General features: G+C 56.7%; 52 protein-coding genes, 2 tRNA genes and 1 pseudogene (2 of these 55 running past the window's edge). 33 read left to right on the top strand and 22 right to left on the bottom strand.

Annotated elements, in window-relative coordinates; translation table 11 throughout:
• A protein-coding gene (locus LKE90_RS07855; RefSeq protein ID WP_291492073.1) for an NAD kinase crosses the window boundary here: on the bottom strand, positions 1–352 show its 5' portion. Its footprint begins 455 nt before the window's first position; 352 of the gene's 807 nt are visible here — the first part of the coding sequence; the start codon lies at positions 350–352; its stop codon lies off the left edge, out of view.
• A 347-nt stretch (positions 353–699) separates the two neighbouring features.
• Here LKE90_RS07855 and fliF point away from each other — a divergent pair, with 347 nt between their 5' ends.
• The 7 genes from fliF to LKE90_RS07820 are packed head-to-tail and all read left to right on the top strand — an operon-like array spanning position 700 to position 8865.
• The gene (gene fliF / locus LKE90_RS07850) at positions 700–2367 is read left to right on the top strand and encodes a flagellar basal-body MS-ring/collar protein FliF (RefSeq protein WP_291492074.1); all 1668 of its coding nucleotides are present in this window, start codon (positions 700–702) and stop codon (positions 2365–2367) included.
• Positions 2368–2370: 3 nt separating this feature from the next.
• On the top strand, positions 2371–3378 hold the full coding sequence (fliG, locus tag LKE90_RS07845) for a flagellar motor switch protein FliG (RefSeq protein WP_291492075.1): 1008 nt from the start codon (positions 2371–2373) through the stop codon (positions 3376–3378).
• Positions 3375–4085: a hypothetical protein gene (locus LKE90_RS07840; RefSeq protein WP_291492076.1), complete on the top strand. Its 711-nt coding sequence runs from the start codon at positions 3375–3377 to the stop codon at positions 4083–4085. Before fliG ends, LKE90_RS07840 begins: the two co-directional genes overlap by 4 nt.
• Positions 4086–4107: 22 nt before the next feature.
• Positions 4108–4401 carry a flagellar motor switch protein FliN gene (gene fliN, locus LKE90_RS07835; protein WP_291492077.1) on the top strand — a complete coding sequence of 98 codons (294 nt, stop codon included), beginning with the start codon at positions 4108–4110 and terminating at the stop codon, positions 4399–4401.
• Between the two features lie 10 nt (positions 4402–4411).
• On the top strand, positions 4412–5737 hold the full coding sequence (locus LKE90_RS07830) for a sigma-54-dependent transcriptional regulator (protein ID WP_291492078.1): 1326 nt from the start codon (positions 4412–4414) through the stop codon (positions 5735–5737).
• Positions 5737–7887 (top strand): flagellar biosynthesis protein FlhA, encoded by a 2151-nt coding sequence (gene flhA, locus LKE90_RS07825; RefSeq protein WP_291492079.1) that lies wholly within the window; start codon positions 5737–5739, stop codon positions 7885–7887. The genes LKE90_RS07830 and flhA overlap by 1 nt, the downstream gene beginning before the upstream one ends.
• Positions 7888–7905: 18 nt before the next feature.
• Positions 7906–8865 (top strand): hypothetical protein, encoded by a 960-nt coding sequence (locus LKE90_RS07820; RefSeq protein ID WP_291492080.1) that lies wholly within the window; start codon positions 7906–7908, stop codon positions 8863–8865.
• Positions 8866–8953: 88 nt separating this feature from the next.
• Here LKE90_RS07820 and hpf read toward each other — a convergent pair whose 3' ends face one another.
• From hpf to LKE90_RS07785, 7 genes are all read right to left on the bottom strand, one after another.
• Entirely contained in the window at positions 8954–9553 is a 600-nt protein-coding gene (gene hpf, locus LKE90_RS07815; protein WP_291492081.1) for a ribosome hibernation-promoting factor, HPF/YfiA family, read from the bottom strand.
• Between the two features lie 64 nt (positions 9554–9617).
• Positions 9618–11063, bottom strand: a complete 1446-nt coding sequence (rpoN, locus tag LKE90_RS07810) for an RNA polymerase factor sigma-54 (RefSeq protein WP_291492082.1) — start codon at positions 11061–11063, stop codon at positions 9618–9620.
• A gap of 9 nt (positions 11064–11072) precedes the next feature.
• The gene (lptB, locus tag LKE90_RS07805) at positions 11073–11876 is read right to left on the bottom strand and encodes an LPS export ABC transporter ATP-binding protein (protein WP_291492083.1); all 804 of its coding nucleotides are present in this window, start codon (positions 11874–11876) and stop codon (positions 11073–11075) included.
• A 1-nt stretch (position 11877) separates the two neighbouring features.
• The gene (locus LKE90_RS07800; protein WP_291492084.1) at positions 11878–13050 is read right to left on the bottom strand and encodes an LptA/OstA family protein; all 1173 of its coding nucleotides are present in this window, start codon (positions 13048–13050) and stop codon (positions 11878–11880) included.
• Positions 13051–13821, bottom strand: a complete 771-nt coding sequence (gene lptC, locus LKE90_RS07795; protein ID WP_291492085.1) for an LPS export ABC transporter periplasmic protein LptC — start codon at positions 13819–13821, stop codon at positions 13051–13053. It abuts the gene before it with no gap.
• Complete coding sequence (locus tag LKE90_RS07790; RefSeq protein WP_407066069.1) at positions 13821–14864, bottom strand: KpsF/GutQ family sugar-phosphate isomerase; 1044 nt, start codon at positions 14862–14864, stop codon at positions 13821–13823. The genes lptC and LKE90_RS07790 overlap by 1 nt, the downstream gene beginning before the upstream one ends.
• Positions 14865–14940: 76 nt before the next feature.
• Positions 14941–15597: a ribonuclease D gene (locus LKE90_RS07785; RefSeq protein WP_291492087.1), complete on the bottom strand. Its 657-nt coding sequence runs from the start codon at positions 15595–15597 to the stop codon at positions 14941–14943.
• Positions 15598–15766: 169 nt separating this feature from the next.
• On the opposite strand from LKE90_RS07785, the gene LKE90_RS07780 reads away from it, so the two are divergent.
• Positions 15767–16078 carry a hypothetical protein gene (locus LKE90_RS07780; protein ID WP_291492088.1) on the top strand — a complete coding sequence of 104 codons (312 nt, stop codon included), beginning with the start codon at positions 15767–15769 and terminating at the stop codon, positions 16076–16078.
• A 146-nt stretch (positions 16079–16224) separates the two neighbouring features.
• Here LKE90_RS07780 and LKE90_RS07775 read toward each other — a convergent pair.
• Positions 16225–16311, bottom strand: a tRNA-Leu gene (locus LKE90_RS07775).
• A 253-nt stretch (positions 16312–16564) separates the two neighbouring features.
• Here LKE90_RS07775 and LKE90_RS07770 point away from each other — a divergent pair.
• The 4 genes from LKE90_RS07770 to LKE90_RS07755 all read left to right on the top strand — a co-directional run bounded on the left by LKE90_RS07770 (position 16565) and on the right by LKE90_RS07755 (position 26157).
• Positions 16565–17521, top strand: a complete 957-nt coding sequence (locus tag LKE90_RS07770) for a complex I NDUFA9 subunit family protein (protein WP_291492089.1) — start codon at positions 16565–16567, stop codon at positions 17519–17521.
• Positions 17522–17777: 256 nt separating this feature from the next.
• Entirely contained in the window at positions 17778–19211 is a 1434-nt protein-coding gene (locus tag LKE90_RS07765) for an NAD(P)-dependent oxidoreductase (protein WP_291492090.1), read from the top strand.
• Positions 19212–19216: 5 nt separating this feature from the next.
• Positions 19217–23770, top strand: coding sequence for a glutamate synthase large subunit (gene gltB / locus LKE90_RS07760; protein ID WP_407066065.1), 4554 nt, complete (start codon positions 19217–19219; stop codon positions 23768–23770).
• A 314-nt stretch (positions 23771–24084) separates the two neighbouring features.
• Positions 24085–26157, top strand: a complete 2073-nt coding sequence (locus LKE90_RS07755; RefSeq protein ID WP_291492092.1) for a beta-N-acetylhexosaminidase — start codon at positions 24085–24087, stop codon at positions 26155–26157.
• A gap of 57 nt (positions 26158–26214) precedes the next feature.
• Here the strand turns inward: LKE90_RS07755 and LKE90_RS07750 are convergent, their stop codons facing one another.
• Complete coding sequence (locus LKE90_RS07750; protein ID WP_291492093.1) at positions 26215–28110, bottom strand: superinfection immunity protein; 1896 nt, start codon at positions 28108–28110, stop codon at positions 26215–26217.
• 514 nt (positions 28111–28624) lie between these two features.
• On the opposite strand from LKE90_RS07750, the gene LKE90_RS07745 reads away from it, so the two are divergent.
• From LKE90_RS07745 to LKE90_RS07735, 3 genes are all read left to right on the top strand, one after another.
• Positions 28625–28885 (top strand): hypothetical protein, encoded by a 261-nt coding sequence (locus LKE90_RS07745; RefSeq protein ID WP_291501004.1) that lies wholly within the window; start codon positions 28625–28627, stop codon positions 28883–28885.
• Positions 28882–30324 (top strand): phage/plasmid primase, P4 family, encoded by a 1443-nt coding sequence (locus LKE90_RS07740; protein WP_291492095.1) that lies wholly within the window; start codon positions 28882–28884, stop codon positions 30322–30324. The genes LKE90_RS07745 and LKE90_RS07740 overlap by 4 nt, the downstream gene beginning before the upstream one ends.
• 101 nt (positions 30325–30425) lie before the next feature.
• Positions 30426–30611, top strand: a complete 186-nt coding sequence (locus LKE90_RS07735) for a hypothetical protein (RefSeq protein WP_291492097.1) — start codon at positions 30426–30428, stop codon at positions 30609–30611.
• A gap of 368 nt (positions 30612–30979) precedes the next feature.
• On the opposite strand, the gene LKE90_RS07730 is transcribed toward LKE90_RS07735, so the two are convergent.
• Positions 30980–31285 carry a helix-turn-helix domain-containing protein gene (locus tag LKE90_RS07730; RefSeq protein WP_291492098.1) on the bottom strand — a complete coding sequence of 102 codons (306 nt, stop codon included), beginning with the start codon at positions 31283–31285 and terminating at the stop codon, positions 30980–30982.
• A gap of 108 nt (positions 31286–31393) precedes the next feature.
• On the opposite strand from LKE90_RS07730, the gene LKE90_RS07725 reads away from it, so the two are divergent.
• From LKE90_RS07725 to LKE90_RS16460, 8 genes and pseudogenes are all read left to right on the top strand, one after another.
• Positions 31394–31561 carry a hypothetical protein gene (locus LKE90_RS07725; protein ID WP_291492100.1) on the top strand — a complete coding sequence of 56 codons (168 nt, stop codon included), beginning with the start codon at positions 31394–31396 and terminating at the stop codon, positions 31559–31561.
• The gene (locus LKE90_RS07720) at positions 31558–32343 is read left to right on the top strand and encodes a hypothetical protein (protein ID WP_291492101.1); all 786 of its coding nucleotides are present in this window, start codon (positions 31558–31560) and stop codon (positions 32341–32343) included. Before LKE90_RS07725 ends, LKE90_RS07720 begins: the two co-directional genes overlap by 4 nt.
• Before the next feature lie 71 nt (positions 32344–32414).
• Positions 32415–32948, top strand: coding sequence for a hypothetical protein (locus tag LKE90_RS07715; protein ID WP_291492102.1), 534 nt, complete (start codon positions 32415–32417; stop codon positions 32946–32948).
• Entirely contained in the window at positions 32948–34180 is a 1233-nt protein-coding gene (locus LKE90_RS07710) for a phage major capsid protein (protein WP_291492103.1), read from the top strand. The genes LKE90_RS07715 and LKE90_RS07710 overlap by 1 nt, the downstream gene beginning before the upstream one ends.
• Positions 34181–34183: 3 nt before the next feature.
• A complete protein-coding gene (locus LKE90_RS07705) occupies positions 34184–34738 on the top strand; it encodes an HK97 family phage prohead protease (protein WP_291492104.1) in 555 nt (184 codons plus the stop codon).
• Complete coding sequence (locus tag LKE90_RS07700; RefSeq protein ID WP_291492105.1) at positions 34726–36084, top strand: phage portal protein; 1359 nt, start codon at positions 34726–34728, stop codon at positions 36082–36084. The genes LKE90_RS07705 and LKE90_RS07700 overlap by 13 nt, the downstream gene beginning before the upstream one ends.
• Entirely contained in the window at positions 36081–36353 is a 273-nt protein-coding gene (locus tag LKE90_RS07695) for a helix-turn-helix transcriptional regulator (protein ID WP_291492106.1), read from the top strand. Before LKE90_RS07700 ends, LKE90_RS07695 begins: the two co-directional genes overlap by 4 nt.
• Positions 36350–37339 (top strand): annotated as a pseudogene (locus LKE90_RS16460) (tyrosine-type recombinase/integrase); the annotation flags it as partial. The gene LKE90_RS07695 and the pseudogene LKE90_RS16460, both read left to right, overlap by 4 nt.
• 142 nt (positions 37340–37481) lie before the next feature.
• Here the strand turns inward: LKE90_RS16460 and LKE90_RS07690 are convergent.
• A tRNA-Asn gene (locus LKE90_RS07690) sits at positions 37482–37557 on the bottom strand.
• A 145-nt stretch (positions 37558–37702) separates the two neighbouring features.
• Between LKE90_RS07690 and LKE90_RS07685 the strand changes: the two genes are divergently transcribed.
• Positions 37703–38746, top strand: a complete 1044-nt coding sequence (locus tag LKE90_RS07685; protein WP_291492108.1) for an ABC transporter substrate-binding protein — start codon at positions 37703–37705, stop codon at positions 38744–38746.
• Positions 38747–38763: 17 nt separating this feature from the next.
• On the opposite strand, the gene LKE90_RS07680 is transcribed toward LKE90_RS07685, so the two are convergent.
• Entirely contained in the window at positions 38764–40002 is a 1239-nt protein-coding gene (locus tag LKE90_RS07680; RefSeq protein WP_291492109.1) for a DUF2075 domain-containing protein, read from the bottom strand.
• 3 nt (positions 40003–40005) lie between these two features.
• Positions 40006–40791 carry a YdcF family protein gene (locus tag LKE90_RS07675; protein ID WP_291492110.1) on the bottom strand — a complete coding sequence of 262 codons (786 nt, stop codon included), beginning with the start codon at positions 40789–40791 and terminating at the stop codon, positions 40006–40008.
• Between the two features lie 121 nt (positions 40792–40912).
• Here LKE90_RS07675 and LKE90_RS07670 point away from each other — a divergent pair, with 121 nt between their 5' ends.
• From LKE90_RS07670 to LKE90_RS07630, 9 genes are all read left to right on the top strand, one after another.
• Positions 40913–41488, top strand: coding sequence for a nicotinamidase (locus tag LKE90_RS07670; RefSeq protein WP_291492111.1), 576 nt, complete (start codon positions 40913–40915; stop codon positions 41486–41488).
• A gap of 98 nt (positions 41489–41586) precedes the next feature.
• A complete protein-coding gene (locus LKE90_RS07665) occupies positions 41587–42729 on the top strand; it encodes a BMP family ABC transporter substrate-binding protein (RefSeq protein ID WP_291492112.1) in 1143 nt (380 codons plus the stop codon).
• A complete protein-coding gene (locus LKE90_RS07660; RefSeq protein WP_291492113.1) occupies positions 42722–44299 on the top strand; it encodes an ABC transporter ATP-binding protein in 1578 nt (525 codons plus the stop codon). The genes LKE90_RS07665 and LKE90_RS07660 overlap by 8 nt, the downstream gene beginning before the upstream one ends.
• On the top strand, positions 44296–45363 hold the full coding sequence (locus LKE90_RS07655; RefSeq protein WP_291492114.1) for an ABC transporter permease: 1068 nt from the start codon (positions 44296–44298) through the stop codon (positions 45361–45363). The genes LKE90_RS07660 and LKE90_RS07655 overlap by 4 nt, the downstream gene beginning before the upstream one ends.
• On the top strand, positions 45360–46298 hold the full coding sequence (locus LKE90_RS07650; RefSeq protein ID WP_291492115.1) for an ABC transporter permease: 939 nt from the start codon (positions 45360–45362) through the stop codon (positions 46296–46298). Before LKE90_RS07655 ends, LKE90_RS07650 begins: the two co-directional genes overlap by 4 nt.
• 348 nt (positions 46299–46646) lie before the next feature.
• Positions 46647–47648, top strand: coding sequence for a Gfo/Idh/MocA family protein (locus tag LKE90_RS07645; RefSeq protein ID WP_291492116.1), 1002 nt, complete (start codon positions 46647–46649; stop codon positions 47646–47648).
• Between the two features lie 326 nt (positions 47649–47974).
• Positions 47975–49873, top strand: coding sequence for a ribonucleoside-diphosphate reductase subunit alpha (locus LKE90_RS07640; RefSeq protein WP_291492378.1), 1899 nt, complete (start codon positions 47975–47977; stop codon positions 49871–49873).
• Between the two features lie 202 nt (positions 49874–50075).
• Positions 50076–51077: a ribonucleotide-diphosphate reductase subunit beta gene (locus LKE90_RS07635; protein ID WP_291492118.1), complete on the top strand. Its 1002-nt coding sequence runs from the start codon at positions 50076–50078 to the stop codon at positions 51075–51077.
• A 161-nt stretch (positions 51078–51238) separates the two neighbouring features.
• Positions 51239–51586, top strand: coding sequence for a hypothetical protein (locus LKE90_RS07630; RefSeq protein ID WP_291492119.1), 348 nt, complete (start codon positions 51239–51241; stop codon positions 51584–51586).
• Positions 51587–51713: 127 nt separating this feature from the next.
• Here LKE90_RS07630 and LKE90_RS07625 read toward each other — a convergent pair whose 3' ends face one another.
• The 8 genes from LKE90_RS07625 to LKE90_RS07590 form a co-directional block, all read right to left on the bottom strand.
• Positions 51714–53087, bottom strand: coding sequence for a lipopolysaccharide biosynthesis protein (locus LKE90_RS07625; protein WP_291492121.1), 1374 nt, complete (start codon positions 53085–53087; stop codon positions 51714–51716).
• Between the two features lie 141 nt (positions 53088–53228).
• Entirely contained in the window at positions 53229–53987 is a 759-nt protein-coding gene (locus LKE90_RS07620; protein ID WP_291492124.1) for a hypothetical protein, read from the bottom strand.
• A complete protein-coding gene (locus LKE90_RS07615) occupies positions 53981–54697 on the bottom strand; it encodes a nucleoside triphosphate hydrolase (RefSeq protein WP_291492126.1) in 717 nt (238 codons plus the stop codon). The genes LKE90_RS07620 and LKE90_RS07615 overlap by 7 nt, the downstream gene beginning before the upstream one ends.
• A gap of 94 nt (positions 54698–54791) precedes the next feature.
• Positions 54792–55574, bottom strand: a complete 783-nt coding sequence (locus LKE90_RS07610) for a hypothetical protein (protein ID WP_291492128.1) — start codon at positions 55572–55574, stop codon at positions 54792–54794.
• A gap of 210 nt (positions 55575–55784) precedes the next feature.
• Entirely contained in the window at positions 55785–56138 is a 354-nt protein-coding gene (uraH, locus tag LKE90_RS07605) for a hydroxyisourate hydrolase (protein WP_291492130.1), read from the bottom strand.
• Entirely contained in the window at positions 56135–56662 is a 528-nt protein-coding gene (uraD, locus tag LKE90_RS07600; RefSeq protein WP_291492132.1) for a 2-oxo-4-hydroxy-4-carboxy-5-ureidoimidazoline decarboxylase, read from the bottom strand. The genes uraH and uraD overlap by 4 nt, the downstream gene beginning before the upstream one ends.
• A complete protein-coding gene (gene puuE / locus LKE90_RS07595; RefSeq protein ID WP_291492134.1) occupies positions 56659–57573 on the bottom strand; it encodes an allantoinase PuuE in 915 nt (304 codons plus the stop codon). Before puuE ends, uraD begins: the two co-directional genes overlap by 4 nt.
• Positions 57570–57671, bottom strand: partial view of a pyridoxal-phosphate-dependent aminotransferase family protein gene (locus tag LKE90_RS07590; RefSeq protein ID WP_291492136.1) — the end only. 1161 nt of this gene lie beyond the right edge of the window; the window shows 102 of its 1263 coding nt (coding positions 1162–1263); its start codon lies off the right edge, out of view; it ends in the stop codon at positions 57570–57572. The genes puuE and LKE90_RS07590 overlap by 4 nt, the downstream gene beginning before the upstream one ends.

Here is a 57671-nt window from a genome sequence, read left to right as displayed (position 1 = left end):
CATCAGTGCAGACGGCTCTCATATGCAGGGGATGCAATTCCGCATTCTGCGTTATGGTGAGGCGTTCAAGCAGGTCATCTTCGTTCAGCGGATTCATCAGAAATCCCACCGAACCACAATTCATGCCGTAGACTGGCACGCTCCGGTCCATGACCAGCCTGAGTGTTTCCAGCATGAAACCATCGCCTCCCAGACAGATGATGACCTCTGCATCCTCGGGATCATGATTACCGTAACGACGGGAGAGCCGAAGCAGTTCTTCCTGGGCGGTGGTGGTTTCTGCCGCAACGAAAGCAAGACGTTCAGGGCGCGTGGTCGGTGGCCAGCAGGTCTCTGGAGAGTCTTTATCCATATGTCCCGGTCCGCGTCTCTCTGTCTGTAAGCGTGGTCTCTGTCGTAAACCTATACATGACCTGCATCGAACGCCACGGGCAACGACGGGCCGACTGTTGCGGAAGGATTCTGCCGACGACGCTGGAAAACAGCGGATTCCCGGCGTTTGGGGCTCCTGTCGGCGTGATGGGAGTTTTTTGTTTGTCAGCAACCCGGCAAATTTTGCCGATATTAACTCCAGAGTAATGGCACTTATGCACGATCAGTTCCGAGATACATCAGGAACCAAGTGATTCACGTGCAAGGTCCAACAAGACGCTCATCCAGAGTCCCGTGCAGCTTAACCCATTGTTCGGAAAATAAAAATTGAAAGCGACACTTTCTGGCCTGAAGTCGCTCGGACTGCCTCGTCTGATTGCTTTGGGAGCCGTTGGTCTCGGTATACTGGGCATGCTGGCGGTTTTCGCGTTTCATGGTGGTGGACAGGCTACGGCGCTGTTGTACCGTGATCTTGATCTGCATGAAGCCGCCCAGATGGCGGAAGATCTTGAGAAAGCCCATATCGCTCATACGGTTTCACCGTCTGGAGATGCGATTTATGTGGCTCCTGCTCAGGTGGCTGCGGCACGTCTGTTGCTGGCCCGTGACTCCCTCCCGTCAGGAGGTTCAGTTGGATATGAGATCTTTGATCACTCCAACACACTGACGACCACGGAGTTCGAGCAGCACATTGATGAAACGCGCGCTCTTGAGGGAGAGCTGGAACGCTCAATCCGCCTGATTCACGGTGTAAGAAATGCTCGTGTCCATCTGGTGCTTCCGCATAGGGAAATGTTCTCAGCGGACCAGCAGGCGGCTCAGGCCAGTGTGCTTCTCACGATGAATGGCAGTCGTCCGGATGCGGAAAGCGTTCAGGCTGTTCTCAATCTTGTCGCCGCGGCTACGCCGGGCCTGTCTCCCCAGAATATCTCGATTATTGATAATCATGGTAATGTTCTGGCCCGACCGGGAGACCGCAACAGTCCGGCGGGCCTCGCCCAGAATATTGATGAGCAGCGGCAGGCTATGGAGGCGCGGCTTTCCCAGACGGTGGAAGCCATGCTGGTGCCGACACTCGGCGCGGGGCATGTGCGTGCGGAAGCCTCCGTGTTGATGAATCTTGATCGGGTGCATGAGACACAGGAGAGTTATGATCCTGACCAGCAGGTTCTGCGTTCACAGCAGAGCACGACGGACAAATCTGTAAACACGGAAGCTCAGCAGAATACGTCTGTAGCGAATAATCTCCCGAACGCGAATGCAGGACAGCCGCGGGCCGGCAGTCAGGATGACAGGCGGGAAGAAACCAATAACTATGAAATCGGCAAGCGTGTCCGTACTGTTGTTCAGGATCAGCCGCGCGTGTCACGCATCAGTCTGGCGGTCATGGTTGATGGCAAAACCAACAAAGCCGCTGATGGTAAAACCGAATGGGCTCCGCTGGACCAGGCCGAACTGGACAGAATCACCACTCTTGCAAAAACTGCTATCGGTTTTGATGAAAAGCGTGGAGATGCAGTCAATGTCGTCTCGATGCGTTTTGCATCGGAGGCCTCAGATACGGCCAGCGCTCACGCTTCATGGATGGGGCTGCCGATTGAAAAGGCAGACGCTATTCAGATGTTGCGTAGTCTGGCGCCGGGGCTTCTCATCTTTCTGGCTCTCATCTTCTTCGTTAAACCTCTCCTGAAAAAAGATAATGCAGGTGAAAGCGGCGGAACATCACCCGCACTGCCAGCAACGTCGAGCGACGGTGAGGAGCGGCCTGTTACGGCGCTGACTGAAACTGATGGCGATGAACTGATGCAGGGTTCTCCGGCACAGCTTGCACTGGAAGGGCCTCGTGAAAAAGCATCTGATTTCATGAATCTTTCGGGCATCGATGGACGTCTCAAGGCTTCGGCCATTCGCCATGTGCGTGAACTGGCAAGTGACAACCCCGAAGAGAGTCTTAATGTCATTCGAAGCTGGCTTACGCCACAGCATGAGGGCTGAAACATGCTGGTGAAAACAGCTTTAACCGGTGTTCAGAAAGCAGCGATACTTTTGCTGGCTTTAGGGGAAGAAAATGGCACCCAGCTTGTTTCTTCCATGCAGGAACATGAAATACGTGAGATTTCAGCCGCAATGGCCACCATGGGGGCTGTATCTGCGGAAAAAGTCGAATCTGTTTGCGCTGAATTCTCCGGGGCCTTTTCCGCTGTTGATACGTTAGTCGGAACATACGATACAACAGAACGAATTTTACGAAAGGCGCTCCCCGGGGAACGGGTGAATGCCATCATGGAAGAAATTCGTGGTCCGGCGGGCAGGACCATGTGGGACAAGTTGGGTAATGTTCCGGAAAATATTCTGGCAAACTATCTTCGCAATGAATATCCCCAGACTGTAGCGGTCATCCTCAGTCGGCTTCAGGCATCGCAGACGGCTCGCGTATTGTCGCTTTTCCCCGAAGATTTTGCTGTCGATATTATGATGCGCATGCTTCACATGGAAAATGTCCAGAGGGATGTCATAGACAGTCTTGAGACCACACTCAGGTCAGAATTCATGGCAAGTCTTGCCCGTTCGTCCAAGCAGGACAGTCACGAACTTCTTGCTGAAGTCTTCAATAATTTTGACAGACGTCTTGAAGGCCAGCTTATGAATGCGCTGGAAAAGCGTAATATTGAAGATGCAGAGCAGGTCAAGGCGCTCATGTTTACGTTTGAAGACCTGAAACGTCTGCCACGCGATGCGATCATGAGGATTATGCGTGATATTGATAGAGAGAAATTACCTCTCGCACTCAAAGGAGCTTCGGAAGACATAAGAAAACTATTCCTGTCGTCAATGACATCGCGAGCAGGAAAAATATTGGAGGACGAAATTTCTGCAATGGGTCCTGTCCGTATAAAGGATGTTGATGCAGCCCAATCAGAAATTGTGAATATGGCCAAAAATCTCGCAAATCAGGGAGAAATTGATCTGAACCCGGGTGGTGACAATAATGAGATGTTGGCATGAACTCGTGTATTGTTCTCTCTGGGGCCAATAAATCCGGGGTTCTGTTCGCTGAGGACTTTGATGATATCTCTCGTGTCCTGAAAGAAAAACAGGATGCAAATGAGGAAATTCTGCAAGAAGAACCCGTTTCACCGCCGGTTCCGACCTATTCACAAGAGGATATGGATTCCGCAATTGCGGAATCAGTATCAAAGGCAATAGAAAATACAAAAAATACTCTAGAAGAATTTCATAAAACAGAAATTAAAAGAATAGAAGAGGAAAATAAGAGAGGTTTTTATTCTATATTTGAGTCAATAAATAAGGATATAAAATCTTTCTTGAAGTCTTATTCTGAAAATGTGTCAATGACAATGTTGACATCTGTTGTGTCTGCATTTCCGGCATGGAGTGACTCACAGGAGAAATTGTGGACGCCTGAAATGTTTGAAAAAATATATTCGTATTTTTCGAGGGATTTCAGCATTTGTGTGAAAGTTCATCCTGATTCTTTGAGGCGTATAAAGGAGACGATTCTGGAGGGCGGAGATACAAAAGATGATTTGATAAAATTCGTAGAGGATTCGAATATGAACAGAACTGATTTTGAAATACATTATTCTGACGGAAAAATATCTCGCGATATTGATTCAATTGTTTCTAATATATTAACTGATTTGTCAAATTCTATGGGCTCAAGCGTTAGGGGAGAAGTTTTAAATGGTTAATATGCCATTGCAGGAGGATTTGATGCGGCAAGACGACAGCGTTGTGTCTGCGGAGGGTGAGCACGAACATTCCATCGAAGCAGTCTACGATATTCCTGTTACCGTTAGTGCCGTGCTTGGCCGGGCGACAATGCAGGTTAGCCAGTTGTTGAAACTGGGACGTGGAGCGGTTGTCGAACTGGATAGAAAAGTTGGCGAGGCCATTGATATTTACGTCAACAACCGGCTGATCGCGCGAGGCGAGATTGTGATGGTTGATGAAAGTCGTCTCGGTATAACCATGACAGAAATTATTAAATCAGAAAAAAATAATTAAGGCTATCCCTGTGCGTATACTGATCATTGGTTCTCTCTCGGATGAATTAGGAAAGGCCGCAAAGATTGTATTGGCACGGGGAGCGCGTGTCGATCATGCTGAAACCAATGAATATGCAATAAAGAAAATATGTTCATCAGGTGATTATAAATTCGTAATATGTTCTGTGAAAGAAAATATTTCTGACTTAATAAAAGCATTGAAGCAGGAGAGGATCGCTGTTCCTGTTATTGCCTGTGGACCAGAGGATCCTGCCATCGCAGCCGAGGCCATTGCCGATGGCGCCGAAGATTATATTCCTCTTCCACCTGACCCTGACATCATTGCTGCGTTTTTGCAGGATGCAAGTAAAGAAAAGACGATTTTTTATACCGCTGATCCTGTTATGGTGAAGCTACTGCGACAGGTTGATAAGATAGCTGCATCAGGTGCTTCGGTGCTTGTAACGGGAGAATCTGGAACAGGAAAAGAAATTATTGCGCGCTATGTTCATCTTAAATCAAAGAGGGCGGCTGGCCCCTTTATTGCCCTGAACTGTGCTGCGCTTCCGGAAACATTGGTCGAGTCAGAGCTTTTCGGCCATGAAAGAGGTGCGTTTAGCGGTGCTACAGCCAGACGGGTTGGTCGGTTTGAGGCTGCTAATCATGGGACTTTATTGCTCGACGAAATCAGCGAGATGGATGTTCGCCTTCAGGCAAAGTTGTTGAGGGCTATTCAGGAACGGGAAATAGACAGGTTGGGAGGCGGTTCTCCTGTCTCAGTCGATGTGCGAATTATTGCAACATCCAACAGAGACCTTCTCGCGGAGATCAAGGCTCAGAAATTCCGAGAAGATCTCTATTTCAGATTGAATGTTGTCTCCATCAAGATACCGCCATTACGTGAGCGGGTGATGGACATTCCTTATCTCGCAAACCATTTTTGTCACTATTACAGTAAAGTAAATTCTCTTTCGCCTAAAACCATAACTGAAGAAGCCCTTGAGAAGTTAAAGCATTACAGATGGCCGGGAAATGTCAGGGAACTTGAAAACACGGTTCATCGGGCCGTTGTTGTGTCTTCCGGTGATGTTATAGATATCGACTGTTTCGATCTCCCTGATATGCAGCCGGAAAAAATTTCTCAGGAACATTCCCTGTCATCCTGGGTTGGATACAGGATGGATGAAGTGGAGCAGGCTCTTATCATAGAAACCTTATCGCACACAGATGGAAACAGGACCCAGGCGGCCTCCATATTAGGTATTTCCATTAGGGCGCTCAGAAATAAATTACGCGAATACGCTGGGCAGGGTGTTGCAGTTCCTCCTCCATATCAAAGTTTGACTGAAATATAATGCCAGAATCAACAAATTCTTCGTTGAAAAATCTGTTTGATCCTCAGCTTGTCCTGAGAAACCTAAAATCTTTCAATATTCAGGATTTGCGAAATGGTGGCTGGCGTCACTTTGTTCCCGGAAGTGATGTCGGGTTAGCGTTAGGTGTTGCAGCGCTTCTCTCTGTACTCATCATTCCATTGCCGACCATGTTTCTGGATGTGGGATTGGCAATTTCCATTACAATTTCTGTGCTGATTTTGATGGTGGCATTGTTTCTGCAGAGGCCGCTGGATTTTACTTCCTTTCCGACTCTTCTTCTGTTGACGACTCTTCTGCGTCTGGCTCTTGAGGTCGCTACAACCCGTCTGATCCTTGGGCACGGCAATGAAGGCGTATACGCTGCCGGTCACGTTGTCGCAGCGTTTGGCGGCTTTCTCATGGGAGGGGATGTCGTTATCGGCGGCATTCTTTTCTCGATACTTCTTGTCGTTAACTTTATGGTCATCACAAAAGGTTCGGGTCGTATTGCTGAAGTTGCGGCGCGATTTTCTCTTGATGCAATGCCGGGAAAACAGATGGCGATTGATGCTGAACTCGCATCAGGCGCCATTTCTGACAAAGTTGCGAGAAAGAGAAGAAAGGAACTCGAGGAGGAAAGTGGTTTCTATGGGTCTATGGATGGTGCGGCCAAGTTTGTAAGAGGCGACGCTATTGCGAGTCTGATCATCACAGCGATTAATATTATTGGCGGTCTGACCATAGGTGTCGTCCGGCATGGAATGCCGCTGAGCGAAGCGGCCGGGTCATTCACGACATTGACCATTGGTGATGGTCTTGTTGCACAAATTCCTGCTTTGCTGGTTTCAACGGCGGCCGGCATTGTCGTCACGAAAGGCGGAACTGAAGGCGCCGCTGACGCAACGTTGGTGAAACAGTTGGCTGGTAGCTCCAAGCCGTTGGCCCTTGCTGCTGGCATTTCCGGGATTCTCGCCATAATGCCGGGTCTGCCGGCTCTTCCATTTCTGGCAATTTCTGTGATTTGTGGTGGGGTGTCCTGGTCCCGTCATGTCCATCCAATAGAGGACAATGGTGAAGAAGAAGCCGCTACGCATGTTGTGCCACATAATGCAGAGCCGCCCATTACGGACTCTCTTCGTATTGACATGATCAGGCTGGAGCTTGGCTTCAGTCTTCTCGGTCTTGCGGGTGGTGAAAATCCACAACTGACGGAACAGATAAAAATCCTACGACGTACTATAGCCAGTGAAATGGGCTTTATTCTGCCTCCAGTCCGGATTCAGGATAATTTACAGCTTTCTGGAGATCAGTACGTTATTAAAATCAAGGAACTTGAGGTCGGTTCAGGTGAAGTTCGTCCCAACAGACTTCTGGTGATGAACCCTGCCGGAGGTTTGCCAGCCCTTCAGGGAGAGGTGACCAAAGAGCCTGCTTTTGGTTTACAGGCCATGTGGGTCGATATTGGTTTGAGAGAAGAAGCGACTTTTGCGAATTATACTGTCGTGGATCCTGCGAGTGTTATCGTGACGCATCTCAGTGAGTTGGTGAGAGAAAATCTTTCTGATCTTCTGACATATGCTGAAACGCAGAAATTGTTGGATGAATTGCCACGCGATCAGCAAAAGCTTGTTGCGGATATGATTCCATCACAAATTTCTCTGGGAGCTGTTCAGCGTGTTTTACAGGCGCTTCTGTCTGAACGTGTTTCGATCAGGGATCTGCCTACCATTTTGGAAGGGATACAGGAGGCGTGTGGACAGGGACTTCGTGCTGTGCCGCAGATTGTTGCCCATGTGCGTATCAGACTGGCTCGTCAGATCAGTGCGTCTGTCATGGGGCCTAACGGTTATATCCCCATCGTGACCCTGAGTCCTGCATGGGAAGGGACGTTTCTGGACAGCATGGTGGGACCGCCTGACGACCGCCAACTCGCGATGGCGCCCAGTAAACTGAATGATTTTATTGGAAAACTGCGCACCGTGTTCGATCATCTTGCGAGCGTGAATGAAACTCCTGTTGTGGTTGTCAATGGTGGTATTCGTGATGCTGTGCATGCGATAATGGAGCGGTTGAAACCATCAGTTTCTGTGATGGCTCAGGCTGAAATTGCACCTAGGGCGAGAATCAGAACCGTTTCCACGATACAATAATTTTCAATTGGTGATTCTATGGAAAATGAGATTTTTGTTGGAATAAACATGAAAGATGCTGTCCGTAAAGCACGGGCGAATTTGGGGGAAACGGCTTTGATTGTTTCCGAACGTATTGTTGATAACGGAGTGGAAGTTGTTGCCAGAAAGGATTCTGCGGAACGTGTTTTCGTGGAAAACAATACGGAGGAGCTTTCCGAAAGTTTTGTTGATTTACAGAAACCTGCTTATGAAGAAGAAATAAAAAAAATATCCAGAATTTCTGATGTTCTGAAATGGCACAGAGTTCCGGATGCTTTGATTGATGTGCTTTCTTCGCGTAATTTTGAGGCGACGATTGCCAGAAATATTCAATTTGGTTCTTTTTCATTTTCGCAGGCGAAAAGACCTCTGGCGCTGGTTGGAACAGCCGGGGCGGGAAAAAGCCTTTCAGTTGCAAAACTTTCTTCTCGGCTTGTTCTGTCAGACAATCCTCCACTTGTCATCACGACAGACAGGGAAAGAGCCGGTGGAATTGACCAGTTGGCCACCCATACGCGTCGCCTAGGATTGCCGCTTATCGTTGCAAACGACAAAAAGACACTTCAGCAGGCTATGGCTCAGAGAAGAAATAATCAGCCTGTATTGATCGATACTGCGCCGATCGACCCCTATGACGAAAACGCTCTGGCCGTATTGATGGAGCTTGAGTCGGTTACACGCGCGGAGTTGTGTGTGGTTGTACCCGCTGGATATGACTCTGAAGAAACGGCTGATGTCGCAGAGTTGTTCTGGAATGCTGGAGCCCGCATGATGATTGCATCCAGGGTGGATCAGGTGCGCAGACTGGGTAACATCATTACAGCCGCAGCTTGTGGGCTGGTGATGACTGAATATGGTGTATCCGATAATTGCAATGCTGGCTTTGAGAAAATGACAGCGGGAAAGCTCGCGGCATTATTGATCAAAAAAACGGAAGATCATGAAAAGAACAGATAGAGTCAGGATAAAAGACTATCTTTTCAATATAATAAAGCCTCACAGACATTGGAGCCTGTGAGGCGAGGAATTGACTGGGTTGTTCGGCTTAATTTATAGGCCCGTTGGGTTCGATCCAGCCGATATTTCCATCATCACGTCGATAAATAATATTGATTTGCCGACTGACGCTATTGCGGAATACCAGAAGGTTACGGTCTGCCAGATCCAGCCTCATGACTGCTTCACTGACGCTCAGAAAAGCGATTTCTGTCGGCTGCTCTGCGATGATGGTCGCATATGGACCTTCCGAGGGCGCGCTTTCCAGAGTGTTTCTGGGGGATTCCTGTATGTCAGCCGGCTGGAGAATGTAGCTCCGTCCGATTTCTGGCTGCTGAATACGTGCGGACGCTCTGGAGTGTGTCTGGACACGTCTTCTGTAACGTCTCAGACGTCGTGCAATATGCTCCGCAGCATCATCGAACGCCCCATGCGCATCAGAGGCTTCGCCTTCACCTCTCAATGTCAGTCCTCGTCCGGCGTGGACATTGATATCGCATGTAAAGAACGAGCGCGCCTTACTGAAAGTAACATTGGCTTCAAGCGCCTGTTCGAAATATCGATCAGCAATATTGCCAAGATGCATTGTGACCCGATGCTTTAATGCATCAGACAGGTCAATCTGTTTACCTGAAACGTGGATATGCATTCTGCCAGGCTCCTTTTATTGAGGAAACCGGTCGCCACAGCGTTGATGGTGCCGTACTGTGCCATCAGGCGGAGGCGGCTTTCTCCCGTTTGCGCTGCACTGAATTTCCGATATGCAACGCGTCCCGATATTTGGCCACGGTTCGGCGGGCGATGTCTATGCCTTCGTTGCGAAGATTTTGCACAATCTCCTCATCCGAGAGAACATGAGCGCCTGTTTCCTGTGAAATCATCTTTTGGATTTTATATCTTACAGCTTCAGAGCTATGTTCTTTTGAAATGTGAAAGCTACTTATCTTCCGTGTGAAAAAATATTTTAGTTCGAAGAGGCCCTGGGGAGTCGCGATATATTTCCCAGTTGTGATGCGGCTGATCGTGCTTTCATGCAGTCCGGTCTCAGTGGCAACGGTCTTCATGGTGAGGGGTAACATAAATGAGATGCCCGAAGACAGGAAATCGCTCTGATGTTTAATTATTTCTAAAGAAACACGAAGCAGCGTTCTTGTTCTCTCTTCAATGGAGCGCAGTAACCATGATGCATGATAGGCCTGATTCTGAATGAACGGTCTGTCTGAAGCCGGACTGGCTGCCCTTGCCCTCTCAAGGAGTGTCTGATCCAGATACAGACGGGGGAGTGTGTCTTCATTGATCCGGACAGTCCATTGACCATCTGCGTCCTGTTGCACGAAGACATCGGCGATCCGGCTGCTGGTATTGGATGTGAGGACTTCAAAACCCGGCTTGGGGTCAAGATGACGGAGTTCCGCGATCATCTCTGTAAAATCGGCTTCATCCACGCCGCAGAGTTGCCGAAGGGGCCGGTAATCCTTGCGTGCAACCATATCGAGATTATCAAGCAGAACAGTCATGGCTGGATCGAGGCGATTTCTGGCTTGAAGCTGCGCCGCCAGACATTCTTTCAGCGAGTGGGCAAAGAGCCCGACCGGCTCAAACAGCATCATGCTTTGCCGGACATCTTCAATGGCGGTGGTTGACTCAGCCGTTTCTTCAGCAATCATCTCAAGCGGGCAATCCAGTCGTCCGGCCGGGTCAAGATGTTCGATGAGACTACGACCGATGAGACGTTGCTGCTCCGTGAAGTGGGGTGTCAGGCGAAGCTGTTCATCCAGTCTTTCAGCGAGGGAGGGCGTATGTGAGGCAACGTCCTGATCACCATCGCCATATCTCTGCCGCCAGTCCTGTGGAGAGCCCTCTTCCGAGTAGGTGTCGTCAAATCCTCCAGCGGCGGCTTCCTGCGTGAAGCTTGTGTCAAGAGAGTCTTCTTCCTGATCTGACGGAGTTTCATCAGCGGACAGGCGGCCCGTGTCTGCCGGTATAACCGACTCTTCAGCCTCTTCCCGGACGAGAAAGGGATTGCGTTCGAGTTCTTCCTCGACCAGAGCCTCCATCTCGGCGCTGGTCATCTGGAGAAGCCTGATCGCCAGACGCAACTGCGGCGTCATGGCAAGGTTGTGTGTCTGTCGGAGATGAAGCCCGGGAAGTGTCACCATATGGTGAAACTAGAGGGAAAAGCTTTCTCCAAGGTACACGCGGCGGACGTCTTCGTTGGCCACGATCTCTTCCGGAACGCCCTGCATCAGAACCTGACCGCCATGCATGATGTAGGCCCGGTCAATGACTTCCAGCGTCTCACGCACGTTGTGGTCGGTGATCAGCACGCCGATGCCACGATCCTTCAGATGCGACACCAGATCACGGATTTCACCGACGGCAATCGGGTCAATACCGGCAAGCGGTTCATCCAGAAGGATATAGTGCGGCTGGCTGGCAAGGGCGCGGGCAATTTCCAGACGGCGACGTTCACCGCCGGACAGCGCCAGAGAAGGCGAGCGGCGGAGATGAGAGATGCCGAACTCTCCGAGAAGTCCGTCGAGCATGGCGTCGCGCTTGTCAGGATCAGGCTCGACGACCTCAAGTGCCGCCATGATGTTCTGCTCGACGTTCAGGCCGCGGAAAATACTGGCTTCCTGTGGCAGGTAGCCGATTCCCAGACGGGCGCGCCGGTACATGGGCAGGCGCGTGATGTCCGCGCCGTCCAGTGTGATATTGCCCGTATCAGGCTGGACCAGCCCCACGATCATGTAGAAGCTGGTGGTCTTGCCGGCGCCGTTCGGACCGAGAAGGCCAACGGCCTCGCCACGATGCACCTCGATCGAGACGTTGCGTACGACCTCGCGCTTTTTATAGGACTTGCCGATTCCGTCCGCGAACAGGCCGTGCTTGCGGTCACGCAGGACAGGGCCTCCCGCTCCCGCGCCAAGAGGGGCGGGGACGAAATCCTGCATGAAATCTTCTGCGTTCATTTCAGTGTCCACCCTTGCTGTTGCCGTCACCATTCGGAACGACGAGCCCGCTGACACGGGCTCCCGGCTGCTCGGTCATGGTCGCTACGCCAGTGTGCATGTTGATGACGGCGGCAGACCCCTGAAGCTGGTTCTGGCCACGGGTAATGTGGACGTTGCCGACAATCCGGGCGATGCCGGTATCCGGTACATAAACACCGCGATCACCTGTGATGGTTTCGGTCTGCGTGCGGACCCAGACATGGCCGAAAGCGTTGACCTTCTCCAGCTTGCCGGAGCCATTGGCGATGGGGTCACCGCTGGTCTTCTTGGTGGAATCCGCCGGTTGAGCCGGTGCGTCCGAAGGAGGGGCGCTGTAACCAACCAGCACGTCAGCCTTGATCTGCTTGCCTTCGTTGGTGGTGACCGTCGCGTTTCCACGTCCGATGGAGATGCGTGTCTGCGAGTAATATTCCATCGTGTCTCGGGCTGTGAGAAGATCCTGCGGCGTGGTCAGTTTCAGCGCGTGACCCGTCATGACCAGTGTGGCCTGATCAATGTCGTAGATAGCCTTGTCACCCCATGCCTGATCGGTCTGGGTGAAGATATGCACGTTCCCGATCGCTTCCAGACGATAGATCTCGTTCGATCCCGAGGCATCCGGTCCGCCGGATGAACTGTCCGTCGGCTTGGCGGAAGTGGCACTCTGCTCTGCTCCACCGGGATTGACGGCTGTCGGACGGTCAGCTTCTGCAGGCGTTGCAGGCGTTGCAGGCGTTGCAGGCGTTGCAGGCGTTGCAGGCGTTGCAGGCGTTGCAGGCGTTGCAGGCGTTGCAGGCGTTGCAGGCGTTGCAGGCGTTGCAGCGCCCGGTGAGCCAGACGGCTGCGCATCGGGTGCCGCGGCTTTCTTGCGGTAATACGCGATAAGCTTGTCGGCCGTGACAGTGACGTCGCCTCTCACGGCCTGTGCCTGATTATAGGCGGTTACCTTCTGCGCGTTCTGGTCCCAGTCGAAACCACCCACCGCTGTCACGGTGATCTGGCCGCCGTGTGACAGGTCGATGGCCTGGGCAAAGGCCTGACCAGCGCCGGGGATGGCGAGACTCGTGCCAGAGAGGGCAAGGGCTCCGGTCAGGGCAAGGCTGCGCCACGAGCGCTTGGTGAGCAACAGGGAAGAGATGCGAAGCGATACCATTCAGCTGGCCTTGTCGTGCGGTCCGTTACGATCGTCATTCAGGATGAATCGCCCGGGACCACGGAACTGGGCAATACCTTCATGTTGCGACAGCCAATACCCTCTGGCGTCAAGGACTCCAAACGGACCCTCTGCATGAACCCAGGAATCAGAGGCGATCACGCCATCATGCATGGAGACATCGGCGACCGGCCCACGCATCATCAGACCGTCATCCCTGTAAAGGGTGACTTCGTCCTTCAGGTCGAGAAGCTGCTCATGCTGCATGTAGACGCCTTTTTCCGCCTGAAGGTAGAGCCAGTCTCCGCCCTGTGACAGCGTATCAGCCGCCGGATCGATCAGGTCGATCCGGTCGTCGTTGATCTGATGCGCCGTTTTCGCCGTGATCATGTAGGGGCGTCCGTGCGCATCCACGCTGCGATAGACCGCGCCTTCGAGGTTACCGCTTTCTATCTTGAGGCGTGTGACTTCCGTCAGCGCCGCACGGTTGGCGTTCATCAGACGGTCGATTTCAGGCCAGATGGCGATGGAGCCCAGCAGAAGCAACGCGAGTGAAGGGAGAAGCCACTTCGCCCATTTGAGCGTGGCCTGACGACGTGCCAGTTCCTTCTGTCCCGGAGCCTTGCGCGCGGTGACGATCGCCGCCTCGATGATTTCGCGCTGACGCTTCACCGACGCGGCGGAACGGTTGAAATCCTGCCTTTCCACCCGGGCACTGTCCTCGGGCTCATGGTTCTGAGCCGGGTCATGAGGCATCTGATCGTCTGACATCACGCGACTCCGGCGCGCAGGAGATCATGGATGTGCAGCACGCCGGTTGGACGCTGGTCGTCATCAAGCACGAACAGGGAGGTGATCGGCTTGGGACGGTCATTCATGATACGAAGCGCCTCGACACCAAGCATGTCGGCCGAGACAGTCAGCGGAGAAGGATTCATCACGTCAGACGCCGGTGTGGCGGCGAGGTCGCGGTCCAGAGCGCTGCGGAGATCGCCGTCGGTGATGATCCCGGCGAGCTTTCCCTGTGCGTCAACGATGCCAACGCAGCCCAGCGCTTTGCGGGTCATCTCGACGATCACATCCCGCAGTCCGGTGTCCGGCGACACGAGCGGCAGAGCTTCACCTGTCCGCATCAGGTCCTTCACGCTGCGCAGGCGGGCGCCGAGACTGCCGCCCGGATGGAAGACGCCGAAATCGCCGGCGGTAAAGCCGCGTCGTTCCATCAGCGCGACGGCCAGAGCGTCACCCAGCGCAAGCTGGAGCAGGCTGCTCGTTGTCGGGGCCAGACCCATCGGGCAGGCTTCCGGAACGGAGGGCAGCAGCAGAACCAGATCGGCGGCGTACGCCAGTGTCGAGGCCGGACGTGCGGTCATGGCGATCAGAAGCAGGCCGAAACGACGGCTGTGTTCCACGATATCCGCCAGTTCAGCGGTCTCGCCGGAGTTGGAAAGGGCCAGAACAGCATCGCCCTGCGCGACCATGCCGAGATCGCCGTGCGAGGCTTCGACAGGGTGCACGAAGATGGCCGGTGTGCCGGTCGAGCTGAGCGTGGCCTGAATCTTGCGTCCGATGTGACCGGACTTGCCGATGCCCGTTACAACGACCCGGCCTTCAAGCGCCGCGATCCGTTCGACGGCCTGACGAAAGGCCGCACCCAGTCCCTCTTCGGTCTCCATGGCGCGGGCGAGCGCCGTCAGCCCGTTGGCTTCGATGGCCAGCGTGCGCCGGGCCGCACCCAGCGGGTCACGGTTTGATGGGGGAGCGGTCACGCTGTCGAGAACGGCGGATGATCCGGGAGAGGCAGGATGGCTCATGCCGTTTCTATCGTCCGTGAAGGCGCGGCGGTCAATCATAACCACCTGATCCACGCCTAAAATCCGGGCAATAAAATCAGGCGCGATGGGAGAAAATGTCTGGTTCGTCGTAACCGAGCAGGTCAAGGCGGGTGCGGGCAGGCAGGAAGTCGAAGCAGGCCTGCGCCAGTTCGCGACGGTTTTCCCGGACCAGCAGGGCTTCCAGCTTTTCCCACAGGGCATGCAGATGCAGCACGTCGGAGGCGGCATAAGCCAGTTGCTCCGGGGTCAGATCAGGCGCGCCCCAATCCGAGCTTTGCTGATGTTTGCTCATCTCGACGCCGAGCATTTCCCGGCAAAGATGGGCGAGGCCGTGACGGTCGGTAAAGGTGCGGACGAGACGGGCGGCGATCTTGGTGCAGACGACCGGCGCAACCGTAATTTCTAGCGTATGCTGAAGGATCGCAACGTCGAAACGCGCGAAATGCATCAGCTTGGTGACGGTGGGGTCGGAGAGGAGGCGTTTCAGGTTGGGACAGTCTGCCGGTGGCTCTCCCGGCCCGGTCGGCACGATCTGCACCAGATGGGCTGAGCCGTCGCCGGAGGAAAGCTGCACCAGGCAGAGACGGTCACGATGAGGGTTCAGGCCCATGGTTTCCGTATCAATGGCGACACAGTTCCCGAGATCGAGATCGTCGGGGAGATCATTCCGATGCAGCGTTATTGGCCCACCGTTACTGACCCTGTCGCGCATGAAGTGCCTTGTCTTTCGGGAATGGAGGAGATTGCTGATCGGGAGCAATAATAATCCCGAACCGCCTCTGCAAGCTGGTTTGTGTCGAATGGAGTATGAGGTGGTGCGGTAATGCTGTGCCGATCCAGAGAGGCTTCGCTAATTCGTCCGATAGGCATAGACTTGTGACATGAACGAAAAATCCGACATGTCTCTTTTTGTCCAGCGACGGTCAGCTCTCCTGTCCAGATTGCCGGATCGTCTGGAGAAGGGGGCTCATTGGCTGCTTGAGCCATCGCGTTGGTGGGCCAGGGTGCCCTCGGGCTTCCTGTTTTGTGTGGGAGGTGTCCTGTCGTTTCTTCCGGTGCTGGGGCTCTGGATGCTGCCCTTGGGACTGCTGTTGCTGGCCGAGGATGTCTCATTCTGCCGGGGTCTCTCGGCAAAAGTGATGGGATGGCTCGCAAGGAAGAAGCCAGCTCTGTTCGGAGAGCTGGAGGTCTGACGCAGCCTGCTCGCAATAGTGGAGCGTTATGCACAGTGCTGATATATTTTGGAAAAGAAGTCAGCGTCCGGAAGGGGTGTGGCGATCATGCTCTGCATGACCGTAACCCGACTTGGACTGTCAAACCATTGCAATGCAATGGTTTATGGTGCCCAGAAGAAGACTCGAACTTCCACGACCTTGCGGCCACAGGTACCTGAAACCTGCGCGTCTACCAATTCCGCCATCTGGGCTTAGATGACAACCCGGTGCAACCGGGTGGTGGAGCTGGCGTTTAAAGGCGTCTCGCCGAAGGGTCAAGGGGCATTGTGAAGATTTTTGTGCGGAATATGAAATTGCTGGGAACGCATCGTTATCGCCCCCTGTCCGACTGCGTTTTTTGGTTTTTCTTTCGCCGCTTTATGGATTTGGTGATGTAGCGCAAGGTGCGTCGGGAGGAGTCTGTAGTATTTTCCTCGCAGAAACAGGATATGAAGGAACGACGCCATGATCGGTCGCAAGACGGCAACAGTGTTCGGAGGCGCGGGATTTCTCGGAAAATATGTGGTCCGGAAACTGGCGGCTGATGGCTACACAATCCGTGTCGCCTGTCGTCGCACCGATCTGGCGAACGATCTGCGGCAGTTGGGTGATGTGGGGCAGGTTGTCCCGTTTTATGCGCCTGTGCAGAACGAAGACGCCGTGGCGGAAGTCGTGTCCGAAGCCGCGGTCGTGGTCAATCTCGCGGCTATTCTCGGCGCGTCCACGGCTGCGGCGCTCAATGCCGTGAATGTGGAAGGTGCAGCTCGCGTGGCGCGGCTGGCCGCCGCCGCCGGAGTGCGGACGCTGGTGCATATGTCGGCCATCGGCGCTTCATCGACTTCACCGTCGGCCTATGGACGCAGCCGTGCGGCTGGGGAAGAGGCGGTGATACGGCATTTCCCCACGGCCACCATTGCAAGGGCGTCCGTGCTGTTTGGCCCGGAAGATCACTTCCTCAACATGCTTGGGGGTGTCGCGCGTTACGCACCGCTCGTCATGCCGGTTTATGCAGCTTCCACGAAGCTTCAGCCCGTGTACGTGGCCGATGTTGCTGAGGCGATCAGGGTCGTTGTCAGGGCGTTTGAAGAAACTCCGCCCACCCGTTCGAATCTGTGCGAGCTGGGTGGTCCGGAGATTCTGACCATGCGGGCTATTGCCGAACGTGTGCTGACGCTGACGGGGCGGAAGAAGCCGATCTTTGCAGTGCCTTCGGGTCTCGCGGTCCTTCAGGCGGCGGTGCTGGAACGTCTGCCGGGACGTATGCTGACTCGTGATCAGTTGAAGATGCTGGCGGTCGATAATGTGGTTGATGAAAGTCTGCCGGGGTTCCGCGATCTGGGAATGGCTCCAGTCAGTCTGGACATGATCGCTCCCTCTTACATGAAACGTTATGCGCCGGGTGGAGATGGAATTAAGATTTGAAATCATGTCATTGATTGTATTTTGGTATGTATTGCTGTCCTTATTTTTTACCGCCCTGACCATGTGGGAGTGGATGTTTGAGATCGTTTCGATTAATAGGTCAGTCTTGCTGTCTTTTGTCGCGGGCGGCCCTGCGCTATCGCAGTTTCAGACCTGCCGGAAACGCCGGATGACCAGTCGTGTCTCGACGGGAAAGGTTCTCAGTTAGTCAGAATGCCCCGCCCAGAGTGTCCGGCCGGGCCAAGGAAGCCAGCGCATGTCCGCAAAGATGCTCTCGTTCGTCTCTGTTCCGCAGGCCCAGCCGCCCAAACGTCTCGCTGACGAGCGGCGCAAGGACTTCGGCGAGATTTATAATGAATTCTCGCCGGAGCAGGCCGCCACGCAGGCCAGTCGCTGTTCCCAGTGCGGTGTGCCGTTCTGCTCCATCCATTGCCCGTTGGGAAACAACATTCCGGACTGGCTGATGCTGGCGGCGGACGGGCGTCTGGAAGAGGCGTATAGCGTCTCTCAGGCGACAAACAGCTTCCCCGAAATCTGCGGCCGTATCTGCCCGCAGGACCGGCTGTGCGAAGGCAACTGTGTCATTGAGAAGGATTTCGACAGCGTCACCATCGGCGCGGTGGAGCGCTACATCACGGATACGGCATTCGAGAACGGCTGGGTGAAGCCCGTCATGCCGGTCGTTGAGTTGGAAAGCTCCGTCGGCATCATCGGTGCCGGACCTGCAGGACTGGCGGCGGCGGAACGTCTGCGGGCGAGCGGCCATCAGGTTCATGTGTATGATCGTCATGATCGCGTCGGTGGCCTGCTGATCTACGGCATCCCGGGCTTCAAGCTGGAAAAGGACATTGTTCTCCGTCGTCAGAAGGTTCTGGAAGAGCAGGGCGTCGTCTTCCATCTCGGTAAGGGGATTGGCGCGGGCGAAGGGGAAATCGCCTTCGAGGATTTGCGGAAAAAACACAACGCCGTGCTGGTTGCGACAGGTGTGTACAAATCCCGCGAGATCGGCGGTCCCGGAGCGGGGCTGGACGGTATCGTCGCCGCGCTGGATTATCTGACCGCGTCCAACCGTCGCTCGCTGGGCGATGCGCTGCCGGAAGGGGAACTGGACGCTGCGGGCAAGGATGTCGTGGTCATCGGCGGTGGTGATACGGCCATGGACTGCGTGCGGACGGCCATCCGACAGGGTGCGAAATCGGTGAAATGCCTCTATCGCCGCGACAAGGCCAACATGCCCGGTTCCGTGCGCGAAGTGAAAAACGCCGAGGAGGAAGGTGTCGAATTCGTCTGGCTGGCGGCTCCGGAAAGCTTCCTTGGCGATACGACCGTGACCGGCGTGCGGGCGCAGAAGATGCGTCTCGGCCTGCCGGACGGCTCGGGTCGTCAGTCGATCGAGGCAGAGCCGGACGGCCTGTTCACGGTGCAGGCCGACATGGTCATCAAGGCGCTCGGTTTCGATCCGGAGCCGCTGCCTGACCTGTGGAAGGCCGATGACCTCAAGACCTCACGCTGGGGGACGTTGCAGGTGGATCGCGTCAGCTTCGAAACTTCGGTGCCGGGCGTGTTTGCCGCTGGCGATATCGTGCGTGGCGCGAGCCTCGTTGTCTGGGCCATCCGCGATGGCCGTGACGCGGCGGCTCAGATCGACCAGTGGATTGCCGCCCGTTCTTCTTCTCTGGCTGCGGAGTAATGACCATGGACTCATTTGAAGGTTTCTCCTCCGCCAGCGAGAGCGGCGAGGCTTTTGTCGCGAACTGGGAGCGCAACAGCGCGGCGCTGCAGCACGGCCTGTATGACCCGACGGACGAGCGCGATTCCTGTGGCGTGGGCCTTGTCGCCGCTCTGGATGGCCGCAAGCGTCGTGATGTCGTCGAGGCCGGTATCGAGGCCCTGAAAGCGATCTGGCATCGCGGCGCTGTCGATGCCGATGGCAAGACGGGTGACGGCGCGGGCATCCATGTCGAGATTCCGCAGGATTTCTTTGCCGACGCCATCGGCGTGCCACAGGCGGAGCGGGATGCCGGTGTGCCGCTGGCCGTGGGGCAGGTGTTCCTTCCCAAGACCGACCTCGCCGCGCAGGAGCGTTGCCGTCAGATCATTGAGACCGAAATTCTCATGTTCGGCTACAGCATCTATGGCTGGCGTCAGGTGCCGATCGACACCGCCTGCATCGGTGAAAAGGCCAATGCGACACGGCCGGAGATCGAACAGATCATCATCCGGGGCAAAACGGACCGCTCTGAAGCGGACTTCGAGCGCGACCTGTATGTGATCCGTCGCCGGATCGAAAAATCCGCCATTGCGGATCAGGTCGATCTCTATATCTGCTCGCTGTCGTGCCGCTCGCTGATCTACAAGGGCATGTTCCTTGCGGAAAACCTGACGGATTTCTATCCGGATCTGCTGGATGAGCGCTTCACCAGCCGCTTTGCGATCTACCACCAGCGGTATTCGACCAACACCTTCCCGACATGGAAGCTGGCCCAGCCGTTCCGTCGCGTTGCCCATAATGGTGAGATCAACACGATCTCCGGCAATGTGAACTGGATGCGCAGCCACGAAACGCGGCTGGCCGATCCGGAACTTGATCCGTTCATGAACGACATCAAGCCGGTCGTGCAGGTCGGTGGTTCCGATACGGCGACGCTCGATAACGTCTTTGAGCTGCTGACCCATGCCGGGCGCGATGCGCCTGCGGTCAAGGCGCTGATGATCCCGGCCAGTGTCGGCGCGCATTCCCGCATGAAGGCGTCGCATCGCGACATGTTCGCTTACTGCAATGCCGTCATGGAGCCGTGGGACGGTCCTGCCGCCCTGTGCGCGACGGATGGCCGCTGGATCATCGCCGGTCTGGATCGTTCCGGTCTGCGTCCGCTGCGTTACACCCGGACGACGAGTAATCTTCTGATCATTGGCTCTGAAGCCGGTATGGTGAAGGTGCCTGAAGCGGCTGTCGTCAGCCGTGGGCGCCTTGGTCCGGGCGAGATGCTCGGCGTCGATCTCGACAACGCCAAACTTTACGGCAATGGCGAACTGCTCGACCTTCTGGCGGGACGTCAGGATTTCGGACAGTGGGTCAAAAAGATCCAGAAGATCGGCTCGCTGGTGCGCGACGACGTTGTCGAGCCGGTGATGTACCAGCCGGAAGAGTTGCGTCGCCGTCAGTTGTCGGTCGGCAACACGCTTGAAGAACTGGAGCATGTCCTCCAGCCGATGGTCGAGACAGCGGCTGAGGCTGTCGGCTCCATGGGCGATGACACACCGCTCGCGGTTCTGTCCGAACGCTATCGCGGACTGGCGCATTATTTCCGTCAGGGTTTCAGTCAGGTCACGAATCCGCCGATCGACTCCCTGCGTGAAGCCCGGGTGATGAGCCTGCTGACACGGCTGGGTAATCTCGGGAACATTCTTGAGGAAGCTGAAGACCAGTGCGATCTGCTCCAGCTTCCCAGCCCGATTCTGACCAGTGGTGAGTTCGAGGCGCTTCGCAAATTCTGTGGCGAGCGGGGCGGAATCATCGACACGACTTTCGTGGCGGCGGAAGGCGAGACCGGTCTGCGTGAGGCCATCGCCCGTATTCGCCGGGAGGCGGAGGAGCGCGTCCGTGAAGGCTGCTCGCACGTCTTCCTGACCGACGAGAACCAGTCAGCCGAGCGCGCCGGTATTCCGACCATCCTCGCTGTTGCCGCCGTGCATACGCATCTGGTGCGTAACTCGCTGCGGACATTCACCTCGCTGAACGTCCGGACCTCCGACGTGCTGGACGTGCATGCCGTGGCCGTGACGCTGGGTGTCGGCGCGACGACGGTGAATCCGTATCTCGCGCAGGAAAGCATCGCGGACCGCATCCGTCGTGGCCTGTGCGGCGACATGACGCTGCGTACGGCGGTCGAGCGTTATCGCAAGGCCATCGACAAGGGCCTGCTCAAGATCATGTCCAAAATGGGCATCTCGATCATGGCGTCCTATCGTGGCGGCTGCAATTTTGAGGCGGTCGGTCTGTCCCGTGCGCTGGTCGCCGAGTTCTTCCCCGGTATGGCCTCGCGTATCTCGGGCATCGGTCTCGGTGGTATCGCCAAGAACATCCTGAGCTTCCATGAGCAGGCCTGGGGCACGTCGGCTGCGGTTCTGCCTGTGGGCGGTCTCTACAAGATGCGCCGGAGTGGCGAGACGCACGCCTTCGACGGCACGCTGATCCACATGCTCCAGACAGCGGTTGGAACGGACAGTTTCTCCATCTACCAGCGTTATGCCGATGCCGTGCGTCGTCAGCCGCCGGTGGCGCTGCGCGATCTGCTCGATTTCAAGAGCGACCGTGAAGCCATTCCGGTGGAATCGGTCGAGAGCATTACGCAGCTTCGCAAGCGTCTGATCGCGCCGGCCATTTCGCTCGGGGCGCTCAGTCCGGAAGCGCATGAGACTCTCTCCATCGCCATGAACCGCATCGGCGCGAAGTCCGATTCCGGTGAAGGTGGTGAGGATCCGGCCCGCGCCAAGCCGCGTCCGAATGGCGACAATGCTTCCTCGGCCATCAAGCAGGTCGCGTCCGGTCGCTTCGGCGTCACGGCGCAGTATCTGAATGACTGTCGCGAGCTTGAGATCAAGGTTGCGCAGGGTGCGAAGCCGGGTGAGGGCGGGCAGCTTCCGGGGTTCAAGGTCACGGAACTGATCGCCAAGCTGCGTCATGCGACACCGGGGGTGACGCTGATCTCACCGCCGCCACATCACGATATCTACTCGATCGAGGATCTGGCCCAGCTCATCTACGATCTGAAGCAGATCAATCCGGATGCGAAAGTGACAGTGAAGCTGGTGGCCCGTTCGGGCATCGGCACGATTGCGGCAGGTGTGGCGAAGGCGAAGGCCGACGCGATCCTGATCTCCGGTCACTCCGGCGGCACGGGCGCCAGCCCGCTGTCTTCCGTGAAATATGCTGGTCTGCCTTGGGAGCTTGGTCTGGCGGAGGCGCATCAGGTGCTGATGCTCAACCGTCTGCGTCATCGCGTCACGCTGCGGACCGATGGCGGTATCAAGACCGGTCGTGACGTGGTGATCGCCGCCATGCTTGGTGCGGAAGAGTTCGGTATCGGCACGGCTAGCCTTGTGGCCATGGGTTGCATCATGGTGCGTCAGTGCCACTCGAACACCTGTCCGGTGGGCGTCTGCTCGCAGGACCCGGCCATGCGAGCCAAGTTCGAAGGCACCCCCGAGAAGGTCATCAGCCTGTTCTCGTTTATTGCTGAAGATGTGAGAAATATTCTTGCCTCTCTCGGCTTCAGGACGCTGAACGAGGTGATTGGCCGTACGGATCTGCTTCAGCAGGTCTCTCGTGGCGCGGATTATCTCGATGATCTCGATCTGAACCCGCTTCTGGTGCAGGCCGACCCTGGCCCGCATGCGCGCTACTGCACGCTTGAAGGTCGCAACGAGGTGCCTGACACGCTCGACGCCCAGATGATCGCGGATGCCCGTCCGCTGTTCGACCACGGCGAGAAGATGCAGCTCCAGTATAACGTGCAGAACACGATGCGTGCCATCGGCACACGCATCTCCTCCATGATCGTGCGGCAGTATGGCATGGCCACGTTGGCGCCCGGTCATCTGACGGTGCGTCTGCGTGGCTCCGCCGGTCAGTCGCTCGGCGCGTTCGCCGTGCAGGGCCTGAAGCTGGAAGTGCATGGCGACGCCAACGATTACGTCGGCAAGGGTCTGTCCGGTGCAACCATCGTCGTGCGTCCTTCGGCCTCCAGCGTGCTGGCGACGAATGAAAACGCGATTGTCGGCAACACCGTCCTGTATGGCGCAACGGCTGGCACGCTCTACGCTGCGGGTCTGGCGGGTGAGCGTTTCGCGGTGCGTAACTCCGGTGCGACGGCTGTGGTGGAAGGCTGTGGTTCCAATGCCTGTGAGTATATGACGGGTGGAACGGTTGTGATCCTTGGTGACTCCGGCGACAACTTTGGCGCAGGCTTCACCGGCGGCATGGCCTTTGTCTATGACGAGGACGGATCGTTCGAGCAGAAGGTGAATCCGGACAATGTGTTCTGGGTGCGCGTCGAGCAGAAGAAGTGGGAAGAGAAGCTTCGGACTCTTGTCGAGGCGCATGCTGCTGAAACACAGTCTCCCTATGCCGCGATGCTGCTGCATAAATGGGAGGAAGTCCTGCCGCGCTTCTGGCAGGTTGTTCCGAAAGATTATGCAAAAATCATCGGGTTTTCTGAGCCGGAACAGATGGCGATTTCCGCCTGATCGGACGACGGGAACCGTTGCCAGCGGGCAGTCTCAGGACTGCCCGTTTTTTTATACGTGAATTCCGTTTGTGTATAAAATGGATATCTGTTTTTGATGTGTCGCTGTCACCATGGATTTCATGCCAGCTGTCTGTGGTGGTGGGAGTGTAACAGACGGCAGTATAAGCCCGCAGAGATCCCGAAATTTTAATGATGAACAGAAAGAGCGGGAAACGGATGGTCGTGATGAAACGAAACATGATGTTGTCCGCGTTTTTTCTATCTTGCGCGGTATCCGTATGCTCCACCGCTGCGGCATCAACTCCGGGTCTGATGCCTGTTCCTTCAGTCGTGTCATGGCAGGAAGGAGAGGCAAAACCCTGTGATCAGATCGACATTCACTGGCATGGAGCACATGGCGACATTCCGGAGGCCGCCAGCCAGCGTTTTCTACGTCATCTGAAGAGCATTTCTTCTATCAGTAGAAAACAGAGTGCCTGCTCACTGGAAATCAGGAGTGGCGATGATCAGCATTACCTGAGCAGAGACGAGCGGGAGGCGTATCAACTGACCATTCAGCATGGAAAAATCCTGCTGACGGCAGATGGTCCCGCCGGGGTGCTTCATGGTTTCGCGACGCTCCTTCAACTGGTCCGGACAACATCACAGGGTTTAGTTTTTCCTGATGTGAGTATCCGTGACATGCCCCGTTTTCCCTGGCGGGGACTGATGATCGACGTGGCGCGGCATTTCATGTCTGTGGCCGCCCTCAGGCGCCAGATCGACGCGATGGAACTGACCAAGCTGAATGTGCTCCATCTCCATCTGAGTGACGGGGCCGCCTTTCGTGTGGAAAGTCTCGTTTTTCCGCGCCTGCAAACGGTTTCTTCGCATGGACAGTATTATCCGCAGGACAATGTTCGTGATCTTGTCGCGTATGCCGCTGAACGGGGTATTCGTGTTGTGCCGGAATTCGATGTACCGGGTCACGCGCTGGCGGTGCTGGAAGCTTATCCGGAACTTGCGGCACAACCGCTTCCCGCAGCCAATGCGGTCTGCACGGGAAGTTCGGCTTGTATCGCCGGCAGCAACGCCAACAATCCGGCGCTTGATCCGACCACGCCGGAAACGCTCGATTTTATAGAAAAGCTGTTTGTGGAGATGATGCGTCTCTTCCCGGATGCCTATTTCCATGCGGGGGGTGATGAAGTGGTTGCTTCGCAATGGACGGGCAACCCGCAGATCGCCAGCTACATGAAAGCCCATAACTATCCTGACGCTTCAACGCTTCAGGGAGAATTTACCGCAAAAATACAGGCTTTTCTTGCGGAGCAGGGAAAGACGATGATCGGCTGGGATGAAGTTCTTTCCGCGCCTGTTCCAAAATCCGTCGTTGCCGATATATGGCGTTCTTCCAAATGGATCAATGCAGCGACGGTCAGGCAGCATCCGACTCTTGTCTCTTCCGGCTATTATCTGGATCTTCTGCGTCCAGCTCGCGAATATTACCGGGTTGATCCCTATGATCTGATGGGGAGTGGTCTGGCAGGCGCGGAACTGGAACACGCCCGAGAGATTCATTTCAGACTGGCTGATGCGTTTGCGCTTGATCCTGCGCTGCCTCCTCTGAATGCTCGACAAAAGGAATATGTTCTTGGTGGAGAAGCCGTTCTGTGGACGGAAGCCGTTACAGAACAGATGCTGAATCAGAGAATCTGGCCCCGTGCAGCCGTGATTGCAGAACGTCTGTGGTCGCCTGAGACTGTGCGTGATGTGAGCGACATGGAGCGGCGTTTGCCGCTTATCGTCGCGGAACTGAACGCTCTGGCTCTGACAACGACACAGCAGGATCGTGAACAGATGCTGGCACGATATCCGGTTGCTGGCAGGCAGCCGCTGGAGACGGTGTTGCAGGTGACCAGTCCAGTCAGAAATTACACGATCAACAGAATGATCAAGAAAGCGGGCGAAGACCTGCTCACATGGCCCGTCGCCATGGCAGAACCTGATTCCCTGCCTGCCATGCGCTTTAACCAGCTTGCCGAGATTTATGTGCGTGGAGACCATTCCGTCGCTCCAGAACTGCGTCGTGATCTTGAAAAATGGTCTGCCAATGATGGTCTGTTTGAAAAGACAATTGGCGGTGTGGCAGCGCTTGAAATGATACGTCCTGTTTCGCAACAGCTTTCGCTGCTGGCGCAGGCGGGGCTCGAAGCGATTGATGGAACGCTTGATACAGCCAGAAAAGCGCAGGTTGAAAAACTTCTGGCCCAGCAGCAGGAAGCTTTTGCCGCATCATCCTGGCAGTTGTTGTCTCCACCCCTGCCTCAGCCTCCCGGGGGGCTGCTGATTGCTATCGTGCCGGGTGTCCGGACGCTGGTGAATGCAAGTCCGGTTTCACCCTGATTGATTGGCGGGATATCAGGTATCAGGACTGTCGTGAGGAGGCGGTCCTGTGTAGTCTCACAGTTGTTCCCTTGAAGAAGTTTCTGTGTTTAGCGGTGTAAATGTCAATGCCATGACCAGCGCGGCAATCCATCCGAGCGCTGTCCATCCAAAGAAAAGATTGACGGCGAAGACGGCGGGTTTCCGTATCGTGTCACGAATACAGGCAATCACGAATGGCACGAAATACAGGGTGAGCCCGGCAGCAATGGCCAGAATCGCTGCAATTCCGGAAATCCCGAAAAACTGGAAAGAGCTTTTCGTGACTTGAGCAGAAGAGGGCGTTGCAATGTCTGGAGAAGGTAAGGTCGCCTGTTGTGATACTGCTGCGGAGGCATGGCTGATTTCTGTGGCAGCGGATGGAACGCCAAGCAGGACAGCGGCGTCTGCATCAGACAGGAAAGATGAATTCTCCGGTCGGCCGGTGTCACGCTGCCATGCTGCAATGGCTGTTCGTGTGGATTCACCATAAACACCGTCAGCCATTGAACCTGCCGGAAGGTATCCAAGCTTGATCAGGCGTCGCTGAAGGGCGATATGCTGGTCAATCGGCCTTTTTGATTCTTCGAGCGCTGCGCCGGACAGTTTCTTGCGATACAGCTCGGAGAGATTGTCCATACCAGTCGCGTAGCAGCCTGCGGCATTAGGCGGCAGCGTCTGGTCTGTCTCGCCGGGAACTGGAAGACCGCATTGCTGGTCAACGGTATTTTCGGCAAGGATGATTTCCTGCTTCAGCGCACGCCAGCCGGAAGGTCCGACAAGCTGACGCAGGGCGTAATAGACCTGATCGAACTGAAGTTCATGTTCTGCCGCCTGACTGTTTTCGCACAGCATCGTTGCTACACCGTTTTTCTGGGGCGGCGTGCGACAGGAGAAGTCAGGGCTGTAGTGGTCTGCCGCCCGGATTGCGGCTTCGGCTTCCGGTGCTACAGCAAGAGCCTGTTCGGAGGTGACGTAATTGCCGGCAACCAGAAATCCGGCCAGCGCCTGAGGGAAGGGCAGGAGAGCCTGTTCCTCGGCAGTGCATTCCGCTTCCAGCCGTCCTCCCAGTGTGCAGCGGGAAAGCGAAAATCCGGCATCAAGTTCATGGTCATAGCGCGGCAGCATATAGGACCATCCCGCCTGAAACTGGCCCATATTGGCTTTGGTGGCGACATAGTAGGCCAGAAAGCCGTTTGGCTCGTTACGATTCTGCTGGACCCAGAACCCTTCGTTCTCTTTCAGGCTCTGTTCCAGATAGGGGCGGGAAACACTATCCGTCGTGATGTCTACAAGCCGTCCATCGGTGTAGCGGTAAATGACGGCTGGTGTGTAGGAGCCCGCATGGGACGCAAAGGTATAAAGAAAGCTGCTGTCACCAGTGACGATTTCCTGCGCGGCATCCTTGTCGATGTTGGTGAAGAGCGGGCGGTCCTCGCCCGAGAGTTCAGAGGGGCGTGTGGCGCTCCACGTGCCGCTTTTGGTCATGCCAATGACCGACGTCAGGGCGCAGCAATGAGCGCCTCCGGTATAGACTGATACAACAGCCTGCGGGAGCGGCGAGGCGGCATCCAGACGGCGTAGATCAAGCTGAAGATCGCGGACATCGCTGCCATCCCGGCTATAGGGAGTCAGCAGTGTGGTGAAGGCAGGTCGATCCGGGTGGGTGCCGTCTTTCAGTGTCAGCACGGCCATGCGGCAGGCTCCTGAAACCAGCGCATCATCTCCGCTCAGCAGGGTCGGTGCGCTACAGTCAGGTTTCTCCACCAGATCGACAGAGGCATCCAGCCCTGCGTTATTCAGCCGGACATGCTCATGTTCATCAAGCGAGACGTGAGCGAGCGGAGGTGCACTCTCCCGAGCCTGAGCAGCCATCGCTTCACCCGACAGACCGCACACTACAGCCAAAAGACTTTTCGCAATCCGGCGCTTCATGGAGTCCGCTCCCCTCAGTTCGTGGAGAGCTTAGGCTCAGGCTTCGGGGATTTGAAGCCTTCGGACCTCCGGCTCACACGGGAGGCGGGCAATACCGTTCCCAAGTGAATGCAAACAGGAACGCATTATGTCGCGTAAACGGGTCGGTAGAGTGAGATATCGCACGCGCAATGTGGTGGAAATGCAGTAATCACCAAGGGAATGAGATGGAAATCTCTTGTGATTTCAGATTCAGGAACAGCGTTCTGATCATCTGTTCGTAAGTGATCAAAGCACAGGGCAACCATTTTTTGGAATGGCATGTCCGGCTAATTTTAAAGGAAAATGAAACAGGTGGTTCCCGAAGTAGGCGTGAAGAAAAAGAAATAAAACAATACCTTGCTTCAATGTGGGGCAAAAAAATCCGAACGGATTTCTGCGCTTTTTCAAGAGCGAGTGTCCCACTTTTCGACTCGGAGACGGCACAATGAGTGCGCGAGTCGATCCGGCTGCCGGACCTGACCTGGCACGTGAGATGGTCGCTGATGTAGTGGCTCGTCTTGATCGTTGGCTTCGGGCTGAAGGTAAGGTGCCAACAGCAGCACAAGGTCAGGAAGCTGCTGAACTGCTGACCTTGAATTTCTTGCTGGTCTTAGCGCATGAGCGACGCGGTGCTGATGGCGTCATGGACCAGATGTGGCGGGCTTATCAGTCTGGCTTCGCTGTGATGGCACGGCATGGGCAGTTGCCACCGAAACTGGAGCAGATGGCTAGCTCATTCGGGGTGCGGCCATGACGGGAGCAAATTTTGAGCGTGTTCGTCGCGCCATTGAGTCCGCTGAACGTGTCCAGGCACAAACGGGTCTCATTGCTCGAAAAGGCGATGGGTTGGACAGCATCGACCTGTCGGCTTTTCCGGCCACCGAAGATGGTGTTGCGTTGGCATTTGAAGCCTGCTTTGCCAATGTCCTGCGATTTGATCATCATGCGAGTAAATGGTTTCTCTGGAACGGTAGTTTCTGGGAATTGGAAGAAACATCACTGGCGTATGATTGGTGCCGGACAATTGGCCGCCGTCTTATTGCTGCGCATGACGATGTGAAGGGAGCTGCTGCCTTGGCAAAGGCAGCGGCGGCGCGAGGAGTTGAGTCTCTGGTTCGCGCCGCACGCTCATTCGCGGTGACTTCCGCTGTATGGGACACCGATCCGCTGTTGCTTGGAACGCCAGACGGAACCGTTGACCTAAGCGCCGCCAAACTACGTGAGGCGAGGCAGGTCGATTTGATAACACAACATTGCGCGGTAGTACCAGCAGAAACGCCGGATTGTCCGTTGTGGGATCGCTTTCTGTTTGAAGCCACGAACGGTGATCAGGAAATGATCCGCTTCCTGCGCTCCTGGTGCGGTTACTGTCTGACTGGTGACACCCGCGAACATGCTCTGCTTTTCCTGTATGGTCCCGGTGGAAACGGAAAATCTGTGTTTCTCAATACGGTTGCTGGAATTCTCGGTAGCTATGCCACCAATGCAGCTATGGAAGCCTTCATTGCCAGCGGTGTGGATCGTCACACGACAGATCTTGCTATGCTTCGTGGCGCAAGGCTGGTGACGGCTTCCGAAACCGAGGAAGGCAGGCCGTGGGCCGAAGCGCGGATCAAGGCACTCACTGGTGGTGACGTCATCACGGCGCGGTTCATGCGGCAGGATAATTTCCAGTTTCGCCCAACATTCAAGCTAATGATCACGGGAAATCATAAGCCAGTACTGCACTCAGTGGATGATGCGCTGCGTCGTCGTTTCAATATCGTCGGCTTTGAGCACAAGCCCGCCACACCAGACCCACAGCTTGAACAGAAGCTGAAACACGAATGGCCGGCCATTCTGCGCTGGATGATTGATGGCGCGATTGACTGGCAAATGAACGGGCTGGTCCGTCCAGGTGCGGTCACAGTCGCAACCGAGCAGTATTTCGCGGAGCAAGACGTGATGGGCCAATGGCTTGAGTCGATGTGCTTTGTCGGGCGTGAGCGGGAAGATTTGGGGGGTGTGCTGTATCAGTCCTGGGCAACTTTCGCCAAGTCTGTGGGGGAGGAAGCTGGGTCAATGAAAGGCTTCAGCAGCGCCATGCAGAAGCGTGGGTTTGCACCATGTCGTGATCCTAAAGGATCGAGGAATAAACGTGGCTTTCGTGGAGTTGAACTTCGTCCAATGACATGGGCGGATGCTGACAAATGAGGGGTATTTGTCCGGAGTTTGCGTCAAGTGCGTCGGATGCGTCGGGAAAAAACCATTACCCTCATACGCGCGTGCGCGCACATGGGGATAATAGGAAGAACGTGACGCATCTGACGCATCCGACGCAGATCGAAGAACTGGAAGACATTCCCCGCATGGTGTCACGGCTGCTTCCGGATCGTCGTGACCCTGAAGCATTTCATCTTGCTAAGTCTGAGGCGGTAGGTCGGTTGTGGCGTCTGATCAGGAAAATTCGCACGGATTTTCCTCGGGTTGGGGGAGGGTAAGCGATGGCTGCCCATCTGGGGGGGCAACCGCGTCAGGCTCACGCGCAGATTTTCTGAATGATCTTTGAAAAACAATCAAACAATCAAAGCTAGCTAAGCTAAGTAAATTTCAAGTTTGGAAGGTGTCCTCTGTTGTGAGGTTCTCGTCATATTCTTCGATGTTACCTGGTGGCGGTTTTTCCGTGCCAGTCGTCCGCCCGTGGGTATGTGGATCGCCCTTCGGGGCACGTTCCACCCATGGACAGGGCATGGACAGCCCGTGGATAACGCCTGACGGCGTTCCCCACCGTCTGACCACACCGCTGCCCACAGGCTCCACGTTCGATCCACATGCCCACAGGCGCAGTCACGGCTGCGCTATTATTTTTTTATCGTTGAGCGTGGTCTGCAAGCTCTGATGTGTCGGCGGGAACAAGTCTTTCCCGTAGACGCACGCCAGCGCCACCGCCGTTTTCGGGAATGAACTCTACTCCTGCGGTTTCCAAGGCGGACCGTATGGCATCCAGCGTGGATGTTCGGGGTGAACCTTCGCCTAATTCAAATCGAACAATCGTCCGCTTCGGAATGCCGCTGTTTTCAGCCAACTGATCTTGCGACCAGCCAATGAACGCACGAGCCGCACGGGCTTGTCCGGGTGTAATGGAAATTTTAGTGCCATTTTCTCTTGCGTTCATGAGATGATTATGTCACTAAAATTGCCGTTCGACAATGCGCGAGCGACCGAAAGGGAGGGTTAGGAGCCTTCCTCTCGGTCTAACCACAACCGAAGGATATTTTCGGCAATGGCTGAGAACGCCCATAGCACACCTGCGTCCAGGCGGGCAGACACACGCGTCAGCATTCTGACGGTGCTGATCGTCCCTTTCCTGATCGCCCTGTCCGTCTTCGGGCTCGGGTCACCTGATCCAGTCGCCTCCGGCCATGCCTACGCGGTGGAGGCTGTCCGATGAGCGACAAAACAAATCCAGCCACGACGCATGAAAGCAAGATCGATCTTGCCCAGGCATTCCCCATCCACACCCATGCACTCAACGCGGCGGATCATGCACTGATCCGGCAGGCTCGCGAGGTCATCGCGAAGGAGCTAAGAGCGCGAGAGTTGCTGGAAGGCTGTCCGGAGGAGCCGCCGGAAGCCTGTTTTTTGTTTAATGAAACTTATGCTGGTGTCCTGGACATGGCCAGAGTCACGCCCATCACATGGGACGGCTGGTTCGCCCGACAGATCGCGTTCTCAGTGTGGAATGGCGCATGCCCTCCATTGTCAGATTGTGGGGCTGACTGGTCCGAATACTCTGCTGGCCGCGATGCCATGGCTATGCTGAGCGATCCAGCCCGTTTCCTGCCTGATGCCACACCTGATCCAGCTTCTCCGTCATCGCACAAGGCTGATGACGGCGAGCTGCTGCACCTGATGGAACGAACCCTGAAGGTGCTGGACGCATTCGACAAGCTGGGTGACGAATGGTGTCATGTCGTTGACATTCCCGCAGACATTGAAGCGGAGCAAATGCGTCTTTGGGACGTCATGAATGATCTGAGGACAAAAGCTCTGGGCCTGCCTGCCCATACGCCTGAAGACCTCAAGGCCAAGGCGCGGCTGGTCATGACGACACTGCCTTTATCACTGGATGGCACGCTCGCCCCTGAGCATGGCGATTATCCAGCTTTTGCTCTGTGCCGAGATCTGATCGGTAGAGAGGATTGCCCTCCACGATCTGAGGTTCCTGTGTGAATTGTCCCACTTTTGTTCTTGCCTTCCAATGTAGTGTTTCTCTACACTAGTTGGCGAGAAAGGAGGCAATCATGCCTGACAACAATGACCTTCATCTGGCACAGTATGGCGCAGCCCACGTCTGCGCCGCTGCCGAGATTTCACACAACACTCTCAAGAATTGGGGTTCCCGCAAGCCAGCAATTATCCTGCCTGTTGATGATGATCGGCAGAATGTGGGGAAGGGAGCGGCGATCCGCTACAGCAAGCGTCGTGTCTATCAGATCGTCGCGACGGCTCGCTTGGTTCGTATGGGGATTCCTGTTCGCCGCGCGGCTTCCATTGCAGCAGCCTTTTCCGATTTCGGGGACGAAACGCAGTCTGGAATCCATCGTCTCCCGGGTGAGCTTTATCCGGGTCGGAACAATTATCTGGTGAGTTTCGGAGAGCGTGATGTGGGCATCGTGATCGAAGCCCTCACCGGGGATTCCTTGCATTGGGCGGCCACGCAGACAGGTGCCAACATTGCAGATGGGTTTGTGGCTTTGCCACTGGATACGCTGGTTGCGCGTGTTGACGCGACATTACGCTGTGAAGTGCCTCCCGCATCGCGGAGTATCGTGTAATGGCCGTGGCAGAACGCACTCTTTCTGACGTGCTGGCCGACATGGAGGCTATCCAAGGTAAGGCCGGTCCTGAGATCAATAAACGCTGGGAACAGCTTGAGGCCGAAGGCGCGACTCTCAAAGCGCAGGAAACCCGTCAGCGTACGATGGATTACCTGGCGCGTTCCGCTCCAGGCACACCTCTGTCGGCTGATCAGCGATATCAGGAGGCACGTAACGGTTTCACGGTAGTCGACGCGATCCGTGCCCAGCTTCCGGGTGTCACTGATATTCGCACTGGTCGGGCACGTGAGCTGTCTACCGAGATCGAGCGGCGCACGGGCCAGAAGCCACAGCAGGGTGGCTTATTGGTTGATCTGACGCCTGCGGTGGAAACACGCGCAACGCTCACAACAGGCGCACAAGGGACCACTGGTGAAGCTGCAAGCTTGATCCCAACTCAGCAGAGGCCGGATCAGTTCGTGTCGCTTCTTCGTGCGCGCCTGATCACGCAGCAGCTCGGGGCGGGCGTGCTCGAAGGACTGACGGGCAACATCGGCATTCCACGCCAGACAGCGGCCGCGCAGGCGGCATGGGTCGGAGAAAATCAACCGCTTCCTTCAGGAAATGGGACGTATGACGGTATCGTCATGACGCCCAAGACATGCGGCAGTATTGTTGAAATCAGCAGGAATACGCTCATGCTGTCGTCGCCGAGTGCACAGGAGTTGGTGCAGGCTGATCTTCTGGCAGTCATGGCGCAGGCGTTGGATGCAGCGGCCATTGCTGGCGATGGGACTGGCTTCACACCAAAAGGTGTTATTCCACAGGCCGGAAAGACCACGGATTATACGGCTGGTGCTCTCACCTGGTCGGAAATTCTTGCATGTCTCACGGATCTGGAAACGGCCAATGCTGTCCCGAATGGTTGGGCTGTTGGGGCTGGCGTTCGGGCTGCGCTCATGGCTACGCCAAAAGCAGCATCAGTGGGGGCTGGTTTCGTAATGGAAGACGGCACGCTTGCCGGTCTACCTGCGCAGTGGTCCACGAATGTGCCAGCAGGCACGCTTGTCCTAGGTGATTGGTCAAACCTGCTGATTGGTTTGTGGGGCGTCGCAGAAATTCTTGTAAATCCGTACGCCAGCGAAGCCTATCAGCGCGGCAACGTCCAGGTGCGCGTTATTCAGTCAGCGGATGTGGCTGTCCGTCGTTCACAGGCGTTCACAGTGTTGACGCCCAAGGCTGGAACCTGAGCCATGCAGCGCGGGATACTGGAAACCCGATTTTCGGCAGGCATCGCGCCTGCCGGGACCGGCCTCACGCTCAAGGGGCTTGCGGTGCCGTATGGCAAGCCCGCGCAGATTGGCTCCTTTGAAGAGTGTTTTTCTCCGTACGCATTGCGATCGGCCTGTCAGGGGCAAGACATCCTTGCCTTGCAGGATCACGATATGTCGAAAGTGCTTGGTCGCACGCGATCGGGAACACTGGCGCTCCACGACCAGCCCGATGGTTTGCATTTCACACTTGCTCTGCCCGATACAGAACGTGGACGTGATGTATATGCATTGGCACAGCGTGGCGATCTTGGCGGTGTATCCATTGGTTTTTCTGATCCTGTCGATGAATGGAATGGACGGGAGAGAAGGGTCATCCACAGTGCCCGCCTGCATGAGATCAGCATCATTTCCGGTCATCCGGCTTATGGCGAAACCTTCGTGGAACCGCGTAGCAGACCAGGTGAAAATGAGGTGGATTTGCAGACGCAACGAGCGCGGAAAATTGAAATCATGAGGCTGTCATGGGGATTTTAAGGCGTAAATCTCTTGATCCGCGTGCGAGAAAGGAACCGGTCCTGGTTCGCGAAACACGTTCTGGTGGATGGTTCAATGATGGCTGGAATGTTTCGGGACTTAACCTGGGTGGAGCGATGGCGGCTCATCCGCCGGTGCCAACTTGGCTGTCTGAAAGTCTGTCCGCTGTCACAGCCTGCCTGGAAATTACCACATCGGCCATTGCTAGCCTGCCTGCGTCTATCACGATGGATACAGATGAAGGACGCCAGCCAGCTCCAGCGACTTTGCCTGCTATAAAGCTGGTAGCCCGACCAAATACGAATCAAAGCTGGCCCGCTTTCATCACGCAAGGCGTGGCTGAGTTGCAGATGCAGGGCAATTTCCTCGCCTGGGTTCAGCGTGATGGCCGTGGTGCGGTGACAGACCTGATTCCGGTGCCTTGGGTATGGATCAGCCCGCAGATTGTGAGTGTGGGCGGTGCCGCACGGCTTGTTTATGACATCACCACGTCTACACCTGAAACGCGCCTGCTGGGCCTTCCTTCTCGATTGCTGGACACTGAAGTTCTGCATGTTCGGGCGCGCTCGGATAATGGGCTGATCGGACGTAGTGTTCTTGCGCGAGCTGCGGGAGTAGTGCGTGAAAGCCTTGAAATGGCTTCTGTTGCTGAAAATAATTGGAAAAACGGGATGAGGCCGTCCGGTTATATTTCTACGCCAGAGTATATAGCAGAAGACAATGTCAATAGAGCTCTGGAAATACTTTCAGAATACCGCGGATCAGTAAATGCCGGAAAGGTGCCTTTGCTGGAAGGTGGGTGGAAATTCAACCAGACCAGTCTCAACAGCGTCGATGCAGAATTCCTCTCAAGCCGTCAGTTCGGCGTGGCTGAAATTTGTCGTCTTTTCCGAGTGCCTGAACCGCTTGTACAGCTTGGGCAGCGCTTGCCAGCTGATATGTCTCCGTTCATGGCGGCTTTTGCCCAACTTGCTCTGGCGCCGATTGTCGCTGTTTTGGAGGCTGAATTTGATGCAGCGGTATTGCCGCCTGGTTTCCATCTTCAGATGGATATGGGCGGTCTTCTACGGGGTAATTACAGTGCGGTTGCTGCGGCAAACTGCGCCCAGGTCCAAAGCGGTATTATGACCGCCAATGAGGCACGTGCAGCTGTTGGCTTGCCGCCTCATGCGGACGGTGAGGTGTTGCGGGGCGCAACTGGCGGTGCAACGCCCTTGGCGGGAAAATTGGATGCTCCTAATTGGCCCGCAGATATGCCGGGTATGCCTTCTCTTGCCCCTAAACCTGGTCATACCGGAGATGGCTTACCTGCTCCCGGCACGCATCAGAATGGTGGTGCGGCGTGAAGTATGATGCTTTGCCTCCTGGCGTCGTTCCTGTGCTGCTTCGCACTGAGGCTGCTGCTGCATTGATGAGTGTTGCACCAAGCACTTTGTGGAGCATGGCGCGTGAAGGGTTGGTGCCTCAGCCTTTCCGCTACGGTCGTGCTGCGCTGTGGAACAAGCCCGCACTGGAAGCGGCGGCACGACGTCTCACTGGCGATCATGCGGCGGGTGTGACGATAAATGAGAGTGGTGATGTCAAAAACCCTTGGGACGCATTGTTGGGTAAATGATAGAAATCATCAGAAAATATAAATATGTTTCACAAGATCAGGATCGACATGGGAATACTCGTGTTTATCTTCGTCGACCAGGACAACGGAAGATCCGTCTGCATGAGGCGCTTGGAACGCCAGAGTTCGATGCGGAATATCGCAAGGCTATGGCAGGAGAGATACAGCCCGCGAAACCATCTCGTTCATTTATTGCGCCGGGATCGTTTCGTGAGCTGTGTCATAGTTATTACCAGTCTGGTGATTTTCTTCGGCTGAGTGAACGCACGCGCTATGTCCGGCGAATCACCTCTGACCGTATCTGTGAGACAGTGGGTGAGTTGCCGGTTGCGCTTATGCAGCCGGTTCATGTGCGGAAACTACGTGACTCAACGCCTGGCAGGCCAGAAGCAGGAAATATGATCCTTCGGGCGTTGCGGGCAGTTCTCGGTTTTGGTGCAGTGAATGGATACCTCACGACCAATCCAGCAAGAGATGTGCCGATGATTCCGGCGCAGGGGGATGGTTATCACACTTGGGAACCGCATGAGGTGGCGCAGTTCGAGGCGGTTCACCCTATTGGTTCTCAGGCGCGGCTTGCGCTTGCTGTCCTGATTTATACAGCGCAACGCCGTAGTGATGTGGTTCGTCTGGGGGTGAAGGACATCCGCAATGGCGAGTTGGTTTTCACCCAGTGGAAGAACCGCAATCGCAAACCTGTAGAAATGATGCTGCCGGTGTTGCCGGAACTGATGCGCATCATTGAGGCGACACCGGGTGCTGCGGAAGGTCTGACGTTCATTCAGGGTGTGCGAGGCAATCCCTATACAGCTGAAAGTTTTGGAAACAAGTTTCGGGTGTGGTGCAAGGAAGCTGGTCTTCCACACTGTTCCGCTCACGGTCTTCGTAAGGCGACTGCAACCCGACTGGCGGAGCTTGGGTGCAGTGAATACGAGATTGCCGCGATTTTGGGTCACAAGAACACAAAGACGACGGCCATCTACACCGCGAAGGCCAATCAGAACCGGCTAAGGCGGCAGGCTATCGAGCGCTTTGGTGCTGCCGATATGTCCCACTTTTCTGGCGATATGCCAGCACGGGGCAAAAACAAGCCGCAACATATTGAAAATATTGGAGAAAAAAGATGTGTGGTTCCCGAAGTAGGACTCGAACCTACGACCCAGCGATTAACAGTCGCTTGCTCTACCAACTGAGCTATTCGGGACCAGTTGTTGGCGACCGTATAGCCAACCCTGATACCCTCGTAAAGCCCCTCCGGGAGATTTTTTTCAGGCAGTTTTGACATTGCAGCAACCTGAGGGCAGCTAGATTTGTTTGGGAAGCGAGCCGCAGCAAAGAAGGTTTGGCAGATGGATACAAAGCCCGTGAAAAAAAGCGGTATGAGCAGTCGTCGGAGTGTCTTGACGGCTGCCGGTGCGGTAGCCGGAACCTGCGTGCTGGGCGGTCTGGGATGGCGGTTTACCCATCCAACTCGGGCTCTTCAGGAACCTGATGGACAGCCCAGAAGCCTTGTCCTGTCATGGCCATCGCCAGAAGACGATCCTGTATTTATCGTCGCACAGGAGCGTGGTTTTTTCAGTCGCTATAATCTGGAAATCACGGCGCGTCCTTGTATCACCGGTCAGCAGGCAATTGACGCTCTTTCCAAAGGCGAGGTGGTGGGAGCCGCCGGTGCCGCCCTGTCGTGGCTTCCACGGCTGCATGAAGGCGTGCCGGCAATGCTGGTGGCAGGTCTGAGTGCGGGCACGTTCAGGCTTCTGGTACGAAAAAACAACGGCATTACAAAAATCGACAACGTAGTCGGCAAAAAGATAGCGGTCCTGAATGAGGACTATGCTGATCAGCGTTTTTTCTCAGTCCTGTTGAGACGAAAGGGGATCAACCCGTCCGATGTGCTCTGGCGGTCCGTATCGGAAGACAGAATTGATCAGGCGCTTGATGGCCGGGAAGTGGATGGTGTGGTGTTGCATGATCCGGATGGCTGGCAGCTTTTGTCGGAAAATCAGTCTTTTCTGACGGAACTCGCCGGATCGACGACGGGCAATTATGCTCAGCGGGTGAGCAAGGTTTTCGGACTTTCCAACCATTTTCTCTCTGAAGATCCCAAGGGCGCGCTGGCTGTTGTCTTGGCCTTGCGGGATGCCTGTCGCTGGATTGAGAAGCATCGTGATGAAACGGCCCAGCTTCTTTCTGGCCATATTCCCGATATGAATGATGATGATGTCAAACAGATGCTGGCGCATCAGCCTGCACCGGTTCATCTTCTGGGACACTGGCTGCGTGATCAGATGGCGCAATATGCTGACGAACTGAAACTGATTGATCTGCTGCCGAACGAACTCGATTCAGGTGTTTTTTCCCGCTCCATTTGCCAGAATGTGCTGCATATCTGAGAGCGGATCAGCTTTTTTCAGGCCCGATTGTTCCAGAGCACATGCAGCCGGGCGCGTAGCGCCTCGTCATGTGCATACAGAAACAGGCCTTTCCGTGCGCGTGTCAGGATGACGAACAGGGCGTTGGCCATGACGTGGCGTTTGGCTGTGTCCGTATCGACAAGGTTGCCGCGTCCGGTGAAGGCGGCGCTGTCCTCGTAAAGTGCAGGATCGAGAGTTATTCTGTCGGTCGTCCTGTCGTAGGAGACGGACGGGCCGAGGATAATGCCTGCATAATTCAGATCGAACCCCTGCACGGTATAAACTGACCCGACCTCGTCAATCGAGTCTGGCCGTTCGGCCCAGGGTAGTGGATGAGATGGCTGATTTCTGTCCCATCTCAGACGGAAATCACCGGTCTGTACGAAATGATCATTCCCGTTCAGCGTATAGGGGAAGTCATAGGTGGCCAGAATGCGTGACAGGCCACAGCGATGGTCGCATTCACGAATGTCTTCGTACATTCTTGCGGCGTCATCATAGATCTGGAAATCATATTCCTGCTTTGCCGGAAGCGTGAGTAACTGGCCGTCGCAGAATGCCCTGATCCACCGCATGACATCCGGATGCGCCTGCACACGGAACTGATCTGTCAGGCGGATCGTCTCGGTGGGAATGTCCTGCAAAAGGGCCCGAAGATGAGCCTTGTCCCAGTAGCCCTTGAATTTCAGTGTCTGACGTGGGTCAAACACCATGACAACCACGCGTGCCAGCCTGAGAATTTCCTCAAGCTGGTTCGATTGACGAAAATGATTGTAGGGATCGCTGCGTGTCAGCAGAAGATGGGCTTCATCAATGAAAACAATGTCGGCATGGCCAGAGGATTTGTGCAGGTTGTTGATGAAGCTTGTCGGGCGTTCGTAGTCTTTCTTGCGAAGGTTCGGAATGTTGACAGCGATATTTCGGTACAGCTTGATCATTTCAGGATGGTTGACAAGCAGGATGTTATTGGTCTCCTGTAGGGGGTATATGCCGTCACGACTTCGCGCCTGTTCCTGTATGCGTGAAAAAGCTGTGTTCAAGACAAGGCTTTTCCCTGTTCCGGCATCGCCTTCCAGAACGAGGACCGCCTGCTGGTCATGAGTGTGTGTTTCACAGAACCCGACAATGCGATCGACCAGATGTTTCTGTGCGTCCGTCAGATCGAAGTCCGGAGAAAGACGTGCTGCTGATGCACTTCTTTCATCCGATGCAGTTGTTCTGAAAACCGTTTTCATTTGTCAGTCTTTTTCCGGTTTTGGAAAAAGCGTGTTCGTCCAGCCTCTCAGCCGATAGGCCACCATGCCGATCCACTCATGGGCGGCCCAGTCCAGCGTCGCGAAGCGGTTGCCCAATGAGAGAGAGTAGCCGCGAAGGCGATCGCGCGACACATAACCGACCGGCCAGGGGAGAACGTGCCATCCGGCCTTGCGAAAGACGCCGACGGAACGGGGCATGTGACTGGCGGATGTGATCAGAACCCATGTCTCGTCAGGTTTCGGATGCACCAGAGCAAAGCTGTCCGTAGCGTTTTCCCGTGTTGTGCGTGAACGATTTTCATAAATCACACGGTCATCGGGCAGGCCGAGACTTTCAAACAGAAGACGCACCCATTTCGCCTCGGTGGTGACGCCCTGTTCGATATCACCTGAACCACCCGTGAAGACGAGCCTGGCGTCGGGATAACGCCGGGCGAGCGCCAGAAAAGTGGTCAGCCTGTCACCGGCGGCGCCTGTCACTGGCGTCTGTCGATCCTCACTGGTCAGACAGTCTATCGAGCCGCCAAGAACGATGATTCCGTCTACATGTCCGGGTGGAGTCCGGATCTGCGGAAAGCGATCCTCAATTGGTCTGATCGCCCACTGATCAACCGGAAAAATCAGGCAGAACGCCAATGCTGCGGCGGCGAGCGTGGTCAGCGCACGTCCGAACAGGAAACGACGAAGGAGAAGCCCGAACAGGAGGGTTTCGACAAGCAGCGCGGTCGGCATCATGATCATGGTCAGAATTTTGCCGATGATGAACATTCCGGGCTCCTGAGTGGTCAGTATTCCGTGCAGCCATAATCCTCAATCTCCGGGCAGGCAACGAACAGTCATCCGCACAAGAAGTAAAGACAGGTCGTATGATGCGCGTTATCATTGCGAAATGAGAAAGATATCCTCCGCTGACGCTCTGCTGATCGTCGATGTCCAGAACGATTTCCTCCCCGATGGCGCTCTTGCCGTGCCGGAAGGCGACGCGGTGATACCTGTCATCAATCGTCTGATGGCGTTGCCATTCGGTGCGGTCGTCACGACACAGGACTGGCATCCGGCGGCTCATTGTTCTTTCGAAGCGCAGGGTGGCCCGTGGCCTTCGCACTGCGTGGCTGATACGCTTGGCGCGGCGCTGGCGGGAACGCTGGAGCGCGGGGTGGTCAGTCTGGAGTTGCGCAAGGGACAGTCGCTCTCCGTGGACAGCTACTCGGCATTTCTGGAAAATGACGGTGTAACACGCACGATTCTGAAGGATTGGCTGAACGAGCGGAAGATCAGCCGCGTTTTTGTCACCGGGCTGGCGCTGGATTACTGCGTGACGGCGACAGCCATCGACGCGAAGAATGACGGATTTGAAAGCGTGATTGTGCTGGATGCCTGTCGTGGTATCGCACCGTTGGAAGATGCTGTGCGCAGGGCGGAAAGTGCTGGCATTTTATTGAGCAAGTCATCTGATTTGTCTTGACCGGCGGAGAGACCTCAATAAATCTGATAAAACGGTTTCGAAACGAGGTGAGGGGACTTTGTGACGTCACAGGGTGTCCTGAAAGGGAAAGACCCACAGTGACGCGCACGTTCCCCGTTCTCCAGCAAAACGCGCTGCTTTTTCCCACACGACGGAGTTTGCTGAAAGGGGCCGGTATTCTTGCGGCAGGAGAAGCGTTGAGTCCTTTTGCCGTGAATGCGGCGGAACCGGCGTCTGGTCTGCCGCCTGTAAGGGAGGAAGATGCTCTTATCGCTTTCGGGCATACAGGACCGATCACGGACGGAGGCTGGGACACGGCGCATGATAAAGGCGTGCAGGCGGTTCGCAAGGCTTTTCCCGGACTTCGGACAGTCTTTGTAGAAAGTGTGCCTTATTCCGCCGATGCTACCCGTATTTTTCGTCAGTTCGTGGCGGAAGGCGCGAATATGGTGTTCGGGACGTCGAATTATGGCGATTTCATCAAGGATGTGGCCGACCGGGCTCCGGAAGTGGCGTTTCTGGAATGTGACGGCACGTCTGTCACCCGTAATCTTGGCTGGTATTACATTACGCACTGGTATCCGAGCTATATTATCGGCATCGCCGCCGGCCTGATGACAAAAACAAACAAGCTTGGTTATGTCGGGACTTTTCCCATTCCGTCCGTTTTTGCCAGCGCCAATGCGACCCTTCTTGGCGCGCAATCGGTCAATCCGGCCTGCACCATGCAGGCTGTGGCGATCAATTCATGGTTCGATCCGCAGGCTGCGACGCAGGCCGCCAGCGCGCTGGCTGACAGCGGGTGTGATTTCCTGTGCGGCATTACCGACGAACCGGCCTATCTGCGCGTGGCGGAAAGCCGGGGGCTGAAAGCGGCCATGTGGAATCTCGACATGCGGCGTTTTGGCCCCAACGCCTATGTCAGTGGCGTGGTGCTGGATTTTGCCTCCTTTTACATCGAGCAGGTTCGCGCAAGGCTGAACGGAACATGGAAAGCTGCCGGAAGTTTTCTCACTCTGGCGCATGGTGTCGATCGTGACGCATGGGGGCAGACCGTTCCGGAAAACATCAGAAAACAGGCGGATGCGATGCGTGACCGGATACTTGCCGGATACTCGCCTTTTCAGGGACCAATCCGTGATAATAGCGGAACCATCCGTATTCCAGCAGGCAGGATCATGGATGACCGCGCCATCTATCAATGGGACTGGGGCGTGCAGGGGATGACGGGCCTTGGCTGATCCTGTGAAAAACCCGGGCGGTACGCCGCCAGTCCTGCAATTGCTTGGCGTGTCCAAATATTTTCCGGGCGTCATCGCCAACGAAGATGTCAATCTGGATGTCCGGTCGGGAGAGATTCTCGGTCTCCTTGGTGAGAACGGCGCGGGCAAATCGACACTGATGAATGTCGTGACCGGTATTTATCAGGCTGACGCGGGCGAGATCATTCTTGACGGCTATGGCGCGGAGTTTGTGACGCCACAGGACGCCATCCGTGCCGGGATTGGCATGGTGCACCAGCATTTCAAGCTGGTGCCTGCCTTCACCGTGGCGGAAAACATCCATCTCGGCTGGAGCGAGACGCCGAAACGCACTTCCCGTGCTGTGCTGGAAGCGCGGACACGCGCATTGTCGGAGCGCTTCGGCTTTCCGGTCGATCCTGCGGCCCGCGTGGAAACACTGTCCGCCGGAGAGCAGCAGCGCGTGGAAATCCTGCGCGTTCTGTCGCGTGAAGCGCGTCTCCTCATTCTCGATGAACCGACTGCGGTTCTGACACCACAGGAAACGCGGGAACTGTTCACGGCGCTGCGGGCCTTTCGTGAAAAAGGCAATGCCGTGATCATCATCAGTCACAAACTGGATGAGGTGATGGAGATCACGGACCGGGTGACGGTCCTGCGTGCGGGACGGAATGTAGGCACGTGGGCGACGGCAGACTGCTCCCCGAACATGCTGGCCACGACCATGGTGGGGCATGACATCCAGCGGCAGGATCTGCACTCCCGGTCTGGTGAAGCTGCTCCGGTCAGTACTGCTCCGGTGATCAGTCTGCGTGATGTGACTGTTCGCAACGAACAGAATGTCACCACGCTTTCGGATGTGTCCTTGGACATTTTCGGCGGTGAAATTTTCGGAGTGGCGGGTGTCGCCGGAAACGGTCAGCGCGAGTTGACGGAAATCCTGACAGGGCTGGTAACGCCCGTGGCGGGAACGGTTCTGCTGGAGGGCAAGGCTGCGCCAGCCGGTGCTGCGGCTTTTGCAAAAGCGGGTGTCGGGCATATTCCGCAGGATCGTCTGAACAGTGCGCTGGCGCCGTCACTCGGGATCACGGACAATATGGCGGTGCGGGAATATGGTCGGGCTCCGATCGGCAGGGGTATGCTTTATCAGGCGGCCGAAGCCCGTGCGCTTGCAGAGACGATTGCCCGCGTCGCTGAAGTGCGTATCCCGGATTTTTCCATGCCCGTGCGGAATCTTTCCGGAGGAAATCAGCAGCGCCTCGTCGCGCGCCGGGAGATGCGGATCGCCCGGCGGTTGCTGGTGGCGGCCTATCCCAGCCGTGGGCTCGATATTGGGGCGATCGCTTCCATGCACCGCTATTTTGCCGACTTGCGGGACGAAGGCGTCGCGGTGGTCATTGTCTCGGAGGATCTGGGGGAATTGCTCAGCCTGTCCGACAGGATCGGCGTCCTGTGCGGAGGCCGGATGATGGCCGTCGTCGACTCCGCTACCGCCGATAGCGAGGAGATCGGTCTGCTCATGGGGGGACGTACTGGTGGCGCTACGGTCCGGGCGGAGGCGGTGACATGAGCCGTTTCCAGCGATTCCCGACAGCCTCCGCCCGCAGGATACTGGTCTGCCGGTCCATCGCGATTCTGGTGTCGGTGGGCGTGGTCAGCCTGCTGCTGGCGATGTCCGGACGGCATGTCAGTGAACTGGCGCGGCTGGTTCTGACGTCCACGATAGGGTCACGATTCGGGCTGGAGGATCTCGCACTGTTCATGACGCCGCTCCTGCTGACAGGCAGCGCGGTGACGGTGACCCGGCGCATGGGGCTGTGGAATATCGGCGGAGAAGGGCAGTTCTATCTCGGCGCTGCGGGAGCGGCTGGTGTCGGATTGTTCGTGCATGGGCCTGCCATCCTGATCCTGCCGCTGATGGCGCTTGTGGCGGTGTTGTGCGGGATGATCTGGATTCTGCTGCCTGCTCTGGCCCGCGCCTTTGCGGGCGTGAACGAGATCATCACCACGCTGCTTCTGAATTTCGTCGCAAGCCTGCTTGTCTACTGGCTGGCGACCGGCCCCTGGCGTGATCGTGTGACCGGGGCGTTGGCCTCAACGGAACGTCTACGCGTGAGCATCCCTGATCTGTGGGGCGTGGTGCATTGGGGCTTCCCGCTGGCGCTGCTGATCACGGGAGGGCTGGCCCTGATCATGTCCTCCACACGCTGGGGCTACGAGGTGCGGATCAGCGGGGCCAGCGCCGGTATGGCGCGGTATGCGGGTATGCCGGTCAGGATGAGAATCATTTCAGCCATGCTTCTGTCCGGCAGTCTTGCCGCTCTGGCGGGGATGTTCGAGGTCGCCGGAACGGTCCATCGTTTGCAGGGTGGTATGGCGGACAATTTCGGCTACCTCGGCATTGTCGTGGCCGTGCTGGCGCGTGGGTCCTGTCTCGCGGTCATTCCCGCCGCTCTTCTCATGGCGCTGATCCTCGATGTCGGTATCGTGCTTCAGACCCAGCAGGTCGCGGCAACGGTGGTGCTGGCCATCACGGGGCTGGTCCTTCTGCTCGTGGCCATAGCCGATGAGTGCGCGCATTATCGGGCGGTGACGCCGTCCACCACAGATCGTGCGGCAAGGAGCGCATCATGATCGAGATGCTGACGGCGCTTCTGACAACCGCCGCCCTGTCGGGTGGCGTTCTCGCCATTGCTTCCGTGGGGGAGGTCATGGCCGAACGTGTGGGGGTGACCAATCTCGGCGTTGAGGGGCTGATTTCCGTCGGTGCGGCCACTGCCGTTCTGACAGTGGTTTCAACCGGCAATCCCTGGCTCGCCCTTCTGGCGGCCACAGCCGTCGGGGCTCTGGGCGGGATGGCGTTCGCCTTCGCTACGGTTTTTGTACAGGCCAGTCAGGTTCTGTGCGGACTGGCGATGACTTTCCTTGGAGTCGGATTATCCGCCGTGATCGGTCACTCTGTGGCGGGGATGCCCGTTCCCGTGACCTTCGCGCCTGTATCGATTCCCGTCCTGTCGGCGCTGCCGATTATCGGTCCCGCGTTTTTTGCCCAGAATCTGCTGATCGTTCCGGCCTATTTCCTGCTTCCAGCGCTTTGCCATTGGCTGCTTTTTCACACCCGTCACGGCCTGAACATGCGGGCTGTCGGTGAGAATCCTGCCGCTGCGGATGCTGTGGGGATTTCGGTCAGGGCCATTCGGTTCTGGTACGTCACGCTGGGAGCTGCGCTGGCGGGTGCGGCGGGGGCCTATCTCAGTCTTGCCGTCATTCCAAGCTGGTCGGAAGGCATGGTGGCGGGCCGTGGCTGGATCGCCCTCGCTCTGGTCATTTTCGCCGGATTCAGGCCGTTCAATGCGGCGGCAGGAGGACTGCTGTTCGGTCTCATCAGCGCCATCGGGTTTCTGGGGCAGGCGAGGGGCTGGCCCATCGCAGCACCTGTCCTGAACATGCTTCCTTATGTGGGAACGCTGGCCTTCATCATGCTGCCTGCCTTGCTTCGACGGAAAAAACGCCGTGGTGGAGAGGCCCCCGCGGCTCTGGGACTGCCCTATTTCCGGAGCGTGCGGTGAGGCGGCGCTGTAGACCGTGAAGAGGTTTCCGGTGAAGCCTCTGTCCAAAAAAAACTTAACGGGACGCCATCTGATTAAAAAAGGCGACATCCGGAAATTTTCGGCGGTTGTGATCAGCAGGAGCAGCCCGAACCTGTCCTGACCGGGCGTCAGAGGAATGGTTCTACGCCGCTATGACGGCAGGGGTGTTCCCATCGGCGTCCTCCCGTGCTTGCTTGCGATCCACTAGAGCGGCGTCCGTTCAGACTGGATCACGGATGCGGCTCTAACTCATTGTTTGTCGAGCAACATCCGACCAGACGATTCCGTCTGATCGGATGCTGCTCTAGCAGGTTCAGGGACGAAACCATGGTTCAGGGCGACTCTTCCTCAACGCTACGGGTGGGGCTTGTGGGATGCGGGCATTTCGGACGGTTTCACGCCCTGAAATCAGCCGCAGCGGCTCGGGAGACGCTGGTGGGGCTGTTCGACCCGGACCGTGCAAAAGCTGAAGCGCTGGCGAAGGAAGCGGGTACGAGAGCATTCAGCGATCTTGATGAGCTGCTGTCTCAGGTCGAGGCCGTGATCATCGCGGCTCCGGCGGAACTGCATTTCACTCTGGCCGTGCAGGCGCTCCGGGCGGGAAAGCATGTGCTGGTCGAAAAGCCGATGGCGGCGACTCTGGCGGAAGCGGACGAACTGGTCACACTGGCTGACAATGCCGGTAAAGTGCTTCAGGTCGGACATCTGCTTCGCTACTCGGCGGAATATGAGGCCATCACGGCGCGAATCAGACGCCCTCTCTATATAGAGGCAACCCGCATCGCGCCGTTCAAGCCGCGTGGCACGGATGTATCGGTGATTCTCGATCTGATGATTCACGATCTCGACCTGATTCTCGCCATCGTGGACAGCCCGATCGCGCAGGTGGACGCCATCGGCGCGGCTGTCAGTTCAGAGCACGAGGACATCGCCAATGCCCGTGTGCGATTCGAGAACGGGTGTGTGGCGACCATCACGGCCAGCCGGATTTCTCTGAAAACCGAGCGGAAGATGCGGCTGTTCTCTGCCGAAGGTTATCTGTCGGCCGATTTTGGCAAGCGTGAACTGGTGATGATCGGGCGTGAGAAGGGGATGCCGCTGCCGGGGACCGGCGGTTTCCGACGGGAGGCTGCCTCATGGAAAGAGCACGATTCTCTGGAAGCCGAGCACCGCGCCTTCGCGGCCTCCTGTCTGGATGGCGCGCCCGTAAAGGTGGACGCGGAGGCCGGACGTCGTGCGCTGGAAGCGGCGCTGGCGGTGGGGGACGGAATCGCAGAATCGCGGCAGAGAATGGAACTCTCGGGACTGATCGGTGACTGCGTTTCCTGAATGAAATGCAGTCGATACCGGCAATTATCGTCGGGCTGACCGGGGTTGCGGTGCGTCATGCAGGGAGGGGCTTGCATGACGTGGATTTTGGGAACAAAAAAGGAACATGGGCGGGTTGAAACGGACGTCTGAGTCCTGTTTTGCAGAAGGCTGCCGCCTTTCAGACGTCAACACTTTTTTTGTGCTTTTGCCCTATATCTTGTGCTAGCAGTTAAACGCCACACCGCATATTGTGTCCCCGGAACGCGGGACTAAACGTCCGTGTCCTTGATTCTGCCTGAATTGCCTGAGTGCACGGAGCAACCTGAGTGAGCTTGACTACAGACATGTCTGATACCCTCTCCGGTGCCCCCGCCAGCCATTCCGAGGATGAAGGTTCCCTCTTCGAGCCCGATATGCTGGATGATATCGTGCAACTCGAAGGACATCATCCTGTCCGCGTCGATCGCTCCCGGGATGCCCTTCTGACCGACTTCGGTCGCGCCACGCTTGATAACCGCTATCTTCTGCCGGATGAGGGATATCAGGATCTCTTCGCGCGCGTCGCCTCCTATTATGGCGCGGACGCCGCTCACGCGCAGCGTCTCTATGACTATATTTCCCGCCACTGGTTCATGCCGGCAACGCCGGTTCTGTCGAATGGCGGCACGAACCGGGGACTGCCGATCTCCTGCTTCCTGAACGAGGCCTCCGACAGCCTTGATGGCATTGTCGGTCTCTGGAACGAGAATGTCTGGCTGGCGTCGAAAGGTGGTGGCATCGGCTCCTACTGGGGAAATCTGCGTTCCATCGGTGAGAATGTCGGTCGTAACGGCAAGACATCTGGTGTCATTCCATTCATCCGTGTGATGGACAGTCTGACGCTGGCGATCTCACAGGGGTCGCTGCGTCGCGGTTCCGCTGCGGTGTATCTGCCGGTATGGCATCCCGAGATTGAGGAATTTATCGAGCTTCGTCGGCCGACCGGTGGCGATCCGAATCGTAAGGCTCTCAACCTTCATCACGGCATATTGGTCACCGACGCGTTCATGCGCGCCGTTGAGGCTGATGAGCAGTGGGCGCTCCTGTCGCCGAAGGATCATACGGTCATTCGCAAGGTGTCGGCACGGTCGCTCTGGATTCGTATCCTGACCGCACGCATGGAGCAGGGCGAGCCTTACATCGTCTATTCCGACCACGTGAATAACGCCCGCCCGGAGCACCAGAAGCTGGCCGGTCTGGAAGTGAAGACTTCCAATCTGTGTTCGGAAATCACGCTGCCGACGGGGATCGATCATCACGGCAAGGATCGGACCGCTGTCTGCTGCCTGTCCTCGCTCAATCTCGAAACGTGGGATGACTGGCACGATAATCCGCAGTTCATCGAAGACGTGATGCTGTTTCTGGATAACGTGTTGCAGGATTTCATTGACCGTGCGCCGAAGGAAATGCATCGCGCCGCCTATGCGGCGATGCGTGAGCGCTCGGTCGGTCTCGGCGTGATGGGTTTCCACTCCTTTCTGCAGGCGCGGAAGGTTCCGTTCGAGAGCGTCATCGCGAAAGTCTGGAATCGCAAGATTTTCAAGCAGATTCGCGAACAGGCGGACGCAGCGTCCAGATCACTGGCCAAAACCCGTGGCCCCTGCCCGGACGCGGCTGAATATGGCTTCGAAGAGCGGTTTTCCAATAAACTGGCCATCGCTCCGACGGCGTCGATCTCCATCATTGCTGGCAACGCCAGCCCGGGGATCGAGCCCATCACGGCGAACGTCTTCCTGCAGAAGACGCTGTCCGGATCGTTTTCCGTCCGCAACCGGCATCTGAAAAAGCTGCTGGTTGAGAAAGAGCAGGATACGGATGATGTCTGGTCGTCCATCACCCTGAATCAGGGGAGCGTGCAGCATCTCGATTTTCTCACGCAGGATGAGAAGGACGTCTACAAGACCGCCTTCGAACTTGATCAGCGCTGGGTTGTCGAACATGCGGCCGATCGTGCGCCGTTCATCTGTCAGGCGCAGTCGGTCAATCTGTTCCTGCCTGCGAATGTTCATAAGCGCGACCTGCACCAGATCCACTTTCAGGCGTGGAAGAAGGGCGTCAAATCGCTTTACTACTGCCGTTCCCTTTCCATCCAGCGCGCTGACACGGTGAGCAACGTCTCACAGAAGCATGAGATGGATCTGAAGCCTCAGGCGGAGACCGGTGCGGGGAGCAGCAACTATGAGGAATGCCTTTCCTGCCAGTAAGGCAGGCGCATAGGCTCTTCTGAACGGGTATGGACCTTTGCTGTCCCTATTCTTTCCGTGTGTAGGGTCTATGTAAAAATTATTCGATAAAACAAGGTGATTTCGGTTTTTATATTCTGGAAATCCGCAATCTGCGGCGTTATCAGTTCAGGCAACGCCGTAGCGCTTTCCGCGCCCTTTCTTTCCGACAGCAGGTGCCGTGATGACGATGCAGGACCATGAGAAGTTCGACCTTCTGACCGCCAACCCAGTCTACAAGCCATTCCGCTATCCGTGGGCCTATGACGCATGGCTCACACAACAGCGTGTCCACTGGCTGCCGGAAGAAGTGCCGCTGGCCGACGACGTGAAGGACTGGCATCGCGTTCTCAATGATGGCGAGCGCCATCTGGTCACGCAGATTTTCCGCTTCTTCACGCAGTCCGACGTGGAAGTGAACAACTGCTACATGAAGAAATACAGTCAGGTTTTCAAACCGACTGAAGTGCTCATGATGCTGTCGGCGTTCTCCAATATCGAGACGATCCACATCGCTGCCTACAGCCATCTCCTTGACACCATTGGAATGCCCGAAAGCGAGTATTCCATGTTCCTGAAATACAAGGAGATGAAGGACAAATACGATTACATGCAGACCTTCTCGGTCGACAGTAAGCATGAAATCGCAAAAACACTTGCAGCTTTCGGCGCTTTTACCGAAGGTCTTCAGCTTTTCGCCTCGTTCGCCATTCTGCTGAACTTCCCGCGCTTCAACAAGCTCAAGGGCATGGGACAGATTGTGAGCTGGTCGGTCAGGGACGAAACGCTGCACTGTCTGTCTGTCGCGCGTCTGTTCCGGACCTTCATCCATGAAAACCCGGAGATATGGACAGACCGGCTCAAGAGCGAAATTACCGAAATCTGCGAGACCATTGTCGAGCACGAAGACGCGTTCATCGATCTGGCGTTTGAGGCCGGTCCCGTGGAGGGTCTGGATGCTGATCAGGTCAAGGCATATATCCGCTTTATCGCGGATCGTCGTCTGGGTCAGATTGGTCTTGATCCCGTTTATGGTGGGCTTGACCGCAATCCGCTGCCCTGGGTGGATGACATGCTTAATGCTGTCGAACACACGAACTTCTTTGAAAACCGGGCGACGGAATACAGCCGGGCTTCGACGGCCGGGACATGGGAAGAAGCGTTTGAAAATGAGGTTTTTGGTTGAAGACCGTTCCGTAAGAACCTGTGGATAAAGGCGGTCAAGGGTCTGCTTGCTGCCTTTTCAAAAAGACTGTGTTCTCGGAAAAGCTTTTACCGGACACTCCTTTGGTGTCTACGTCGGATGTCTTCCCGCAGACACTCAAGCAATGCGGGCAGCATTGAATAATGGATTACGGACGCAGATGTGACGATCTGGCGGAGACCGGATCAGTTACAGATGAAAGAGCAAGAACAAGCCGCAACGGACGTACCCTTACGCGCCGTCTGCTGGCTGATGCCCATTTTGCCTGTGATTATGGCGAACTTGATGTCGCGAGAGGACTTCTTGTCTTGGCGGAGCGTGTCATGGTCGGACGCAATGAGCATCAGGGAGCATCAGGGCGCAGGTTGCTGGAGCAACTGGTTCTGGGGTTTGAACGGGTCTGGCAACTGGAGCGTCGCGCGCTGGAAATGCCGCATCCACTGAATCACGCTCGCTTTGAAAATCTCAGGCAGATGTTGCTTCGTCCGTAGCATGCGCGGAGATGTTGATTTCTTCTTTTCTGGAAGAAAAGAGCAGAGTCTCTACAGTTCTTGAAAAAAATTACCAGAAGCTCCGTGGTATTCAAGAAAAACTGGTGAAACGCCGGGGAATGGTCCCTCAGCCTTCTGCGAGCGCTGCTTCTTCCATCCCGACTTCGTCGGCAGTGATCTGGATAGGGGTCGGCGGGATGATCGAGCGGCGATTGAAAAAGCAATAGACGGTCGGGATCAGTGAGCAGAGCGACAGCAGCAGCGGTCCCACGATAAAGGCTGCGCCTGCGCCGTATAATCCGAAATGCCGGGTCATATAGACCAATGCCGCAATATAGGCGCCCGTGCCGACGATATGCGAGTAAAACAGCGCTTTTGGGCGGCCCGCCATATAAAGCAGGGATTCCATCGGGAAGGCGCTCAGCGTGATGATCAGCGCGGGGGCCATCATGATGAGAAGGCTGGCTGACTCCCGGTATTTTTTGCCGAAGAGCGAAACGACCGGGTGGCCGAGCAGCATGATCGCCAGAGCTACGGCGAGCCCGATGCACCCGGCCAGAAATCCGGTTTTCAGCGCCAGTTTCCACGGGCGCGTGCTGTGCGGGTCAAGCCGCATGATCTCCGGATAAAACCCTTTTTCCATCAGCGTCGCAGGTTTGGTCGCGGAATTGATCACCGAGGTAGCGATCTTGTAGACACCTACGGCCGCCGGTCCCAGCATGCCTCCGACGATGACGTTGCTGATGGGTTCCTTGCCCACGGCCAGAGTGGTGTTGAGATTGGTCGTCCAGATGAAGCTCCAGACTTTCGGCAGCCTGCGTGGAGCGGCGAAAAGACTCGGACGCAGGGCATCGAGCATTCTGTGGCGGTCAAGCACGACGAAAGCCATGCCCCACAGGACGAGATCACCGGCAATATCCGCGATATACCACGACAGCAGATAGGCGGGCATACCCAGACCGAGAATCCACGCGGTTGCGGCCCCCAGAGAACGCATCAGCGGCGTGGCGATCTGCTGGATGCTCAGAAGGTCGAAGCGGTCCAGCAGGCGTAACGCTCCCGCCGGTGTCGCACAGGACATGGTTGGGATCAGCGTACAGTAGGCGATGGCGAGCGGGATATGTTCCTGCCGCACACCGAATTTCGTGCCGAAAAAGAATAGGGCCAGCATGGCGCCGATCATGCCGATCACTCCTGCGACGGCGTCAATCGCGCAGGCGAACCGGATGGCGAGGCGTGCGGGCAAGGTGTCGCCACGGGTCAGGGCCGGCGCGCCATAACGGATGATCATCTGCCAGCTCTGGGATTTCGTTAGGGCTGAGGCTCCCAGCGCATAGGCGTGAATGAGCATGACGGTGCCGAACAGATCGGCGCTCAGCCCACGTCCCGTGCAGACCAGTCCCAGAAGTCCGACGATACCGCCAAGCAGTTTGGTGGAAGCAAGTTGCCCTGCTTTCTTGACGACGGATCTGAGTATTCCGTCATTAAACCAGTTTTTCACAGCCAATGATCCGAACGATGTCCTGCTTCATCCTGAACCGGGTGCGCTGTAAGCCCGGTATCGCCGTGCTTCATGGCGGGTGAGGGGCGCGGATGCAACAGGAAACGCTGGCTGGAAAAGCTCTGCGCGCTACCTGGCCGATCAGGAAGTTCCGAGAACAAGGGGACGGCACAGCCGCGTCACCTCTTCCCTGACCTGACCGTAGGAGGGGCGGGCGTCAATCGTCACGGTCGGTGCGCCACCAAAGGTCAGCTTCTGGGTGGCGGCCACTTTTGCGGTAAGCGTCGCCAGATCATGGTCCGGTTTCCGGCTGAGAGCGGTCTGCGGATCGACGTCCAGCTTGATCACCAGATTCGGTCTGACGGCGGCCATTTTCTCATAGAGCCGGAACTCGCTGCGGGCGAGCGCCGCGACAAGGCGGTTGCCGGGACGGGCAGCGGACAGGCCGGGACCGTCATAGAACGCAGGAATCTCGGTCTGGGGATAACGATCCGTGATGACGGCGATGCCGTGTCGGCGGGCGTTCTGCATCTTCAGAAAACGACGGTAGCGGAGCAGCGAGAACCCGTACACGACAAGAGCGGTCACCAGACCGGGAATCTTCTCGCCTTTGGAACGGGCTTTTGTGGCCTTGCCAGTCAGCAGTTTTTCCAGAGCCGGCCCGATCAGCGGAATGGCCCCGATCCTGCGCCCGAGATCACCGGAACCCAGACCAAGATAGAAGGTCTGCGTCGGACGGGTCTGGTTGAGCTGTGCCGCGAGTTCATTGGAAATGGCGGTTTTACCCGCACCATCACAGCCGATCAGCGCCACGAGTGGGGCGAGCAACTGCTGCCGGGAGGTGTCGGCTGATGGTGAGACGGCGTAGTGCTGCGAGACCCTGTCGGTCTGACTCAACATGTTGTCTGTCCATCGCTGACATGCGCCTGATGACGAATGAGAGCTTCCCTGATGCCGTTTTTGGCTTTTTCCAGCACTACAGCCAGAGGTTCTGTTGCATCCAGATCCAGAATGGGCGCACCGTTGAAACTCAGTCGGGGAACATCGGCGATCTTGCGTTCAAGCGATGTCTGGCGGTGGTCGGGTTTGCGGGCGATGGCGGTCTCAATATCGACGTTCAGGCGGATCACCAGATCAGGCACGATACTGGCCATCCAGTCGTAGAGGCCGCGTTCCTGCATCGTCAGGAACTGCACGACGGCACTGTTGCGCGCAGAAAAGGTCAGGCTTGGTCCGTCCATCGGTCCCGGCACGGCGACCTGCGGGTAGCGATCCGTCAGGATGCAGACGCCCTGTCGGTGCAGCCTGAGCATACGGCGGAAACGGATGACGCGGCGCATGGAAAGCGCGAACATGACCACCGCCGGGACAAAGCCGATCCTGCGATTCTGGCGGGCGCTGCTGGTGACCCTGACGATTCTCCTGTCCGCTTTCCTGCCCACGAACGGCAGGCGGGCAATCGCCCGGCCCAGCTCTCCGCTCTGTTTTCCAAGGTGGCAGAGAGCGGTCGGCTGCGTCTCGCGCATCCATGCCAGCAATTCCGTGCCGACGGTCGATTTCCCGCTGCCGTCCGAACCGACGACAGCGATGATGGGGCCTGAGATAGCCATAAGGCAGCAGTATGTCCTCTGATGCGGCTCAGGATGAGCGGCGCGGTCTGTCATCAATTATACACATGAGGATGTAACAGAAAAACATCCGGGGTCATCTGTCGCTATGAGGCGGCTGTTCCGACGGGCGTGATGGCCAGCGTAAAACAGGCTCCGTGCGACCGTCAGCCGGAGGTCTGTCGCCAGTCCGTGGCGGCGGAGACTGTCGTGAAAAGATGGGCTCTTCGGGTTGGGCGGCATTGTGCCAGGGCATCCGTCCTGCCGACCGTTCCGCTGGTGGAGCGCCGGGAATCTCCCGTTCCACACGGGTCGCACGGAGTTCCGGCGGACGTGGCGGACCGGGTTCGTAGGCGTCGGAGGCACGCACGGGAGCCGTCTGGCCGAAAGAAGGGGGTGTCCGTTCCCGCTGCATGGAAAAGGAAATTTCCGTCGGCGCCGGAGGCACGTCGTCGGAAAGCTCATTCGCAGGTGTGACTGGAGCGCGCGGTGCGGTCTCCGGAACAGGCTGCACGATCTCAGGCGGCAGAAGCGGTGAGGGGGCCATTCCGGTCGCGCGGGCGCGTGGCGCGGATGTCGGCTGAAATTCTGGAGCCGATGGTGCCACTGCAACGGGAGGAAGCCACTCTTCCTGTGGCGCCGATGGCTCGGGTTTCCTGCGGGTTGCCGTCTGTTCCGGAGTGAGCGCGCCGACACGCATGGTCAGGACGCGGAGATCGGCTCTCGCATCCTCAAGCTGCAATGCGATTTCAGACAGCCGCCCTTTCACACCGTAAACGGCGAAAGGCATGAGCAGAAACGCTATGATGACAACGATTCCAAGACCGAGCAGCAGAACCTGCGCCCAGAGTGGCATCCAGTCGGGAATGGCAAGAGACATTGTCAGACAAACGCTCCGGAAGACATTTCTGGCGTCCCTTTACGTCAGGACGTCGGACTTTGCATCATCGCGTAATTTGGTCGGAAACGCCAAGACCATGATGGAGGCTGTCATGCAGCCGGAAGTCCGTCATGAAAACGGCCCGACCTGTCCGACGGTGCATTCCGTGTCGCTGTCGCAGACCGAATCCTGAGCGCCTCGGGGAAAGACTCAACTGCCTCTGTAGGTTGAATAGGCAAATGGGGCGACCAGAAGCGGCACGTGGTAATGGCTGCCCGTTCCGCCATCCGCAGGGGCGGCGATCCCGAAGGCGATCGGCACGGTATCGAGGAACGGCGGGTCGCTCAGGGCGATACCTTCCCGGCGGAAATAGGGAGCGACCGCAAACTCCAGCCGGTAGGCTCCGGGCTCCAGTTCCCCAAGCGATTTCAGTTCGGGGCAACGTCCGTCCTCGTTGGTGACGCCCGCGAACAGCACGGTGTCCCCCCGCCAGAGCGTGACCGACATGCCGACTGCGGGCCGTCCGCTGACCTGATTCAGAACATGGGTTGAAAGACTGCTCATGCGTGCGTCTCCAGCGCCTTCAGAACGTCACGGCAGCGTATGGCGGCGATCCTGTCGATTTCCGCCAGCGCGGTCCGGCGTTCCTCATCGGCGGTGTTGCGTGTACGGCGTTCCATCTCATTGAGAATATGGTCTTTCTCACTGAGCCGGACACAGATGATGAACGGCATGTCGAACTTTGCCCGATAGGCCTCATTGCTCGCCGTGAAGCGGGCGTGCTCGGCTGGTGTCAGTCGATCAAGACCGGCGGAAGCCTGCTCGTTCTGCGAAGCCGTGGTCAGCGTGTCATCAACCCCGACCTTGCGCGCCAGCTCGGGATGCTCGCGGATCAGCGCCATCTGAGCGGCGGACGGCGCTATCGCCACCACCTTACGGAAAGCCGCGAGCAGTGCGTCCTCGTTCTGAAAAGGCCGCGCCAGCCACGCTTCCTGTGCGATCCACGGCGAATGTTCGTAGAGCGCGCCGAACAGCGTCGTGAAATCATCTTGATTCAGTGCGCTGACGCGGGTGAAGACATTGTTCATTCCGGAAAGACCTCAAGCCAGTGCCGGGCGATATCGATGCGTCTGGCGACCCAGACCCTGTCATGCCGCCTCACATGGTCAAGGAACCGCGCCACGGCCCGCGCTCGTCCCGGTCGTCCGGCGATACGGCAATGCAGCCCGACGGACATCATCCGGGGATGGGTATCTCCTTCTTCCCACAGTTGGTCGAACGTGTCGCGCAGATAGCGGAAGAACGCCTCGCCTTCTGAAAAGCCGTTATAGGCCACGAACTTCATGTCATTCACGTCGAGCGTGTAAGGCACGATCAACTGCGGATGGCCCGTTACGGATTCCCATGTGCGGTCATAATAGGGCAGGTCGTCGGCATAGGAATCGGCGTCGTAGACAAAGCCACCTTCCTCGGCGACGAGCCGCGCCGTGTTCGGGCTGGTGCGTCCCTGATACCAGCCCAGCGGACGTTCGCCGGTCAGCGCCTTCTGGAGCGCGACCGCGCGCTGGATATGCTGGCGCTCGATTTCCTCAGGCACGTCCTGATAATCGATCCAGCGCAGGCCATGCGAGGCGATTTCCCAGTCCGCCTTCATCATGGCGAAGACCGCTTCCGGATTGCGGGCCATCGCTTCGGCGACGCCGAAGACCGTGACTGGCATCTCGCGCTCCGTGAACAGACGATGCAGACGCCAGAAACCGGCGCGGGAGCCATATTCATAAAGGCTTTCCATCGCCATTGCCCGCGCGCCGGGAATGGACCGTGCGCCGACCATCTCGGACAGAAACGCTTCCGATCCGGCGTCTCCATGCAGGACGGAGTTTTCCGCGCCTTCCTCGTAATTGATGACGAACTGCACGGCGACGCGGGCCTTGTCGGGCCATTCCGGGTCCGGAGGGATCGCGCCGTAACCCGCCATGTCACGAGGATAGAGGCTCATGCGTCACGCGCTTTCAGGGCATCCGGCAGTGCCTGATTCCACGCGATCAGCGCGGCATCCACACCAGCGCCGCGCGGGACCGCGTATCCTTCCGCCGC

Source organism: Acetobacter sp. (assembly GCF_022483985.1).
Taxonomy (GTDB): domain Bacteria; phylum Pseudomonadota; class Alphaproteobacteria; order Acetobacterales; family Acetobacteraceae; genus Acetobacter.
This window is presented reverse-complemented; position numbering and strand designations above follow the sequence as displayed.

What these genes read in the sequence shown, in the direction of transcription:
- fliG (WP_291492075.1), top strand. Translation starts at nt 2,371, where the DNA reads ATGCTGGTGAAAACAGCTTTAACCGGTGTTCAGAAAGCAGCGATACTT.
- LKE90_RS07840 (WP_291492076.1), top strand. Translation starts at nt 3,375, where the DNA reads ATGAACTCGTGTATTGTTCTCTCTGGGGCCAATAAATCCGGGGTTCTG.
- fliN (WP_291492077.1), top strand. Translation starts at nt 4,108, where the DNA reads ATGCGGCAAGACGACAGCGTTGTGTCTGCGGAGGGTGAGCACGAACAT.
- flhA (WP_291492079.1), top strand. Translation starts at nt 5,737, where the DNA reads ATGCCAGAATCAACAAATTCTTCGTTGAAAAATCTGTTTGATCCTCAG.
- LKE90_RS07820 (WP_291492080.1), top strand. Translation starts at nt 7,906, where the DNA reads ATGGAAAATGAGATTTTTGTTGGAATAAACATGAAAGATGCTGTCCGT.
- hpf (WP_291492081.1), bottom strand. Translation starts at nt 9,553, where the DNA reads ATGCATATCCACGTTTCAGGTAAACAGATTGACCTGTCTGATGCATTA.
- rpoN (WP_291492082.1), bottom strand. Translation starts at nt 11,063, where the DNA reads ATGGTGACACTTCCCGGGCTTCATCTCCGACAGACACACAACCTTGCC.
- lptB (WP_291492083.1), bottom strand. Translation starts at nt 11,876, where the DNA reads ATGAACGCAGAAGATTTCATGCAGGATTTCGTCCCCGCCCCTCTTGGC.
- LKE90_RS07800 (WP_291492084.1), bottom strand. Translation starts at nt 13,050, where the DNA reads ATGGTATCGCTTCGCATCTCTTCCCTGTTGCTCACCAAGCGCTCGTGG.
- lptC (WP_291492085.1), bottom strand. Translation starts at nt 13,821, where the DNA reads ATGTCAGACGATCAGATGCCTCATGACCCGGCTCAGAACCATGAGCCC.
- LKE90_RS07790 (WP_407066069.1), bottom strand. Translation starts at nt 14,864, where the DNA reads ATGAGCCATCCTGCCTCTCCCGGATCATCCGCCGTTCTCGACAGCGTG.
- LKE90_RS07785 (WP_291492087.1), bottom strand. Translation starts at nt 15,597, where the DNA reads ATGCGCGACAGGGTCAGTAACGGTGGGCCAATAACGCTGCATCGGAAT.
- LKE90_RS07780 (WP_291492088.1), top strand. Translation starts at nt 15,767, where the DNA reads ATGAACGAAAAATCCGACATGTCTCTTTTTGTCCAGCGACGGTCAGCT.
- LKE90_RS07770 (WP_291492089.1), top strand. Translation starts at nt 16,565, where the DNA reads ATGATCGGTCGCAAGACGGCAACAGTGTTCGGAGGCGCGGGATTTCTC.
- LKE90_RS07765 (WP_291492090.1), top strand. Translation starts at nt 17,778, where the DNA reads ATGTCCGCAAAGATGCTCTCGTTCGTCTCTGTTCCGCAGGCCCAGCCG.
- gltB (WP_407066065.1), top strand. Translation starts at nt 19,217, where the DNA reads ATGGACTCATTTGAAGGTTTCTCCTCCGCCAGCGAGAGCGGCGAGGCT.
- LKE90_RS07755 (WP_291492092.1), top strand. Translation starts at nt 24,085, where the DNA reads ATGCCTGTTCCTTCAGTCGTGTCATGGCAGGAAGGAGAGGCAAAACCC.
- LKE90_RS07750 (WP_291492093.1), bottom strand. Translation starts at nt 28,110, where the DNA reads ATGAAGCGCCGGATTGCGAAAAGTCTTTTGGCTGTAGTGTGCGGTCTG.
- LKE90_RS07745 (WP_291501004.1), top strand. Translation starts at nt 28,625, where the DNA reads ATGGTCGCTGATGTAGTGGCTCGTCTTGATCGTTGGCTTCGGGCTGAA.
- LKE90_RS07740 (WP_291492095.1), top strand. Translation starts at nt 28,882, where the DNA reads ATGACGGGAGCAAATTTTGAGCGTGTTCGTCGCGCCATTGAGTCCGCT.
- LKE90_RS07730 (WP_291492098.1), bottom strand. Translation starts at nt 31,285, where the DNA reads ATGAACGCAAGAGAAAATGGCACTAAAATTTCCATTACACCCGGACAA.
- LKE90_RS07725 (WP_291492100.1), top strand. Translation starts at nt 31,394, where the DNA reads ATGGCTGAGAACGCCCATAGCACACCTGCGTCCAGGCGGGCAGACACA.
- LKE90_RS07720 (WP_291492101.1), top strand. Translation starts at nt 31,558, where the DNA reads ATGAGCGACAAAACAAATCCAGCCACGACGCATGAAAGCAAGATCGAT.
- LKE90_RS07715 (WP_291492102.1), top strand. Translation starts at nt 32,415, where the DNA reads ATGCCTGACAACAATGACCTTCATCTGGCACAGTATGGCGCAGCCCAC.
- LKE90_RS07710 (WP_291492103.1), top strand. Translation starts at nt 32,948, where the DNA reads ATGGCCGTGGCAGAACGCACTCTTTCTGACGTGCTGGCCGACATGGAG.
- LKE90_RS07705 (WP_291492104.1), top strand. Translation starts at nt 34,184, where the DNA reads ATGCAGCGCGGGATACTGGAAACCCGATTTTCGGCAGGCATCGCGCCT.
- LKE90_RS07700 (WP_291492105.1), top strand. Translation starts at nt 34,726, where the DNA reads ATGGGGATTTTAAGGCGTAAATCTCTTGATCCGCGTGCGAGAAAGGAA.
- LKE90_RS07685 (WP_291492108.1), top strand. Translation starts at nt 37,703, where the DNA reads ATGGATACAAAGCCCGTGAAAAAAAGCGGTATGAGCAGTCGTCGGAGT.
- LKE90_RS07680 (WP_291492109.1), bottom strand. Translation starts at nt 40,002, where the DNA reads ATGAAAACGGTTTTCAGAACAACTGCATCGGATGAAAGAAGTGCATCA.
- LKE90_RS07675 (WP_291492110.1), bottom strand. Translation starts at nt 40,791, where the DNA reads ATGTTCATCATCGGCAAAATTCTGACCATGATCATGATGCCGACCGCG.
- LKE90_RS07670 (WP_291492111.1), top strand. Translation starts at nt 40,913, where the DNA reads ATGAGAAAGATATCCTCCGCTGACGCTCTGCTGATCGTCGATGTCCAG.
- LKE90_RS07655 (WP_291492114.1), top strand. Translation starts at nt 44,296, where the DNA reads ATGAGCCGTTTCCAGCGATTCCCGACAGCCTCCGCCCGCAGGATACTG.
- LKE90_RS07650 (WP_291492115.1), top strand. Translation starts at nt 45,360, where the DNA reads ATGATCGAGATGCTGACGGCGCTTCTGACAACCGCCGCCCTGTCGGGT.
- LKE90_RS07645 (WP_291492116.1), top strand. Translation starts at nt 46,647, where the DNA reads ATGGTTCAGGGCGACTCTTCCTCAACGCTACGGGTGGGGCTTGTGGGA.
- LKE90_RS07640 (WP_291492378.1), top strand. Translation starts at nt 47,975, where the DNA reads ATGTCTGATACCCTCTCCGGTGCCCCCGCCAGCCATTCCGAGGATGAA.
- LKE90_RS07635 (WP_291492118.1), top strand. Translation starts at nt 50,076, where the DNA reads ATGACGATGCAGGACCATGAGAAGTTCGACCTTCTGACCGCCAACCCA.
- LKE90_RS07630 (WP_291492119.1), top strand. Translation starts at nt 51,239, where the DNA reads ATGGATTACGGACGCAGATGTGACGATCTGGCGGAGACCGGATCAGTT.
- LKE90_RS07620 (WP_291492124.1), bottom strand. Translation starts at nt 53,987, where the DNA reads ATGTTGAGTCAGACCGACAGGGTCTCGCAGCACTACGCCGTCTCACCA.
- LKE90_RS07615 (WP_291492126.1), bottom strand. Translation starts at nt 54,697, where the DNA reads ATGGCTATCTCAGGCCCCATCATCGCTGTCGTCGGTTCGGACGGCAGC.
- LKE90_RS07610 (WP_291492128.1), bottom strand. Translation starts at nt 55,574, where the DNA reads ATGTCTCTTGCCATTCCCGACTGGATGCCACTCTGGGCGCAGGTTCTG.
- uraH (WP_291492130.1), bottom strand. Translation starts at nt 56,138, where the DNA reads ATGAGCAGTCTTTCAACCCATGTTCTGAATCAGGTCAGCGGACGGCCC.
- uraD (WP_291492132.1), bottom strand. Translation starts at nt 56,662, where the DNA reads ATGAACAATGTCTTCACCCGCGTCAGCGCACTGAATCAAGATGATTTC.
- puuE (WP_291492134.1), bottom strand. Translation starts at nt 57,573, where the DNA reads ATGAGCCTCTATCCTCGTGACATGGCGGGTTACGGCGCGATCCCTCCG.